The organism is Providencia sp. PROV119 (assembly GCF_028482435.1).
Lineage (GTDB): Bacteria > Pseudomonadota > Gammaproteobacteria > Enterobacterales > Enterobacteriaceae > Providencia > Providencia stuartii.
Genome location: NZ_JAMPQL010000018.1, coordinates 1 through 57671 on the forward strand (window position 1 = coordinate 1; position 57671 = coordinate 57671).

A 57671-nucleotide genomic window follows, 5' to 3' on the forward strand; every position below is an offset into this window, starting at 1 on the left:
CAATCAGCTCCTAGCTTTAAATCGACATCCTCGTTCACTGCCGTATAGGCAGCTTAGAAATGAACGTTTCCAAAACAAACGCATTAAGCAAATTGATGAAGAAAGTAAGTCAATTTACTACGAAAACTACGAACCTGCGACGTTCCTGATTCACGTTGGATTGATATGCTTGTCGAAATGCCAAGTAATTTAATCTACAATCAGCGACAAGCAGAAGCAGAGCGATTAGCAAAAGAAGCAGCAAAGAGAGATGCTAAGCTTGAAGCTGCATCACAGATAGAGGACAATAAAAATTAATGCGCCATCTTGAGTAGTTGGCGCATGTGTATATTTATTCTTTAGGGTTTGAGCCAAATCGGTTGTTACCTGAGGTTCCATCAAGGCATGTAAACACAAAAATGACAAGACCACCAAAAGGTATAAATGTGAGCAAATACCACCAACCTGACTTATCTATGTCATGTAAGCGCCTAACAGTTACTGCAAGGCTAGGTATTAAAATAGCTACGCAATAAATCATCAGGAGGACTAGAGCTACGATCCCCAAACCATTTATATCTCCAGTATAGTCGTTTGTAGAGGCTAAAACTACAAGATACAAAGGGATAATGATTATGAAATTGATTAAACTAAATATCCAATATTCTTTACGTCTAGCTCTACCATTAAAGTTGGCATAATTATTTTTTATAACTTCCAAATACCAATTCATTAGTTAATCTTTAACTGAAATTTGAGAGTAAAGAGTCAAGAAGTATAGGGATTGAGTAATTATCTGTAAACAATTAGGTTGAATATTTAAGATATTACTTATTAAAATATTCCACTTTGGCTTCTTGGGTTTCAGGAAGCCAATCACCATCATTGAATATCTCTTCCAGCGTTTCTTCAATATACGTTTTCTTCTCATTCTACCCAAGACCATCAATAGATATATTATCTTGAGTACCCCAGTTAATATCGACCCTAAGATCAGAATACTTAGCGCTTAATCTTTTTGTTACTTCATTTTTCAATGCTTCTAATGTGCTGATTGGTAACTGGTTTTTCTTATTTTCGTTAAAGCGGATCTTGATAGTAACCATAAAGTACTTGTCCACTTCCCCTAAAATGAGACAGCTATAATTAGATTTTCTGCCCTAAAAATTGCAGAGGTCATGATGAAAAAAGCTCATTTTACTGAAACTCAAATTATTAATATCTCAAAACTCGCTGGTTCAGGGATGAAAGTGGAAGACATTTGTCGCCACTGGAGTGCTGTCTTGGTACAAGTCCTAACTAGGCAGTGAAATGACGACCATTTTTGAATTCAGTTCCTTTGCCAATCGCAGCAACAACTGCAGTTGCTGTTTTAGGGCCAATACCTTTAACTTTGGCAATCCGCTGACAGGCTTCAGATTGTCGGAAAACAGTATCAATTTTTTTATCAAAAAAGTTTATACGACGACCAAGATCGTTAAAAAGATCATAGAGTTCTGTTATCGTCCTGCGCATTCTGGTACTAAGACCATTTTCTGTGTCCTCCAGAATCAGCGGAATAGCGTGACGAACCCTTGAGACTGCCGTACCGATTGTTATTCCACGGTCAAGCAGTAGTCCTCTGATTTGACAAACTGTCGCAGTACGGTGATTAACAATACGCTGTCTTGCCCGGTGCAAGGCCTGAATATCCTGCTGTTCCGGACTTTTTGGGGGAACGAACTGCATTGTTGGCTGCATCAGAGCAATTGCGATAGCCTGTGCATCATTACCGTCATTTTTGTGCCCGCGGACAAAGGGTTTTACATACTGGGGACTGCTCACTTTTACCTTATGTCCCAGTTTTTCTAACTCACGCTGCCAGTAAAATGCGCCTGTGGAGGCTTCCACACCAATCAGGCAAGCCGGAATATTCGCGACGGTCTGTAGCAATGTTTTACGATCAGGGCGTTTTTTATAAACCGGTTTACCCGACTGATTTAATCCACAAAGTTGAAAAACATTTTTAGCCAAATCAATACCGAGATAGATAACATTCATGACAAAGTATGGCGGCATGGAAACTAATGAAGCTAAACGATTAAAAGAGCTTGAAGAAGAAAGTACAAAACTCAAAAAATGTTTGCAGAAGTCAGCCTTGAAAATCATGCAATGAAGGAACTCTTTACAAAAAAGGGTTGATAGTGGCTGAGAAAAAGTCCTGCGCTCAGTCATTAAAGCGTGCAAGCTGACATCATTGTCACGAGCTACTTTTTATCGTCAGCCGTTAGATTGGCATAAAAAAGACAGTGTGGTGATTGATGCCATACAAGCGATTTTAGTGAAATCACCTCAATCAGGTTTCTGTAAATACCATTTCCGACTGAGCTTTCAAAGCTATCCTTTTAATCATAAACGAGTTTATCGCGTTTATTGTCGATTAGGATTAAATCTAAAACGTCGAATTAAAAAAGTGCTACCAGTACGTGAAAAAAGACCACTAATAATTGAGAAAACACCGAATATTCATTGGGCATTGGATTTTATGCATGATAGTTTATCTTGTGGTAACCGTTTCAGAACACTCAATATTATTGACGAAGGAACGCGTGAATGTTTAGCGATTGAGGTTGATACTTTATTATCGGCTGAGCGCGTCATCAGGGTGCTTGAAGGTTTAAAAGCAGAAAGAGGGTTATCGAAACAGCTCCGAGTCGATAATGGCCCTGAACTGATTTCAGCGACGCTATTGAATTATTGTGCAAATAATCGAATTGAGCTATGTCATATTCAACCCGGTAAGCCACAACAAAATGGCCTTATCGAACGTTTTAATGGCTCATTCCGCCGTGAATTTCTAAATGCATATTTATTTGGGTCATTAAGCCAACTACGTGAAATGGTGTGGTTTTGGCAATAAGATTATAACCAAAATTGAACGCACGAAAGCTTAAATCACCTCCCTCCAGAGGTATATCGTAAACAGTTAGAAAACTCTAAATTGGTGTGTCTTAATTAATGGGGAGTGGACAGTAATCATGGATATGACAAAATTCGCTATCGCTGCTTAAATAACAACGGCAGTGACAGGAGGTATTGTAACAGGTGCATTGATTTCATATGCTTTATATAAACTGGATGATGAATTTGGTATCAGTGAGTCAATTATTAAAGCTTTGAAATCTAAAAGGCCAAATAAACCTGTACCATTAGGGCATCCACAACAAATGTTCACTACTTGGGGGTTACGCAGTCGTGGTTTCTAATCCGGACATAAAGTTGTTAATATCTTCTATTGTATTGTTTTTATTGGCATTATACGGAATTTATGTATCAGCATCTCATTATCTTGATTACTTTTTAATGAAAGATAGAATATTATTTTCGTTTTTAACGGGACTATTCGGCTTTGGAGCACCAATAGTCTTATATTTTTCATATTTTGGATTTATTTTGGCGTTTAAAAAAAAGCCAACAAAAAAAATTATAAAAGCGGCTAACTATTTAGCTGGTATAGTTATAATTGGCGTTTTTGTTAGTTTATTCTTTTCTTTTGAAATCAAATTTAATTTAACATCAAAAGGTTATACTGAGTGTTATAAAAACTCTATATTTGCACCAACAGAGTATGTGATATCAAAAGATATGTGTAAGTAATATATATATCTTTTGATGTATTCGCTATTAAATGGCGTCGTGATATCGACTCATATTTCATTTGAATTCGTTGATATGGCATATAGAGTCATTATCTTTTATTGAATCCGGAAATATGTCTGAGATATCAACCAATGATACTCCTGTAAGTTTTACCCCATAATGCTTTCAAGCTAGCCATTCTGACTTGTTCGATAAAATATGAAGTTAGCCTCTAAAACTTCAGTTCACCCTATAAAACATCCAAATATACGTTGAAAGTTTAGAACGGTTTTGCGGGATTCTGAGTACGCTTTTAACATCATGCAAACTAACAGGTAAAACGATGCGAAATCGCTAAAAGGCACAAACTTGTTTTGTGGCAAGAAACGATTTGACCAACCGAGTCAAACGAGGGCGGTAGGCTTTTGTTTTTCTCCTGATGAGCGTTCAGCCGAAGAAAATAGCCAGAGGGCGGAGCCTTATGTTATTTATTTTCTTCCAGAAAATGAGCGGCATTGATATTGAAAGTATTATAGTTGTAGGTTCGTAATACTATGATTCTATCCGTTATACATGAATCGGATAAAATAATAGATAGAACGAACGTCAGCTCACCTTTTCCTCAAGCGGTTTTAGCATCGAAACATCACCTAACAACCGTTGATTTTTACCCGTAAAAAAGATGATTGGACTGACATTTGCATTATCAATACTTCGGCTTAACTGAATCCCCATCGCCTGATAGTCATCATCGTTCGTACAATGATATAACGCTAAAACAAGCAATAAGTTATTTTTGATAAAACGCTTTGCGATCAGCTTCCCAAAATCACCATGTACTCTTTACAAACAATGAATAGCTATAGACAACACTTAAGTTAAACTGTATTTAAATAGTCATATGATTTAACCAAGTCAATGGAAGGCTAATTCAACATGGATGACTTTTCTCCCGCTGATTTAAAAACTATCCTTCATTCCAAGCGCGCTAATATGTACTATTTAGAGCATTGCCGCGTTATGCAAAAAGATGGTCGAGTTCTCTACTTCACCGAAGCGAAAAATGAAAACCTCTATTTCAATATTCCCATTGCGAATACAACAGTTTTGCTATTAGGCACTGGCACCTCTATTACTCAAGCTGCGATGAGAATGCTTTCACAGGCTGGGGTACTGGTTGGTTTTTGTGGTGGCGGTGGCACACCTTTATATATGTCAACGGAAGTAGAATGGTTAACACCACAAAGTGAATATCGGCCAACCGAATATTTGCAAGGTTGGATGCGTTTTTGGTTCGATGATAAAAAGCGTTTAGCTGCCGCTAAAACGTTACAACGATCTCGCATCAGCTATTTACAGAAGACTTGGCAAAGCTCCCGAGAATTGCAGAATGAAGGGTTTATTTATAATGATACGTTGATCCAAAATGCCTTAGAAACCTTTCATACACGAACTGAGGCGGCGGATGACCCTCAGACGCTATTACTCACAGAAGCCCAATTAACGAAGGCACTTTATAAATATGCAGCAAATAACACGGGGCAAAAAAATTTCACACGTCAACATCAAGCCATGGATAAAGCGAATGCCTTTTTAAACCACGGTAATTATTTGGCATATGGTTTGGCAGCGAGTTGCTTATGGGTACTCGGGATCCCTCACGGTTTTGCGGTTATGCATGGCAAAACCCGACGCGGCGCGCTGGTATTTGATGTCGCAGATTTAATTAAAGATGCCATCGTTCTCCCTTGGTCCTTTATTTGCGCTAAAGAGGGAGCCTCAGAGCAAGAGTTCCGCCAGCAAATCTTACAATCTTTCATCGATAATCACGCCTTAGACTTTCTTTTTGATACCGTTAAAACGATTGCGTTACAAACCGGCTCAGAGCAACAAATTCAGGAGCCTAAATTATGATGGTCACTTTTGTTTCGCAATGTGAAAAACATGCACTAAAAAGAACACGACGTGTATTGGATGCATTTGCTAACCGTATTGGTGATAACACATGGCAAACCCTCATCACTGAAGACGGCTTACAAACAGTCAAAAAAATGCTGAGGCAAAGCGCCAGTCGCAATACTGCTGTAAGCTGTCATTGGATACGCTCTCGATCACGCTCTCAACTCTTATGGGTCGTCGGGAATCGCAATAAATTTAATTCACAGGGGCATGTTCCGGTGAACCGTACTGAAAAATCATTTTTAGGCAGCGAGTTTGAAAATGATTGGAAATATCTCTCTTTAATTGCCGCTGTTGCTAGGTTAGCAGCCTTATTCCATGACTGGGGGAAAGCATCCCGCTTATTTCAGGATAAGCTGAATCCAGCCGTTAAAATGCCTTTTAAAGGTGACCCTGTTCGGCATGAGTGGGTGTCCTCAATATTGTTTAGTTCATTGGTTAAAATCCATTCAGCGGAAGGGAGTGAGGAAAAATGGCTTGATGCGCTCATTCACCAAGAATGGGATGAATCACAGCTACAGCAATGCGTAAACGATAATTGTTTAGCATCAAATCCACTCGCTGAATTACCCGATGCGGCAGCGTTGTTGACTTGGCTAATTTTAACTCACCATAAGTTACCTTTCTTAGATGAGCAAGAGCTTTGTAATTGGCAGGACAAAGCCATTAATTTGCATACTCAATTATTGGCTAAGATAAAACAAAGTTGGGGCTATAGAAACGGGAATGACGATGCTCAATTTCAACAACGCATCAAGATGTGTTTTGAATTCCCTAATGGCTTATTGAGTAACTCCAAAGCGTGGGTCCAAGCGGTTCAACAAGCGGCAACTGATTTAAAAAATCAACTCCCTTTGTTCCAACAAGCAATGGCAGATGGGAGTTGGCGAGTTATCGCTCACTATGCTCGCCTTTGCTTAATGCTAGGAGATCATAATTACTCATCTCAAGGGAATGACCCACAATGGCACAGTGATATTGCACTTTATGCCAACACACACAAAATCCGCAATATTAACAATATTCCGCAAGTTACATTTAAACAGAAACTTGATGAACATCTCGTCAAGGTCGCTGAAACTGCTCGAGATATTTCAGAAACATTACCTTATTTTGAAAGTGAACCGCCGTTTGCTAGTGATGTTCCAAAGCTTGCATATGATAAAAACAGCACAGGGAAATTTAGTTGGCAAGAAGATGCGGTTAATTCAATTTATCAATACCGCAAAGAGCGTAATGATGACATTAAAGGTTATTTTATTGTCAATATGGCGAGTACTGGCTGCGGTAAAACGCGGGCTAATGCCAAAATCATGCAAGCATTATCTGAAGATAAGCAGAGTCTACGTTATATTTTAGCGTTAGGGTTACGCACATTAACGTTACAAACAGGGGATGAGTATAAAGATCAAAACAAGATTGGGCTAGGCGAAAGGGATCTTGCGGTTTTAATTGGCTCTAAAGCGGTGGCTCAACTGCATCAGAATGCAAAAGAGAATGAAAATGCATCAGAAGCCTCGAATGATACCTCTTCACACCAGACTAATAGCGAATCAAATGATTTGAAGCCTCACCAAACTGGCTCTGAATCACAAGAAATGTTATTTGATGAAAATGAAGAAATGCTCAGATGGGATGAGAATAAATGGTCAGGTATTCTGCCAGAAGAAGTATTATCCACCGTACTGACAAGGGAGAAAGATAGGGCTTTACTCTATGCTCCTGTATTAGCTTGTACTATCGACCATATTATAGGGGCTACTGAAACCATTCGTGGCGGCCGTTATATTCTGCCTTGTTTACGTTTAATGTCTTCAGATCTTGTGATTGATGAGGTCGATGACTTTATTGAGGCTGACTCGGCAGCCATCGCGCGTCTGATCCATATGGTTGGGTTACTTGGGCGTAAAGTGATGATCTCTTCCGCTACAATAACCCCAGATACTGCTTTGGCTTACTTTCATGCTTATCAATCTGGGTGGCATGTTCATGCAAAAAGCCGTCAACAGTCTTTAGAGATTGGTTGTATGTGGATTGATGAGGGGGAATATGACCCCGTAAAAGAGAAATGTAAATCTTCAACGCTAGCTGCTACGCTTGTGGCTAATGATGAAAATACCCCTTACTTTTATCAGCAGTACCATGGCAAGTTTATTGATAAAAGAGCCAAGGTGTTAGGGCAGCAACCTGCACGCCGTAAGGCATTAATAGTTCCTACACCAAAGGATAATACGCAAGAGAGTCAGCAATGTTATTTTAATCACATCCTCAATGCTGTATTAACCCAACATCATTACCATGCTTTTCTTGATAAACGCACGGGTATCCAAGTTTCATTTGGCGTAATCCGTGTTGCCAATATTTTACCTTGTATTGATCTAACGCGTTTCTTACTTGAGTGCGAGTGCCCAGATGAGGTTGAGATCCGCACTATGGCTTACCATAGCCAGCAAGTTCTATTGCTACGGCATGAACAGGAACAACATTTAGATAGTGTTTTAAAACGTAAGGAAAAATCAGGAGAGGAACCTGATGCGCTAAATGATGCGATCATTCGCCAACATCTCGCACAAGTCAGTGCAGAGGGGAAAGCTAAGCATCTGATATTTATTCTAGTTGCTACACCAGTAGAAGAAGTAGGGCGCGATCATGATTTTGATTGGGCGGTGGTAGAGCCTTCATCCTGGCGTTCTATTATTCAAATCGCTGGGCGTGTTCGTCGTCATCGAGAAGGGGAAGTGGCACAACCTAATATGGCGTTATTGCAATACAACTTAAAAGGGTTTGAAGAAGGCAATGATAATCCATTTTCTCGACCCGGCTATGAAAATAGATATATTAATTTAGGGTTATCGACTCATGATCTTTACGAACTGGTTGATGAACAACAATTGAACAAATCAGTTGATGCGATCCCTCGAATACAAAAGCAAGCAAATTATGAAAGTAAAAAACACACTAATTTGGCCTGTTTAGAGCATGCAGCGATAAAGTATACATTTAAAATTGAGCATATTTTCCCGCCTAAACGGGCAGAAAATTCAGCAACATCATCAAGAAGAACCACTCGACGTTCAAATCATCAAACAATACCCAGTAATGCAGCATCTCATATTTGGGGTTATACCCATGGTAATTGGTGGATGACAGCAATATCTCAACAGATAGCATCTTTTCGTAGCGGCGCCCCTTCTTTTCGATTGGTGTTGGAAATCTTACCAAGAGGGGAAATGCAATTTAGTGAATATCATCGCGAAAATGGTTGGGTTAATGTGGGGGCTCAGAATGGAATTCATTTCATAGAGTTCCCTGAGTCAATGAAAAAGAGGCTTTGGTTAGTTCGGGATTATGCGAAATCTCTCGAATCCCAGACAGAGGAAGCAGAGCAAATCACTTCACTTTCACGGTTTTATGGCGAGATAACGTTTTTAAAATGTTTAAATGTACATGATGGATATCGTTATGATGACCAGATGGGGGTATACCCAATAAAAAGGTAGTTTGCATCACTTAGCAAAAAAGGAGTATTTCTACTTATTTTTGAACGTGATGTTTATCAGATGGGGAAATAGGATATAGCTTGAGATAAGTGGGGAGCTATCTGTGTATAAGCTAGATTAATAGATAAGTTAAGTCACAAGGGCCAAAATATGTTAGATCCAGCAATAGAAGCCTTTTTTGCTGAGCGCAAAGAAGGCTGGCTTAAAAAGAATCTAAAAGCTTCTATGAGTGAAGCAGAAGTGCATCAAATAGAGCAACAGTGTGAAGATACTTTTGCTTTATCGCAATGGTTACCGAATGCGGCAAAACGAGCAGGGCAAATATCGCTTTCGACTCACCCGTGTACCTTTAGCCATCCTAGCGCACGTAAAAATAAAAATGGCTATGTTAGTGCAATTATCGCTAATGCAAAGCAAGCGAATGATGGCTTTTTACGCTCAAGCAATGTTGCTGTAGAGCCTGATGCATTAGGTAATGCAGCGGCATTAGATGTCTATAAATTTCTTACATTACAGATGCAAGATGGGGCAACGTTATTAGCGCATATTGAAGCGGAAACGCAACTTGCAAAAACGTTATTAACTCTGAATAACGAGTCTTATCAAGAGATAAGAAATGGTTTTTTGGCAATGAGCGCAACGGATGATTCGGTGGTGACGAGTTCAAAAATCAAACAAGTCTATTTTCCGGTGTGGCTTGATGACGAAGACTATCACTTATTGTCTATTTTAACCCCTTCAGGATTGTTGTTTGAAATGCGCCGCCGCATTGATGATATTCGTTTTTCTGAACAGACTAAGACATTACGTGATCTAAAACGTAAAGGGGAATATAGCGAGGTAGGTTTTAAAGAGATTTATGGGCTCACAACCATTGGTTTTGGTGGCACTAAACCACAAAATATTTCAGTTTTAAATAATCAAAATGCAGGGAAAGCCCATTTATTGCTTTCTTTGCCCCCAGTGTTGAATATTCGAGAAACACGTTTACCAAAAACGAATTTTTTTACTGATGCGATAAATCCATGGCACACCAAGGAAACATTTCAAGCTTTCCATGGATTAATTAACTTACCGAAAGATAAACGAGGTAACCGCTTTATTGAATACCGAGATAACCGAATTCAAGAATATGTGGATTATATTATCGTCATGATGTGGAAAGTTCGCCGTGCTTTGGAACAGGAAAATATCACATTACCAAATAAGATTTCCAACTATCAAAAAACATGGTTATTTCCAGATAATCAAGAACAACGAGATAATACGGATGACTGGCTCGAAATATTAATTCCAGAAATTGCTCGTCAATTTATTGCAGGCTATAAGGTAGTTAATGGCAAAAAAGCATTATTTTTAGGTAACGATGAATTTAATGCCATTGTTGATGTTGTTGCGAGATATAAGGAATTATTGAGATGAACAATTCAATGAATCTAATAAAGCTCTCACATCTGAAAGTACATAATGCTAATGCACTATCAAGTCCATTCACTATCGGTTTTCCTGCCATGACAGCATGGCTAGGGTTTATGCATGCGCTAGAGCTTAAATTAAGAAAGATAGGCTTTTTAGAATTACAACTCGAGTCAATCGCGGTTATCAGCCACGAATGTAATTTACAAACGTATAAAGGTCCTAGTGATTTTGTAAGTTCAATCGTCGGTACGGGTAACCCACTCGATAAAGAGGGTAACCGTTCAGCGTTTATTGAAGAAGCCCGGTGTCATTTAGACGTTTCATTACTGATTGAATTTTCAGATAGAAATGATGAGTACGGTAATGTGTTAACGGATAAATCAATCGTTGACTGGATTTATGAGCTAATCCCAATGATGAAACTGGCTGGTGGCGATATTTTGTCTGTGGATCTGCCTCAGATGCATTATTTGCCTGCCAATGATGATATGGGGAAATATAGACGTAGCTTATTCAATAGTTTAATGCCCGGCTACGCTTTGATTGAGCGTAGAGACTTAATGGTATCTGCAATGGAAGATGGTCAAGATGCCATGGATGCGCTTTTAGACTATGTGACTGTCCATAATCAATGCGTTGAAGTAGACAGTCAAAATGAATCAAAAAATAAACACTATGAGTGGAAAGTTCAGCGTAAAACAGCGGGCTGGATTGTACCAATAGCGACAGGTTACCAAGGTATTTCCCCATTAGGTCAGGCTAAAAATCAACGAGACCCAAACGTTCCCCATCGGTTTGCGGAAAGTCTTGTGACGCTTGGTCAATTTGTCATGGTCAATAAGATAGGCCATCCCAATGAAATATTATGGAAATACAGTAATAACTTAGAAAATAGTCTCTATTTATGCCAACAAGTTGAATCAAAATATTTTACGAGCGGAGAGTAACAATGGCGAAGAATAATGATGTAGCATCAGTACTGGCATTTGAAAAAAAATTAGTTCCTTCAGATGGTTATTTTTATGGTACGAGTTGGGATCATAAATCACAATGTACACCGCTCGTGCTACAAGAAAAGTCAGTCCGAGGTACCATTTCAAATCGTTTAAAAGGTCCAGTTAAAAACGACCCATTAAAATTGAACGCTGAAGTAGAAAAAGCCAACTTACAAACAGTTGATGCTTGTGCATTAGGCACTCAACAAGATACGTTAAAGCATCAATTTACACTCAAAATTTTGGGGGGTGTAGAGACGCCATCTGCTTGTAATAATGCCTCTTTTAAAGAAAGTTATACTAAAGCGGCAAAAGAATATATTGCTAGGGAAGGTTTCCGTGAGCTTGGTCGCCGTTATGCGCATAATATTGCTAATGCACGCTTCTTATGGCGCAACCGCGTGGGCGCTGAAAAAATTGAAGTTGAAGTGAAAGTATTAAATAAAGGGCAAGAGCAGCAATGGACATTTGATGCGACACAATACAGCATTCGTAGTTTTGAAAAGCAAGATGATAAAGTGAATGAGTTAGGCGCTAAAATTGCTGCTGCACTGGCAAACAGTGAAGGGGCACTACTTCTTGAAATTACCACCTATGCCCAACTCGGGCAGTCTCAGGAAGTTTATCCTAGTGAAGAGTTGGTATTGGATAAAGGTAAAGGTGATAAAAGTAAGATCCTTTATCATGTGAACGGTCACGCGGCGATGCATTCACAAAAAATAGGCAATGCTCTACGCTCTATCGATACTTGGTATCCTGATTATAACGATGAAGTTAATAGTGCGGGGGCAATTGCTATTGAACCTTATGGAGCCGTGACTAACCTTGGTCGTGCATATCGAACTCCTAGCGATAAACAGGACTTTTATACGCATTTTGATAAATGGGCTCGTGGTGAAAAATTGGCACGACTCGAAGATGAACACTATGTTATGGCGGTCTTGGTGCGTGGTGGTGTCTTTGGGGAAAGTGACAAATAAGGTGAACTATGGACTATTATCAGGAGATCACATTACTGCCTGATTCGACGATACCGTTGGACTTTTTATGGCAAAAGGTCTATCAGCAAATACATATTGCGTTGGTAGAAAATAAGTCTGAGGCCGGTGATAGCGAAGTTGCGGTTGCATTTCCTGAATATGGAAGTGTTGGCTTCCGGTTAGGAAAAAAATTGCGTTTGCTCGCAAAGACTGAAAAAACGCTGACTCAGTTAAATATCAGTCACTGGCTAATGAGACTAGCGGATTATGTGCATATTAAGTCGATTCAAGCGGTGCCAGAGCATGCCACGCCAATTAGTTATGTGCGTCAACATGTAAAAGGTGCAAAGCGTCTTGAACTGGATAGGTATAAGAAAGCTCAACTGTATTCAGTAAAATCAGGGCAGCCTATTGAGGTCTGTTTAAGAGCAATAAAAGAGCCTCAAACGCGTAGTCGTTTACCTTTTATTTGGATGGAAAGTCAGCAAACAAAGTCTAAAACAGAAGGCGATGGGCATCGTCCATTTCCACTCTTTATTCGGTGTGTTGCTGCGAAGGAAGCAAAGGCAGGCACGTTTAATTGTTATGGATTAAGTCAGTCTATGGGGAAAGGCGAAGAGGTTGCCACCGTTCCGCATTTTTGACCTTTTTTACCCTTGTTTTTTTGCTCTTTAAAAATTAAACATAAAAACAATAAGTTGCAGCAGACTGTAAAAAAGAAGGTATTTTGATAAAAATAGCTTTAACTGTTTGTTGTGACTTATTTTTTATTTGATACGCTATAGTTCACTGCCGTATAGGCAGCTTAGAAATTTGCCTAAAGCTGGTTCGTAGGTCTCTTAATGTTCACTGCCGTATAGGCAGCTTAGAAAAGTAACCATGCGGCTTGAGAAGAAATGAAAAAGTTCACTGCCGTATAGGCAGCTTAGAAATCCTTTTCTGCTAACTTGAATCGATAACAGCCGTTCACTGCCGCATAGGCAGCTTAGAAACGTTACCGAACTACATAATGGATATTAGATATGTTCACTGCCGCATAGGCAGCTTAGAAATGATTCAGGGGTGATTATTGTTGTTCTGTTGTGTTCACTGCCGCATAGGCAGCTTAGAAAGATTGCAACTAGAAGTCTTGCACAGCGTTGTAGTTCACTGCCGTATAGGCAGCTTAGAAAGAGTGGTTATGACGGGATTGAGCTGGAGTATGGTTCACTGCCGCATAGGCAGCTTAGAAAACTGATCCAAATCCAGTTACCAATAATTTCATGTTCACTGCCGCATAGGCAGCTTAGAAATGCAATAATGATATTACCCACACCGGTATGTGGTTCACTGCCGCATAGGCAGCTTAGAAATCTTGTGTGGGGTGATTTTTACGTTTTGCCAGGTTCACTGCCGTATAGGCAGCTTAGAAAATATTGCCAAAGAAGCGAGCGGCGGCAACACCGTTCACTGCCGTATAGGCAGCTTAGAAAAATGAAACATCAACTTGATTTTATATATTTTTCAAGGTGACCATTTTGGCTTGTTCTATAAAATACAAAGGTAGCTTCTAATTCTTTATTTTCGTCCAAAGTCACCGATAATAAAGGCGAGGATTTATTAATCGACTTTGTAAATACAACTGGTTTATATGAGGTACTTTGCTCACGAAAAGAACCATATTAGTTAGCCCCAATCACTTAGACTTCATCTTTATGACCAATTTGATAACGATTATCAATTGAGTTCTGAGATAAGCATCCTACTGAAATAAAACAAATATTTCCTCAGTGCGAGTTTGAAGTTGAGTTAAGGCTTCAAGTATATCATCATGATTGAGTATGCGTTTAGGCTTCTTTTCCGTCCGTTAGATGGCCCATTATCCGGAGGAACACCTTGAGAACGCGTATTACCATTTATCCTGAACCAATTTTATCAATTCTAATGTGCGGCCTAAGCGTTTATTATCAACAATAGCCCCTTGGTCAACCTCGGACAGCCGCTCATAAATAGGATAGGGCAAAATTCCACCTTTTAAGCAGAGCTCTTTTTTCGAATTAACTCGAAACACCTCAATATTGCCATTAGCGTTTTTCGGCTCTATCTCTGAATCACGCCGTAGTATCGAAAGATTACAACGTGTACCTGATAAGAGCATCAATCAATGGACTAGGGATATTTTATGTACCGTCAAAAGAAGCCCAACCTAATCAGGCTTAGCTAAGTTAATGGGCTAAAAATCCATCATCGATAACTGACCTCGGAGACAAGGAGACGCTGTCGCTTCACTTTTTTTGATTACAAGTCAGTAGGCTACCTATATTGTTGTATAGGTGGTTTGAAAATTAAATATATCCTAAATATAGATTAACAAATTATGATAATTCTCTGATGAGTTTTTTTTAAATAAAGATTTTACTTTTTTGTTTTTAATACTAAATTAGAGAATAGACTGAGATAGCCATAAATATACATTTTGATGCTTAGGTTGAATTATTGGGGAATAACATAGTTACTGACATAGGTCAGCTTAGAAATCGGTAATTTTACTGTTATTTATATATGTTCACTGCTATATGAGCAGCTTTTAGAATAACCATTATTAGATTTTTATTGTCTTAATAGTATTTAAGACTAGTTAAAATTCAATTATGATTTTTATCTCTGTGTGTTGTTTTTTGTGAATAATACCTCGGTAATTTTACTGTTACTATTTTCCCTTGTCTGGTGCAGTGTATAAAACGAGGGATAATTATGATGATTGAAATTTTTATAATATTTTATTTAAAAGAGATGTTATTGCGGATAATGTTATCATTCTTTTGAAAATGTATTTTTTGATAACTCAATAAAAGAACATAAGTAGGATGTTTCTATCCTACTTAATTATTTATGACCATGAATATTTCAATAATTCGCATCTTCTGAATCACCCTCCAAGTAACCCAAACATCAAGGATAGCTGCTCAAAAGCTTGATGAATCAGTCGTTCACTGTAACGAGGAAGAATCGAAATAATTAACCCAAGCATACTGATACCGATAGTTAGAGTCAGTGGAAAACCGACCACAAACACCGATAACTGCGGAGTCATTCGGTTAAGAATACCGAGAGCAAGGTTAAGTATCAGAAACAGCGTGATAAATGGTAATGCCAACATCAATCCATTAATAAAAATGCTACTCGCAAATTGAGCCAATGACCAAAAGCCATCTCGACTAAGAGGGGAAACTTGAATTGGGATCAATTCAAATGAGTGAATAAGAATATAAATTAACCATAAATGCCCATCAAATGAGAGAAAAAGCAGCAACATAATTAAATTTAGAATACGCCCCAAAATAGGCATATTTGGCCCACCGGTTGGGTCGAAGAACGTTGCAAAAGATAACCCCATCTGTAAACCAATCACTTCACCGGCATGGCGCACAGCCGCAAATGCCATCTGCATGGTCAGTCCAATAGCCACGCCAATCACGATCTGTTGTACGATGACCCATAACCCCATCGCTGAAAATAAGGGAATGTTAACGACAGGAAGTTGCGGAGAAACTATTAAGATTATAAAAAACGCTAAGATAACTCGTACCTTAGTAATGGATTGCTTTTCATTAAAAAAGGGCGCTGTACCAAACAGCGCTAAAAGGCGTATAAAAGGATAGAAACCTTGGCTTAACCAGAGTGTGAGTGTCTCACTGGTAATCGTTAACATGATTAGCCAATAATAAAGGGCAGATTACTGAATAGCGTACGCATATAATCCAGTAATAGGTTGAGCATCCAAGGCCCTGCAATAATAATTACCGCGATGACCGACAAAATTTTAGGGATAAATGACAGCGTCATCTCATTCACTTGGGTTGCAGCCTGCAACAAACTGATCGTCAACCCTGCAACGAGTGCCGCCAATAATAGTGGGGCCGCTAACATTAAGGCAATTTTCATTGCTTCAGTGCCCAGTGCCATAACCGATTCGGGTGTCATTGTGATCCCTTAATTAAAAAAGCTTTGTGATAAAGAGCCAAGTAATAATTGCCATCCATCAACCAGAACAAAAAGCATTAATTTGAACGGTAAAGAGACAGTGGCGGGTGGCACCATCATCATCCCAAGCGCCATCAAGACACTGGCAACCACTAAGTCAATGATCAGAAATGGAATGAAAATAGTGAAACCAATTTGGAATGCGGTTTTTAGTTCGCTAGTGATAAATGCAGGTACTAAAATCCGCATTGGAACATCTTTTGCCTCTTGGATCTCACCGACTTTGGCAATGCGTGCAAAAAGGGCCAAATCACTTTCTCGAGTTTGCCCTAACATAAAAGTACGAAAGGGGGCTGTGCCGCGTTCTAAAGCGGTTTCTAAACTGATTTTATCTTCACTAAATGGCTGATAAGCTTCACGATAGGCTTGGTCGGCAACAGGCGACATCACAAAAAATGTGAGAAATAACGCAAGGCCTAATAATACTTGGTTTGGTGGTGCAGAAGGGGTTCCAAGCGCATTACGCAGCAAGCCTAGCACAATGATAATGCGCGTAAAACTTGTCATCATCAATAACAGTGCAGGGATAAAACCCAGCAATGTTAGAAAAAGTAAGGTTTGGACAGGTAACGACCAACTTTGCCCACCATCGGGTAATGTTCGACTGATTACAGGCGGTAATGATGCTAGAGCTTGCATAGGCAGCATCAATAATAACGAAGCGATCATTGCTGGGGATTTCACAGAAAACATGAGCGCTTCCAGTTAGTTATAATTAGAGAGATTTGAAGCCGCATGGTTGGCGGCATCTTGTTTTTTCTTTAGGATAGACTGAAATGTGAGTGGCTCAGTCACTGAAGTGAGTGCAGTTTCATTTTTAGCTGGGCATTGATGGAGTAAATTAACAGATTGTGCCGTGACACCAAGCACCAGCCATTCGTTATTCATTTCAACCACAACAACACGCTCTTTATTGCCTAGTGAGCAACTCGATTTGACTTTTATTAATGAGGGTTTACCTAAATTTCTAGGCGCAAAACCAAGTTTTTTCACTAGCCAAGCACCGGCCAATATCAACAAAATGATGCCACCTAACGCCCCTGAAACTTGCACTAAACTATCGCTATTGCTAATCGCAGGGGATATTTGGCTGCTAGGTTGTTCGGTCTGGCTGATAAAAGGTGTTGTTTTCATTTCAGTCTAGTCTCCGCTGTCTTATTAACGACTTAAACGGCGCATACGCTCTGAAGGTGTAATGATGTCCGTGATACGGATACCGTAATTATCAGAAACGACTACAACTTCACCTTGTGCAATTAAGTAACCATTAATGAGAATATCCAATGGCTCACCGGCTAATCCATCGAGAGAAACGACAGAGCCTTGTGACAAACTTAATAGCTTTTTAATCGTCATTTTTGTGCGCCCCAGTTCGACAGAGAGGCGAACGGGGATATCCATAATAAGATTGATATCAGAAAGCTGATTGAGTGCATTTTGCCCATCAAGATTTGCAAACGCCTGTGCACCGGCAGAGGCGGATTCCGCTTTCTTTTGTTGCTCCAGTGCCTCAGCCCATAAGTCCTCACTGTCGTGATTGGTTGATGCATCAGGAGAATTCTTCGCCTCACTCATTGGTACTTTCCTCATCTAGAGTGTTTAAAACAGGGTTAATCAAATGTTCTACACGCAATGCATATTGGCCATTTTGGGTTCCGTATTGACTGGTCAACACAGGCACGCCATCAACACTAACGATGAGGCGATCTGGCTTCTCAATAGGGATAACATCCCCTTTTTGCAATTGCAGTAAGCGAGATATCCGCAGTGGAATATCGACAAAATTTGCGACTAGCTCTAACTCTGAGCGCTTGACTTGGGTGACTAAATTACTCACCCAAGCTTCATTTTCTTGATGTCCTTGCTCCACAGGTGGGTTAATCAACCGTTCACGTAACGGTTCAATCATGGCAATAGGGATACAGATACTGAATTCACCAATGGTATTTCCTATCTCGACTAAGAAAGGTGTCGTGACCACGATGTCATTAGGCGATGTCGTAATATTGGTAAACTTCACCTGCATTTCGGAACGAACATATTCCACATCAATATCAGCGATAGGCCTCCAAGCATCACGGTAAGCGCTTAATGCCAATTTCAGCATACGATGAATAATGCGCTGCTCGGTATTGGTAAATTCCTTGCCTTCTGAGCGAACAGGAAAACGTCCATCGCCACCGAATAAGTTATCGACCGCGATATACACCAGCGCAGGTTCGAATGTGAATAATGCCGTGCCGCGTAACGGTGGCATATGAATAAGGTTCAAGTTTGTAGGAACAGGTAAGTTACGAGCAAATTCATGATAAGGCTCGATTTTTATGCCACCAACAGTAATGTCAGGGCTACGGCGTAACATATTAAACAACCCCATACGGAATTGGCGTGCAAACCGCTCGTTAATAATTTCGAGTGATTGCATCCGCTCCCGAATAACACGACGTTGGGTATTCGGGTCGTAAGGGCGAACCTGCTCTTTGTCTTTAGGTTGTGTCGCTGATTCATTTGACGATGGTGCGTCATCATTGAGCAACGCATCGATTTCAGCCTGAGATAAAATATTATCGCTCATCTGAATTACCGCAAAATAAATGTCGTAAATAACACGTCGGTGATCTCCTGATCGTTTTCGCCGGGGATCACAGTTGGAGACAAAGTTTTTTTAATGGCTTGCATTAATTGCAATTTACCGTCATGAGTACTGAGTGCTTTCGGCTTCTGCTCTGATAGCAATAACAACAAACGGCTACGGACTTCAGGTAGAAAATCATGTAGTTGCTTGCGTGATTTCTCATTTGCTAATCGTAACGTGATATTGATATACAGAACCCGATCGGGGGATTCGTTCAGCCCCGGAAGGTTGACGGTAAAAGGTTCTAAATCCATAAAAATAGGTTGGGATAGCTTAGGTGATTTCTCTTCCTCATTAACTGAATTTGCCGTCTGTTGCGTTGTCCACCATGTATAACCACCAAAACCCGCACCGGCAATGGCGAGAAGGGCGAACAGCACGAGCAACCCTTTGTTTGAATTCTTAGATGTATTGCTTGAAGACGACATGTTAGCAAAATTCCTATTTATGAAGACCAAACCCACCTCGGGGTTTTTTACTTTGTTATCTTTAGCATTATGGCTTGATTGAGCCAGACTAAAGGGGGGAAAAACGAAACAAAAAGGGGGTAACTCGGCGCTTTAATTACGAAATCACCACCTCTCGTTTAAAAATTAAGCGAATGTATCGATCCCACCTCGTGTGCGAATGGTGGAAGTCGTCGGTGACACTGCCGCCATCTCAGTACTTGTCACGCTGCTAAGCGTTTGTCCGCCATACAGATTTTTTTCGTGACCTTGCTCTGAGTGCGTATCCGCATTCGATTGACCACTAAAGTTATCTTGCCCAACCGAGCCTTGAGCCAAATGGATGCCACTTTCTTGTAACGCATTACGTAAGATTGGCATCATGGTTTCCATCGCGGCACGTACTTGACTGTGAGGCGACACAAAATGCATAACGGCTTGGTTATCTTCAATGCGTAGGTGAACATTTAACGAGCCAAGCTCTTCCGGATGTAAGCGAATTTGTGCATGTGAGACTCCTTGGCGTGAGAAAAACAGCATATGTTGGTTCAATTGCTGTTGCCAGGCTTCACTGCCTAATGGTACTCCCGGCTGCATGGGGATAACGGGCACATTCGTCGAAATTATTTGAGAACTGTTAGGCAGCGGCGTTAAGCTGACAGTTTGAGTGGGTGATGAAGGTGCCATTTGAATGGCATCACTGCCCGTTGTCGGGGTAAATGCCCCTTTAATTAGGGCGCCGTTATCTGCCGTCGCAAAGGTAGGTACGATGGAGCTTGGTGCCTCTTTATCCGCCAGTTTTTTATTTAATGGCATAAAGTCTGAGGATAAGTTTTTGGTTAAGCTCTCGCGGCCTTCATTGAGTGAGAAAAGTGGTTGATCTTTACGCGGCTCTCGCTCATTTTTAATGAAAGCCCCTAATGATGGCGATTCTTCTTCGCCGGCTAATTGCATTTGAGCACTTAGGTCAATTGGCTCATCCATTGTTGCCATCGCCACCAACGAGTCATTTAAAGGTTGAGTTTTTTGGGCAAATGGCACTAAAGCCGCTCGCTGATCATCAGCAAATTTTGTTGTTGCTGACGACAGGGTTTGCTGATCAACGGCATTTTTCAGGTTAGCTAACCACACTTGCTCAACAGCGTCTGATTGTGCCAATAATTGCGATTGTAAAGCAGGTTGCTCGCTACCGTTGCGTAAGTGGCGGCTATAATTTAGTTGCTCAATTGCCTGCTCTGCTTGTTCCTTTTCTTTTCCCGTGGATGGCTCATGGGCTTTGGTTGTTAAACGCTCATCAGCACTTGTAGGCTTTTGATTAGCCTGCTTGTCCATCGTTGGTTCAGACGTAGACGCTTTTTGTGGCGTGGGTTGCTGGCTTTCCAACGCGGCTTGAAAAGGCACCACCGCCTCTTGGTTATCATCAGCACGTGATTGATTTGGCTGCGTATGGCCGTTTTTAGCGCCATTTGCTGCCGTAATGGCTGGAGAGCCTGTATTATTGACGTCCATTTATTGATTTCTCCGTAACATTGCGCGCTGAGCATATTCATCCATCTGCTTTTGCTCTAGGCGGTTTAAACGTTGGTTTTTAGTTTGCTCAGCACGTTGAATTAAAGTGTCGAATGCATTGACGCGTTGCTGTTTTTCTTGCCAATGGCGGTTAGCTTCGCTAACACGTTGCTCCCATAATGAAAGCTGTTGCTGCTGTTGCTCAATGGTGAGTTCTAATGTGACTAAAAACTGCTGGTAGTTTTGCCATTTATCAGCATCTATCCCACTGTGCAGTGTTTGGTTTAATTTTTGTCGATATTCAGCCTGATAGTTCTCTAACATATTGAGTTGTTGAGTCATTTGTACCTGCGTTTGTCGAACTTGGGCCAACACCTTTGCGGCTTCTTCAGAGGCCTCAACGGCTAAACTCAATAATGTATCTAACGCATTGTTTTTACTCATTTAACCCTCATTACTCATTTGGAACAGCATGCACCAATTGTTCGCAAGCACTTTGATAATCGCAGCGCTCATCAATGTCTTGTTGTAAAAACTTCGACATACGGGGGTAATATTGGATTGCCATATCTAACAGCGGATCACTGCCTGTTGCATACGCACCCACATTAATCAGATCGCGGTTGCGTTGATAACTGGAGGTGAGCTGCTTGAAGCGTTGGATTTGGCGATAATGTTGTTTATCAATTAACTCTGTCATCGCTCGGCTGATTGATGCCTCAATATCGATAGCCGGATAGTGGCCTGATTCCGCCAGTGATCTTGATAGCACGATATGCCCATCGAGAATGGCGCGGGCAGAATCTGCGATAGGATCCTGTTGGTCATCCCCTTCGGTTAATACGGTATAAAAAGCGGTAATAGAGCCACCATTTTTGCCGTTACCTGCCCGTTCGACTAATGCAGGTAATTTGGCAAAAACAGAAGGTGGATAACCTTTTGTTGCAGGAGGTTCACCGATGGCTAAGGCAATTTCTCGTTGAGCCATACTGTAACGGGTGAGGGAATCCATGATCAGCAATACGTTTTTTCCTAGGTCACGGAAGTACTCGGCAATCCGTGTCGCATAAGAAGCCCCTTGCATACGTAATAGTGGCGAGACATCGGCAGGTGCCGCAACCACAACGGCACGTTTTAAGCCCTCGGCCCCTAAAATATTTTCGATAAAATCTTTGACCTCACGACCACGCTCACCAATCAAGCCAACCACAATAATGTCAGCCTGAGTGAAACGCGCCATCATGCCGAGTAAAACACTTTTTCCGACCCCTGAACCTGCAAATAGCCCCATGCGTTGGCCTCGCCCAACGGTCAGTAAGGCGTTAATGGCACGTACGCCCACATCCAAAACACTATGGATAGGCGTGCGTTCTAATGGGTTAATAGGAGGCGTGATCAATGGCGCCCGTTGCTTGGCGTCTAATGGGCCTTTTCCATCGAGCGGTGTACCTTGCGCATCAAGAATGCGTCCTAATAGTTCATCCCCTAATGGCAACAAACGACTGGTTTGTCCATCATCACCGTTAGTTTGTGCATAGACGCGCGCGCCCGGCGCAATCCCTTCTAGGTCAGCAAGTGGCATCAATAGCATGCGTGGGCCATTAAAACCGACAACTTCGCAAACCACTTCGTCATGGCGATCGTTAATGGCTCGTTCGACAAAGCAGGTGGCGCCTAATGGCATCTTGATCCCTTCTGCCTCCATGACTAACCCGGTTATTTTTGTCAGTCGTCCATAGCGGCGTATCATTGGGATCCCTTTCATTCGGGATTCAAAACCTTCAAGTGCAGCAATCCAGCGACTCATTCGTACGGTCATGAGAGTGTCTCCGGCGCGTAGAGGCGGCATAGCTCTTGCCAGCGTGTTGCCACTGTCATATCGATTTCGCCATCTTCAGCGACGACACGACAACCACCAAGATGCAGCTTCGGATCGCCAACTAAGCGCCAGCCATTCAAATTCAGCAGCGAGCCTAAATGTTGCTCGATCAATGCTGTGTGAGCTGGGTTGACGTGTAGTTCAGGTTGCCCAGAAAACAGCGGTTTTTGCTGTAACAAATGGCTGATCTCTTCCAGCAAGGCCGTTCCATCACAAATGGTGGATTGACCGAGCACTTGTTTTGCGGCAGTTAAAGCAATTTGTAAAAGCTTAGTGGTGATCACCGTATCGAAACTATCTAATGAATAATGAAATTCAGATAGCAGCTTTTGCCATGTATCAATAATTGGTTGCTCTTGAGCCAGTGCTTGCTGGCGGCCTTGCTCTGCACCTTCGCGTTGGCCTTGCTCAAAACCAGCTTGATAGCCTTCTTTTTTACCTAGCTCATAACCTTGTTGGAAACCTGTTCGTTGAGCTTCTTCTTTTAAGTTATCAAGAATATTAATTTGTTCGAGTACCTCTTGGGGTTCAAGACATGGTACTGCTGGTTTGGTTGGCTCAGGGAGTTCCTCCGGTGAAGAGACACCGGAGGCGTTGAGATCCCATTGATTCAGTTCGCGCAACTGCCAAGGTTGCCATGCTTCTGGATTAATCGGGGATTTAGACATAGACATCGTCTCCACCACCGATGGTGATCTCGCCTTTTTCTGCTAGGCGACGGACAACCATAAGAATAGCTTTCTGCTCGTTTTCCACTTGAGACATGCGTACTGGTGAACGGGATTCCAAATCATCGCGCACAATTTCAGCCGCACGAACAGCCATATTGTTGAGGAAGTGGTCGCGTAGAGCTTGATTGCAGCCTTTGAGCGCAATAACCAGAGAGTCGTTGGAGATCTCTTGTAGGATGCGTTGAATACTGCGATTGTCGACTTCGATAAGGTTTTCAAATAGGAACATTTCATCAATAATGCGTTGTGCCAATTCACCATCGTAATCGCGCATTGCGTTGATAACGCTTTCTTCTTGCTGATTTTTCATTAAGTTAATAATTTCAGCCGCTGTTCTTACGCCACCCATTTTGCTGCGTTTGAGATTTTGTCCATCAAGCAGATTATTGAGGACTTCCGTCAGTTCTGCTAAAGCAGCAGGTTGCACACCACCAAAGGTTGCGATACGCAACATAATGTCATTGCGTTGACGCTCTTCGAACAGCTCTAAAACATCGGCCGCAAGGTTACGCTTAAGGTGAACTAATATGGTTGCGATAATTTGTGGATGCTCATCACGAATAATATCGGCCACAGTTTGTGGCTCCATATAGTTAAGACTTTCAATACCTGATGTGCTCTCTTGCTTATCGAAAATATCTTCAAGTAGGCTAGCTGCGCGCTCTTCACCCAGCGCTTTAACCAGTACCGAACGGAGATAATCATTGGTATTGATATTTAATGCCGCAAATTGAATCGCCGATTCTTCAAACTCAGTGAGCACTTCTGCTAACTCATTGTTAGAGATTTGGCGCATGTTTGAAACAGCCATACTTAGTTGCTGCACTTCTTTTGGGTTCAAATGCTTAAAGACCTCAGCGGCCTGATCTTCGCCGAGAGTCATTAGCATCACGGCACTTTTTTCGGTTCCACTTAACATTATTGTGCTTTTCCTAACCACTGACGGATAACCATTGCCACGACTTGTGGATCTTTTTCAGCCATTTCACGAATACGCTGACTTTGGATCTCTGCACTCACACGTTGGCGAGTTAAGCGACGACGGGTTTGCTCGTCCATATCTTCATTAATTTCTTCATCAACCACGAGAGGGGTTTTAGGCTGAGCCGCCACAAACACTTCTGCCGCCGATTGGGCTTGTTGAGTTTGACGATATTTCACCCATTGTGGTTTGACGCCGAAACGCCACATCAACCAAGCAATGATGGCTATCAAGATGATTTTGCCGTAATCCAACACTTGAGCGATAAATTGAGGGTTTTCAAGCATGGATGGTTGTTCTTCAACGACAGTATCGTTGGTAAACAATGAGTTAGTGATACTCAGTGAATCGCCGCGTGTGCTGGAATAGCCCATCGCTTCACGGGTTAACGACTCAATTTGCTGCATCATTTCTGGTGATAATGGTTTCATCTGTTGTGTGCCATCTTCACCATCTTGCGGTAAATAGTTGATGATCACAGCTACGGATAGTCTGTCGATAACGCCAATTTGACGTTGGGTATGGCTAATTTTGCGATCGACTTCGTAGTTTGTGGTTTCATCACTTTGTGAAAGGCTAGAGCCATTATTAGAAGGGCTATTTTGTGCCGAATTTGCACCTTTATTATCGGTAGAAATAGGGGCACTTGGCGCACTTGGTGGCTGATTAGATAGCGCACCTGGCACACCACCTACACCACTGGTATTGTTTTGCGAGCTTTGGCTATTTTGGCGAGAGCGTACGGCTGCGCTATTTGGCGTTTGATTAGGCTTATACTCTTCGGAGGTTTGTTCAACCTTCGAAAAATCCATTTGTGCCGTGACTTGGGCATGCACATTAGCGCGCCCCACTAAAGGCGAAATGATGTCTTCAATGCGCTGTTTTAGATGGGATTCCATCTCTTTGGTCATTTTAATTTGCGCATTGTTGGCAGATTGTTGGCTATTATCATTATTTGTGAGCAAGCGACCCGTTTGATCAACGATGGTCACGTTAGCCGCCGTTAGGCCAGAGACACTGCTTGATACCATATGGACAATTGCCGTGATTTGTCCTTCGTCTAGCATGCGTCCGGGCAATAAGCCGACGGTCACCGAAGCGGTGGGGAGTTTCTGTTCACGGACAAATAATGTCGGTTTGGGGATAGCTAAATGCACTCGTGCATTTTGAACAGGACTGAGTGATTCAATCGTGCGCGATAATTCACCTTCTAATGCACGTTGATAGTTAACTTGCTCACTAAATTGGCTAATCCCAAACTGCTCTTTATCTAATAGTTCAAAGCCTGTATTGCCACCTTTAGGTAATCCTGATTGTGCCAATTTCAGACGAAGTTCATGAACTTTTTCGGCGGGTACTAAAATTGCACTGCCGTTATCCGCAATTTGATACGGTACGTTCATTTGGGTTAATTGGCTGACAATATCACCGCCATCTTTTGCGCTGAGATTGCTTAACAATACACGATAATCCGGACTGCGTAGCCAAAGAAGTAGGGCGACAACGACGGCAATCGCTGCGGCGCCAGCAATCATTAATGGGATTTTTGGGGATGCTTTGAAGCGTGCTGCAATAGATGCAAACCCTTTTGAAGCTTCTCCCGTCTCTTTCGATGCGGCACTCATAGATATTCCCTGCCTTGCAGAATCAACAGATGAAAACACTTTTGGCGAAACAATGTTATTCCCTCTTCGTAACGTCACTTTTTTACGCTGCTATTATTGATGACTCTGATAAATCTAATGACGGAATCAGCCTATCATTTTGGTGTTATTTATCGGCTTCAAGTTAAAAAGGCTGTGTTAGGGTATGCAGCTATATAAAACAGCGATGGTTGTTCGCACAGACATTGAAGAGAAGAAAATGACAATCCAAGCAATTGAAGGGGTGTTGTCGCAGCTACAGACAACGGCATTACAGGCCGCAAACCATCAAAAACCGGTGGTTGAACCCGTTGGATTTGCCGATCATCTGGTTTCAGCGGTTAATCAAATCAATACCGTGAGAAACCAATCGGCAAAACAGATAGAAGACTTTACATTAGGTAAAAGTAATGTCTCGTTAAATGATGTTATGGTGGATATGCAAAAAGCCAGCTTGAGCCTACAAATGGGGATCCAAGTGCGTAATAAGTTGGTTGCGGCGTACCAAGAGGTGATGTCGATTCCTGTTTAGCAGTCGCCCTCGCTCGTCACCTTTTTCACCTAACGATGTTGTCCACACTCGTTCGCCCTAGTGACATGCTTATGTATGCTCCTAGGGTTTCTTGCCTTTGCTATTTTGTCGGAACACTAATGTTATAGCGCTAGCTTGCCACTGTTTGCACCCTCGTGTGTTGGCGACGCTCGCTCGCCCTCGTTACATACTTGTGTATGCTCCTAGAGTCTCTTTCTTTTATTACTTTGTTAGAGCACAAAAGTCATAGAGCTAGATATTGGGTCAATTATACCTTGCAAAAGAAGGCACAGAGGTATTGGCTCCGCGAGTGAAAAACTTAAATGGAACGTTACATTAATAAATTAAAGATAAGCTATGTCATCATATATTGGGTTGAGGGATTAATTTACGTGTTTTTTTAGACAACTACTCTGTTGATTAAATTGTTTTGAACATTTTTGGGGTGGATAAATAAATATTTTAACTGTTTCTTTTTACTTTCAATTAAAGCAGAAAGTTGAGAAGGCGCTCAGTAAATGGAAACAGTTCATTGTATATAGAAAACCCCAGCTAGGCTGGGGGGCCGTAAAGCTTTCAGCTTTGAATAAGATATAAAACCCCCTTTTGATTTGTTAAAACATCTTGCGGCCTGGCAACGGCAAGAGTCAAACAAGAAATCAAAAGGGGGTTCCAATGGGAGACGAAAAGAGCTTAGCGCATACACGATGGAATTTGCACCCAAATATGGAAGACAAGTTTTTCACGGTGAAAAACGTAGAGCGGTAGGCAGTATTTTAAGAAAGTTATGTGAGTAGAAGAATGTCAGAGCCGTTGTGCGCCTGTTAGGGCGCGGCAGGTAACAAAGCCTTATCGGCGCATATTAAAAACCTCCGGCTATGCCGGAGGATATTTTTTACTTAAGCATAAATATCATCAAAAATGATGAGTTACCAACCAATGGCGATACCTGCACCAACAACCGCACTATCGGCATTATTCCATGCGATAGAGCTACGCAGATTCAGATCCTTTTTTAATTGGTATTGTGCTCCAGCAGCAATAGCATTGCCATTACGGTAATGACCCAAGCCAATGCCAGCACTAAAACGTGTATTTAACGAATAAGGGATATTAGACATAGCCGCCACAGAAGCGATACCTGAGTTGGCCTGTTTTTCCATTTTAGTGATTTTTTTATCTAGCTGGGTAAAACGTACTTTATTGAAGGCTTGTGTGTTATCGAAATTTTGCTGGAAATGGGCAAACCTATTTTGATTTTCAGCTTGGATTGTACTGTGTTGTGAATCGAGTAACTCAAGCTTATTGTCTAAATCACGGTGATGCTCAATCAATCGGTTATCAATATAATCATTGTTAATATTAATCGACTGTTGGATCTTTTCATCAATCTCCGTGATCGTCGGCGTCACTTTTTTATCTTGTTTGATGAGTTGTTGATACACTAACTCTTCTAGGGTGGGTATTTCGATATTTTTTGCTTGTTCTGCCCTGTAATGTTTGAATAATTCAGCGGCTTTTTGGAACTCAGCTAGTGACTCAGCGACATCGAAGGCAACCTCTGTTGCGCTCGGAAATAGGGGGGCCGCCTGTGCTGAATGTGAAAGTGCTAATACCGCCATTGAACTCGCCAATAACGTTTTTTTCATGTTGATATCCTTATTAATGAAATAAACGCCTCTAATTTTTGCTTTTATTACATTCAAAAAGAGGCATTAATTTATATTAGAGTTAATGGCCACTTTTGAATATTCTAATATTACTCTCAATGATATCGTAAAAAGTGATTTGGTATGAATTAAGCGCGGTTTTATACACTTTATAAATGATAAAATAAAAGCAATATGCCATGATATTTTAATTTTACTATTATCATAAATAACGGAGATTAAAATATTAGCATTTTGAATGTATTTTCTGAGATAACGATTTTTATTAATTTATACTATTAATTAATCATATGGTTAAAACCTTAGCATAGTTAGGGTTGCTAAGCTGCGATGGGGCGACGATAAACGATGTAGCAATAAAAATAAACGGCTATTATTTTTAGTGTTTTTTTCTAGATAACATGTTATTTTTCTGTGAAATTATAGGGTGTTTTATTTTTAGGTTAACCTAGTTGATCTTGATGTGATTTTTTTAGCTAGTGGGTAATGCCATTTTTTGCATCTTATCGTCAATTTAAAAAGACGATAATGCGTAATAGTTTGAATAAAGAGTATGACAGATAGGATTTTTGAGATATGGCAGTAAGAGCTATTATTGAGATACCCGATGAGCGGTTACGCGTTAAATGTGACCCAGTCACCGACATTGCGGCAGCACAGCCATTAATTGATGATTTATTGGATACCATGTACAGCACCGATAATGGTATTGGCTTAGCAGCGACGCAAATTGGCGCAACATTATCGGTGATGGTGATTGATATTTCTGAAAACCGTGATCAGCCTATGGTATTTGTTAACCCTGAAATTATTGAAAGTGAAGGGGAAACGAGCTACCAAGAAGGTTGTTTATCCGTGCCTGAAATTTATGCTGATGTGGCACGTTTTAAGCGCGTAAAAGTTAAGGCGCTAGATAGAGACGGGAAGGCGTTTATCACCGATTCTGATGAATTTTTGGCGATTGTAATGCAGCATGAAATTGACCATTTGCATGGAAAGGTTTTTCTTGATCATTTATCGACCTTAAAACGCAATATGCTGTTGAAAAAACTAAAGAAACAGCAGCGTTTAAGACAGTAATCGATCCATAAGTGTCAGGTAGGCCGCCTGACACACATGGCTATTCAATGGGTTTTATTGTTATTGGCGTATCTGGCTCATTAAATTGGCCGTAGCTATTATTGAGTGCTCGTTTTTGGTCCAGTTGCTTCATTTCTTTACTTAAAAAATCTAAGTGCTGTTGTAAATGCGTTTTCGTGATCTGCTCGTTCTCAATAATTTGATGTAATAACCTAACCAACTCATCGGTGATGGGTTGGTGTGCTTCAAACTCATGAGTTAGCTGCGTTAAATTTTCGACGGCATAAACATATTCTGTTTCGTGGGCAACTAACTGTTCCCACTGTTGTGCTTCTGCGAGTGCGACTAAATTTTCACTTAATGCTAAGACATCACGATAGATTTCATATAAATCGGTAGGTTTTTTATTATTCACCTGGTTATCTTTCATCCACATTTGCCCCGATCTGTTGCCAAGCTGACGCGATATCGGAGAGTAATTGGTAAACTTCTTGGATATAAGCCACATTATTTTCAAGATTAGCATTTAATAGGCGCATGATCATATAGTCATAAAGACTTGCAAGATTATCGGCGATTTCACCTCCGGCCTCATGGTTGAGCGCCTGTTTTAGACCTGTGTCAATAATATCGATTGCTTTAGAAAGTTCTTTGCCTTTTGCAGCGATATTATTTTGTTGCATAAAAATTTCAGCACGTTTGAGGGCGCTTAACGCCCCTCGATAGAGAATGCTAATCAGTTGGTATGGGGTCGCATTGGCAATTTCACTTTCCAAATCGACTTGTTGGTAGGCTTGTTTTGCTTTTTGCTGATACATAATTATTAACCTAACAGTCTGCCTAATGAGTTACTGGTGCTATTGAGTGAATTCATCATTTTATCTAAATTTTGGAATTGGCGGCGGTATAAATCCATGGTGTTTTCAATCTGCTTATTAGTTTGTTCAATACGCTTATCAAGGCTTTTCTTTTGTACGCCATCAGTCGCGTTATGCAGTGTGCCTTCGCGGGCATCGAGGGTATCTTTTAAGAAATTAAAGTTCTCGGTTGCAAAGCCTGTCTCTTTACCATCCCCCATAAAGAAACTTTTGACGCTACCAGGATTCTCTTTTAACGCTTTTTCGAACTTTTTATCTTCTATCTCTAATGTGCCATCAACTTTTTGTGTGATCCCCATTTTATTTAATAAATTAATTTCACCACTATCTTGTGCTGAACGTATTTGAGTACGTAATTGGCTTTGAATTGTGCGTAATGTCGAATCACCGATAAGTGGACCATTGGTTTTATCTGGGGCGGTTCCTTTCGTTGTTGGCGTATATTTGGTCAATTCTTTGGCTAAATTCTGGAATTCGTTATAGGCGTCTACCCACGCTTTAATTTTTGCTTTAGCGGGCTCAATATCTTCAGAAATGATCAAATGGTCAGGTTTTTTGTCTTCACTCTCTTTTTTCAATGTCAAAGTGAGTCCAGGAAAGAGATCTTTTGCTTCATTGCTTTGTGATTCAAGTTCAAAACCATCAATATTTAGCAAGGCATTTTGCGGGGGAACTTTTTGCTCCATGCCGATGTTTTCTTTATCTTTTAAAACGACATTTCCACCACTGTCTAGTTCAGACTCAACATTCAGTATTTTAGCGAGCTCGTCATCACCTTCAACTTTGATATTAATACGGTGTTCAGTACCTTCTTTTTTGGAGGTAACGACAAGATGATAACGATTACTTTTATCTTTGATCACCGCGGCGGTGACCGTTTTATCTGTTTTATTGATAGCATCAGCGATTTCAACCAAAGAGGTGTGTTCATTATCAAGTTTGATAATAATGGGATCTTCTTCAGCAGGCTGAGTAATAGTGATAGTTCGCTCTGCGTTACCGTTACCTAATAATTTTTTATTATCATCATGGCCTTTAGTCGCAATAGTTTGTGCTTTCGCAAGTTGAGTGACTAGGACATCATGAACCCCAGCTACGGCCTTGCCATCTGTTTTAACGTCGAAGCTTTTATATTCACCGTTCACTTTGGTGGTGCTGATATCATTGTATTTTTTAAGATCTTCCGCCGCTTTTTTTAATTTTTCTAGAGATGACTGCATCTTACCAAAAGCGCTAATCTGTGCATCATAGCTGGCTTTTTGTGCCGTTAATGGCTCAAGGCGACGTTTTTCCATCGCTTCAAGTTGGTCCATTTGGTTATTTAAGTCTAAGTTTGCCCCGATACCGAGTGTCGATATACCAGCCATTGTTCTCTCCTAAAAAATTATTCTCATTTACAGGGTTATCGGCGAGAAGAACGGAAATCTTAGACTAAGTCGATAAATAATGATGGCAGGAGTTGACCCTACAAAACAGGGTATTTATCTCTATTGATAATCAATAATTTAAAATTTGCGGTTTATAAATTTATTTTGACAAAATAATTTACCGCTTGGAGCGGGGCGGTAGCTGGGTTTCTCGCTTTGAGATAAAAAATTTTTGTCGAAATCCCTAAAGCCCTTTTTTATGCCGCCGATAATGGTATTGCTGGCAACAAACTGTAAAGCCTAACAGATTGGCTAACTTTATTATTACGGAATAACAAGGACATATATTATGGCACAGGTTATCAACACTAACATCCTGTCTCTGACAACTCAGAACAACCTAAACCGTTCACAAAGCGTACTGGGTACTGCAATTGAGCGTCTATCTTCAGGTTCACGTATCAATAGCGCAAAAGACGACGCAGCAGGTCAAGCGATTGCTAACCGTTTCACTGCTAACATCAAAGGGTTGACCCAAGCTTCTCGTAATGCGAGCGACGGTATTTCAATGGCGCAAGTTGCTGAAGGCGCAGTTAACGAAATCAACGAAAACTTGCAACGTATCCGTGAACTGACTGTTCAAGCAGCTAACGGCAGTAACTCTGACAGCGATATCACTTCAATTCGTGATGAAGTACAACAACGTCTGGATGAAATCGACCGTATCTATCAACACACTGAATTTAACGGAACACAAATTCTAAATGGTGACACTGTTTCTTACCAAGTGGGTGCGAAAGATGGTCAAACTATCAGCATGGAAATGCAAAAAATGGATCTTGATACACTAGGTATCAAAGATTTCAAAGACAAAGTTGAGAAGGTTTCTGCGGCTGCAGCTGGTCCAAAAGAGCCAGCAGGTAAAGGCACTGCAATCACCGTAGATGCTGATAGCTATGCTGTTGGAACCGCTGGCGGCGCAAAAATTGATACTGCTGAAATTTATGCAGATAAAACAGATCCTGCTAAATTCTATATCAAAGATACAAAAGATAATAAATGGTACGAAGCGACTAAAGACACAACAACTACTTCAGGTAAAACTGAATATGTGAAAGGTACTGAGATCACTGGTCTAGGTGGCGGTACTGCTGCAAAATCTGACGCATTAGATACTTTAGATACTGCACTGAAAAATGTGGATTCATACCGTTCTAAACTGGGTGCATTCCAAAACCGTATGCAATCTACTATCAATAACCTGAACAACTCAGTCAACAACTTGAGTGCAGCACGTAGCCGTATCCAAGACGCTGACTTTGCAACAGAAGTGTCTAACATGAGCCGTGGTCAAATCCTGCAACAAGCAGGTACTTCAGTTCTGGCACAAGCAAACCAAGTTCCACAAGGTGTTCTGAGCCTGTTACGTTAATTCGTCACGGATTAATATCAGTGATTGAAGGCCAGACGTTGTTCTGGCCTTTTTGTTTATCATTCAGGCATCACATTATATATTCACAGTGTAATTGTCTTCGCTAAATTTATTTAGGTTAGGATAAATAGCACTAATTTACCTCATTACTCTACGGATTGAATTATTGTGCAGCTAGCATAATGAATACCTTTATATAAGTTTTAAAGGGTGATTCCGGTTGTGAGTGATTTGTATACTGCCGAAGGTGTAATTAATAAAAATAGCCTATGGGAGCGTTATTATCCCTTAATACGACATGAGGCCCTAAAATTACAAGTGAGATTGCCTGCGAGCGTCGATATTGATGATCTTATTCAAGCTGGCGGTATCGGGTTATTGCATGCGTTAGAGCGCTTCGATGCTTCTCAAGGAGCATCATTTGCCACTTATGCAGTGCAGCGTATTCGCGGCTCCATGCTAGATGAATTGCGCAGTCGAGATTGGGCACCACGTAGTGTGCGCCGACAAGCTCGTGAAATGGCTAAAGTCATTGGAGAATTAGAACAATCATTAAGTCGCAGTGCGACGGAAAGTGAAATTGCCCAAGCACTCAATATTGACGTTACAGAATACCGTCAAGCCTTACTTGATACCAACAACAGTCAACTTTATTCCTATGATGAATGGCATGAAATTCATGGCGAAAGCTGTGAGCCTGCTATTGATGAAAGTGATGGAGGCAATCCATTAAGTTTACTGATGGAGTCTAATCTACGCGCACAAATCATTGAGGCAATTGAGCAGTTACCAGAGCGGGAGAAACTGGTACTTACCCTCTATTATCAAGAAGAATTGAACTTAAAAGAAATTGGTGCAGTTTTGGAGGTCGGAGAGTCGCGAGTCAGTCAGCTCCATAGCCAAGCCATAAAACGTTTACGCGGTCGTTTAAAATCATTAACGGAGTCGTAGGCTATTTACGATTAAAAGAGCAGACAGGGAAGTGGCTAGCTAAAGGATGAGAGTATCAATAATGTGACTGTAATTTATTGCGTATTATCGCTACGCTTCTATAAGTTGGCGCTCTTGACTTAAGATAGTGTAAAGAGCGCCAGAGGCGTTGGTTAAAGGCTCGCAGCGTCAGCAATTAATTGGCCTAAAGCTTGCCAATTTTCATTATCGATCAGCTCATTAGGCACCATCCACGAGCCACCACAAACTAATACAGATGGTAGTGCTTTATATTCTTTGATATTTTTGGGGTTGATCCCACCCGTTGGCATAAAGTTAACAGGATAAACCGCGCTCATTGCTTTTAGCATCGCTACGCCACCAGAAGCTTCTGCTGGGAAAAACTTCACTGTGGTTAAATTAAATTCTAATGCCTGCTCAACTAAGCTTGGGTTATTGAGCCCAGGGATAATAATGACATTTTTTTGTTGGCAATAAGCGACGATTTTAGGGTTAAAACCTGGACTTACGATAAAATCCACGCCAGCGTCAATGGCTTGATCAACCTGTTGCGTGGTCAATACCGTGCCCGCCCCAATAAGGATTTCGGGGTGTGCTGCTCGCATATTTTTAATCGCTTGTACTGCGGCGGGAGTGCGAAAGGTGACCTCAGCACAAGGTAGACCATTTTCCATTAGCGCTTGTGCGAGAGGCGCGCCATGTTCCGCCTTGTTGATTGTGATCACTGGCACCACACTGATTTTTTTTAGTTTTTCGATTAATTGATTCATGTTTAGATCCCTTTGATATTGTTTAGCTCTATGATAGGCATCGCTTCACGCGGAATAATGGCGCCTCGGTGTTGGATCACGGTTCCTGCAAGTAAATGGCCTGTGCGAGCCGCTTCTTCAGGAGAGCCACCTAGAATTCGACAGGCAAGATAGCCTGCACTGAAAGAATCGCCAGCGGCGGTGGTATCAATGACGTGAGTCACTTTATTCGCAGCCACTTCGAATTGTTGATCGTGAATGATGATATAGCAGGGTTTTGCTCCGCGTTTAATAACGATCTCTTCAACACCCTGCTGCTGTGCACGTGCAATGGATTGGCTTTCTTGCTGATCACCATACAGCAGTTGCTCATCATCAAAAGTTAAAAATGCAATATCAGTCAGTGATAACATTTGTTGGTAGGCTTGCTGTGCCGCCTCGACAGAAGGCCATAATGCAGGGCGATAATTATTGTCAAAAATGACCTTAGCACCTGATTGGCGAGCCGTTGCTAACAGTGTAAACAGTAATTGGCGAGCGGGTTCAGGTAAAATGGCTAAGCTAATCCCACTTAGATAGATATATTGCTGTTGATTGAGTAATTGTTGAGTTCGCTCGGCGGTTTGCTCATTCAACCAAAATTTGGCCGCTGAGTTATCACGCCAATAAAAAAAACGGCGCTCGCCATCCTCTGATGTTTCAATTAAATACATACCGGGAAGGTGTTTTTCGGCGATCACGACATGGTCGGTATTGATCCCTTCGGCTTGCCAACTTTCTCGCATTTGTTGGCTAAAGGGGTCTTGACCAAGCCCCGTTAAATAGCGAGTGACAACACCTTGTTTGTGGGTTAAACGTGCAAGGTAGAGTGCACTATTTAGGGTGTCTCCGCCAAAAGTCTGCTTAAATAATTCCCCTGATTTTTGTAACTCAACCATACATTCGCCAATCACGGCAACTTGCAAAGCTGTAGCCATTTTTACCACCTATCGTTTTTATTTTTTATAACCGAATTGAGTCAAACCTCATTAGCTAACAGCATTAAAACCTATTTTTTAGACAAGTTCAAATAAAAATGAAACGCCGTTTTAAAAATATCAAATCACCGTTCTTGTTTTTCATGAAAGTGATCTTTATGCTGTTGAGTAAACATAAAGTCAGCACATCAAACCATCTGATATGGCTATCATATTGATTTGAATAAATAGGAAGGTGAATGGTGGATAAGGTCACGCAAACGGATGCCGTTTCGTCAGTAGTAAAAGTATTCAGTATTCTCAATGCATTAGGAGAACAAAAAGAGATTGGTGTGTCTGAGCTTTCACAACGACTGCTGATGTCAAAAGCGACTACCTATCGTTTCTTGCAAACCATGAAACAATTAGGTTATGTGGCACAGGAAGGGGAAGCGGATAAATATTCATTGACGCTTAAACTATTCGAGTTGGGTGCTAAATCTCTAGAGTATGTTGATTTAATTGAAATTGCTGATAAGGAGATGCGCCATATTGGACAGTTAACCCATGAAGCGCTGCACCTTGGTGCTTTTGATGATAATGCGATTATTTATATTCATAAAATTGATTCTAGCTACAACTTGCGCATGTACTCACGGGTTGGACGGCGTAATCCATTGTATTGTACTGCGATCGGTAAGGTGCTTTTAGCATGGCAGGATGAAGCAACAGTAACAGGTATTTTAGCGCAGATTGAATTCGTCAAAAAAACCGATACAACACTATTGAGTATTGAGGCGTTAATGGCTGAATTAGCGGTGGTGCGAGAGCAACATTATGCAGAGGATAGGGAAGAGCAAGAGTTAGGGCTACGTTGCATTGCTGTACCTATTTATGACCGCTTAGGGCATGTGATAGCAGGACTATCAATCTCCTTTCCTACAATTCGTTTTGATGAACAGCAGTTGGAATATTATATCTGTTTGCTAAAGGCTGCCGGACGTCAGATTTCAGAAAAAATGGGATACCACGCTTATCCGTCATAGTCAGGGTTTAAACCAGTTATTTTTCATTGAGCTTTATATGATTGACTATTTGATATTAAAGTTTAATTAAATCAATCGTTTGATGCTTGGTTAAACTATCACTTATTTGCGGATAAAAAGACCAATCACGCGAGTTTTTACTGATAAAACTCGCCATCTCATTTGTCATATTTATAATTTTGGCATTATTTTGTAATGAAAATATGATGATGCTTAAAAATTTATTGATATTTAGCCTATTTATTATGTCTCCCCAAGCCATAGCAACGGATTATACCTTCACAGAAAAAGCGCCTGCTGACCGTGTGTATGATGAAGATTATCAAGGTATTGATGCTATCAAGCAGCAGCAACGCTTCATGTTTGATCCAAACAAGAAAGTCGCTGAAGAGGAGCGCAGCTATGAAGATTTACTTGCTCAAAAACAACAAAATGATGCGTGGGATAGTTGGGGTAATGATGTCTGTCATCGCTCTTTCAGCACGATGGGATGCACTAGTGAGCCAGCATGGTTGCATGATCCGCAACAGCTTAAACACATGATTGAACAAGCAGGAAAATAAGGTGAGGCAATGTATCGCCTCACCTTGGGCCGTTATTTCAGTGCGTTAGTGAAGCGTTCCGTGTATTCAAAATCTTTGGTTTGCTCGGGGTTACCTGAATAAGAGGCTGATGCGGACTCGCCGACGCCGACCCTATCGCGGGTTAAGCTCCACATTGAAATTAAGTTCACACCATTAGTTTTTGCAAAATTACTTAATGTATTGATATCGTTAAAATTAAACATAGACCTATCATCATTAAGGCCGATCATCGGTGTGACTTGTACTAAATCATACAGCTCAGCATCTGTCAGTGTAGGGTAGTAGGTTTTTAATTGATTTTTTAGACTGGTTGCCACATCTACGGCGGCCTGCCCCATATTTTTATCCGTTCCTTGACCATAATCCATCGCCATACCATTCACTTTCATTTTTAAACCTGCGTTAACCGATTTTTGTACTAGCGCTAACCCTTTTTCGACAAGGCCATACGGCATAACAGGTAACGTTAGGCTCAAGGTGATATCAGGGTTATTTTTCACGATGGTTGATAGTGCGGTAAAGGTTTTATCGGCATCGTATAAATCATTTTCAAAATCAAAATCCAGTTGTGAGGCACCAAGTATATCAATGACTTCTTGGTAAGTTGCAATCAATTGGTCAACAGTTTGCCTTGCAGAGACATCATAGTTAGCCGCACCTCCGAATGACACAATCACTTTGATATTGGCTTCAATTAACGCATCACAAAATGGCTTAGCCCAAGCGATAGGCATACTCGAATATGCTCCCCATGCGGCATTATTATTAGGATCAGCGGTTAAAAAAGCCAAGTAAACACCATCAACGCTGTGACTAATTGCAGCTTGGCTATATTTAGGGTTTGGTTTGCCGTTAGGAGAAAGCGGGTCATTCCAAATCGCATCAACGGTCACATCCAAATAAGGGGCAAATAGTGTCTTGTTCATCATCATTTCTCCTTGAATAGGGGGAATTTTAGCCATCTGGCATCGCGCCATTAATGAACAAAATACGCCATATTTATTGGTCAAATGATGAACAGATTAATCACTTGTCATGAAATTTATTTCAAAAACACGTGTATTGTTGCATCTTAAAAAGGGGCCTAATGGCCCCTTTGCAGTAAAACGATTAATTAGTTTCAGGAAAGGTTAATGTTGCCCCTGGCGCTTCTCTGCTTAAGTGAATGAAATTAAGATGTTTTTCATATTGATCTAAAATATCACTGATCACCTGTTCTTTGGTGTAATCCATTAAATCATTGCTTTGTGTTCCCTCCCAAAGGAAAGTTTCTAGGCGATAGTAATGGGATTTACCTGAACGTGCGCGGTAGGTAAAGGCGGGAACAGAGTAACGTTGCGGCCAAATTTGATAGATAAAGTTCTGTTCTTCCCCTAAATCAACCACGAGCTCTAGGTGATTTAAACGCTCATCTTCGGCAGGGGGCAGAATATTAAATTCCACATTAGCGCCGCGTAGTGATAGCTCTTTTGCCACTTCTTGCATGGCAGGCGTACACACTAGATCCAACATACGTTGAGTGTAAGTGGTACCGGGGAAGTTCATCACACGGCCCAACCGCTGTTTCCAATTTAACTTACCATTGCCATATAAAGGCGCTGGCGCATTGGTGGTGAGTGAACTGACGCGCCTGAAATCTTCGACTTTTAGCGATTTATACAGCCCCGCCATGATAAAAAAGATCACAAAACTAAAAGGTAACCCCATGATCACGGTCGTATTTTGTAGTGCGGCAACCCCATCGGTCATCAACATACCTAGGGTTAATAAACCAATCGCCACTGACCAGAAAATACGTAACCAGTTAGGCGCATCATTATTGATATCGCTTAGGTTTGAGGTGAAATTCCCGAGTACGAGTGACCCAGAATCCGCAGAGGTCACATAAAATAGTAGGCCAGTGATCGTTGCCACCGATGCGGTCAAACCAAACCCGGGATAGAGCTCTAGTAAGGAGTAAAAGCCTTTTTCAGGGGCGGCAAGCACCGTTTCTGCCAATTCTTTGTTGCCATGAATGATTTCGTATAAGGCGCTGTTACCAAAAATAGATAACCAAAGTAGGGTGAACACGAAAGGGATAATCAGCGTGCCAATGACAAACTGGCGAATTGTCCGTCCACGGGAAATTCGTGCGAGGAATAAGCCCACAAACGGCGACCATGCAACCCACCAAGCCCAGAAAAATAGCGTCCAGCTATTCATCCAATCTGTTGGTCTATCAAAAGCAAAGCTGTTAAGCGTCATTCCCATAAAGCGATTAATGTAATCACCCACGTTAAGCACTAACGCATTGAGTAAAAATTCCGTATCACCAACAAACAAAATGAATAAAATCAGCCCTAATGCGAGCAAAACATTCAGTTCGGATAAGATACGGATCCCTTTATTAACCCCAGATGTGGCGGAAATAACGGCCATAATGACCGAAAGTAAAATCAGGCCACCTTGTACGCCAAGCCCTTGAGGGAGATCAAACAGGACTTTTAAACCATAGTTAAGCTGTACCACACCGATACCTAATGTGGTCGCAATACCAAAAATTGTACCAATAACGGCGGCAACATCGACAGTATGGCCGATTGGCCCATAGATACGTTTACCAAAAATAGGGTAAAGGGCAGAGCGAATGGTTAAAGGCAAATTATATCGGTAACTAAAGTAACCGAGCGCAATCCCCATCAGCGCATACATAGACCAGCCCGTCAGGCCATAGTGGAAGAGAGTCCACACCATCGACTGACGAGCTGCTTCTAATGTTTCCCCTTCGCCAGTGGGTGGCAGCATATATTGCGTGACAGGCTCGGCAACAGAGAAAAACATTAGGTCGATACCGATCCCTGCCGCAAACAGCATGGCAGACCAACTTAATACGCTAAATTCAGGTTTTGATTGCTCCGGCCCTAATTTGATATTACCAAAGCGTGATGTCGCCACAAATATCACAAAGACAATATACAGCGTTGCGGCTAACAAGTAGTACCAACCAAACGTTTTTGATACCCATCCGAGAGTTGCGACGATCCATTGGTTGGCGGTTTCTGTCATGAGTATGGTGAAAAATGAAAATGCTAGTATTAGACCAGCAGAAGTGAAAAAAACCACAGAGTTTAATTTGTCTTTCTGCTGATTTTTTGGACTATTTTGAGTTGTCATCGGCAGTTTCCACAATTTTATTTATTCAAAAGTTAAAAGTTACATTCTTTGCTAATTAATTGAATTAATTGCAAAGAGTTGTTTTTTTACATCTATCTTTCTCCTGATTTTGTAAAACAATTGTGATAAAATATAGTTAATATTGATTGAATGTTCAATTAAAAAAAAGTTTAATAACAGGGTTCACTGTATTTTTTTGGGTCTAGAGGTTATGCCGAAAATAGGAATGCAATCGATACGTAAGCAGCAGTTAATTCAAGCCACACTTGAAGTGATTAATGAAGTGGGCATGCAAGAGGCCAGTATCGCGTTAATTGCTCGAAAGGCGGGTGTATCAACAGGGATCATCAGCCATTACTTCCGCGATAAAAATGGTCTGTTAGAAGCTACCATGCGTCATATTCAGTACCAACTTGGGATCGCCGTGGCAATGCGTTTAAGAATGCTGAGTCATGCCCAACCTAAACAGCGCATTCAAGCCATCGTTGAAGGTAACTTTGATTCTTCGCAAATCAGTGAGGCGGCGATGAAAACATGGTTAGCCTTTTGGGCAAGTAGCATGCATCAACCGAATTTAAATCGGTTGCAGCAAGTGAATGATAGGCGATTGTATTCCAACCTAACGTATGAGTTTGCTCGAGTACTCGATAAGCACGCCGCGCGTATGGCCGCAAAAGGGCTGGCGGCGTTAATTGATGGGTTATGGTTACGTAGTGCATTGAGTAATGAAGCTTTTCCATTACAGGATGCGTTGACCATCACGAATGAGTATATCGATATGCAGCTCAGTCGGCCGCGGGATAGCTAAACCAAAAGAAACGTTTTAATAGGAGGGAGATATTATGCACGAACCACAATTACATAAACTTTATATTCATGGTGGTTATGTAGATAGCTCACAACCGGAATGTGGGCAGTTTGATGCAATTAACCCAGCGAACGGTGAAGTGATCGCTCGTTTACAATCGGCGACACATGAAGACATCGATTGGGCGGTGGAAAGTGCCAAACAAGGGCAAAAGATATGGGCATCAATGACGGCAATAGAGCGTTCACGCATCTTACGTCGAGCAGTTGATATTTTACGTGAACGTAATGACGAGTTGGCTCAGTTAGAAACATTAGATACTGGCAAGCCACTTTCAGAGACGCGTTATGTGGATATTGTGACGGGGGCGGATGTTCTCGAATACTACGCCGGTTTGATCCCCGCTTTAGAAGGCGAACAGATCCCATTACGCGATAGTTCATTTGCCTATACGCGCCGTGAGCCGTTAGGTGTTGTCGCTGGTATCGGTGCTTGGAACTACCCTATCCAAATCGCACTTTGGAAATCTGCTCCTGCTTTAGCCGCAGGTAATGCCATGATCTTTAAGCCAAGTGAAGTGACCTCATTGACCGCACTCAAATTAGCGGAAATTTACACAGAAGCAGGGCTACCTGCCGGTGTGTTTAATGTGGTGACAGGAGGAGGCGCTGATGTGGGCCTATGGCTGACGGAGCATCCGGGCATTGCCAAAATTTCCTTCACAGGTGGCGTGCCTACAGGTAAAAAAGTGATGGCAAATGCCTCTGGGTCAACTCTAAAAGATGTCACGATGGAGTTGGGGGGGAAATCACCACTGATTATTTTTGATGATGCAGATCTGGATAAGGCTGCTGATATTGCCATGATGGCTAATTTTTACAGTTCGGGGCAAGTTTGTACTAATGGTACGCGGGTCTTTGTTCCAGAACATTTAAAAACGCAATTCGAAGAGAAGATCCAACAACGTGTTGCACGTATCAAAATAGGCTCGCCTATTGATGATGAAACCAATTTTGGCCCGCTAGTGAGTTTTGCTCATATGGAAAATGTGTTGCGTTATATCGAAATTGGTAAACAACAAGGGGCGAAACTGCTTTGTGGAGGTGAACGCCTCACAGAAGGTGTGTTTGCTCAAGGCGCGTATGTATTACCTACGGTATTTACCGACTGTTCTGATGATATGCAAATCACTCAAGAAGAGATTTTTGGCCCTGTGATGAGCATTCTCAGTTACCAATCTGAAGATGAGGTGATTGAACGCGCGAATAACTCGCTATATGGCTTGGCAGCGGGGATCGTGACTTGTGATTTATCCCGTGCGCATCGTGTCATTCATCAATTAGAAGCCGGAATTTGTTGGATTAATACATGGGGTGAATCACCCGCGCAAATGCCTGTCGGGGGCTATAAGCACTCAGGGGTTGGCCGTGAAAATGGCTTAGTCACACTACAAAATTATACTCAAATCAAATCAATACAAGTCGAACTTGGGGAGTTTGCATCCGTATTTTAATTTCTTATTTTTAATTTGACTGAAACAGAGGAGATAACAATGGTCTATGACTACATTATTATCGGTGCTGGTTCAGCCGGTAACGTTCTTGCTACCCGCCTGACAGAAGATTCTGATGTTACTGTGCTGCTCCTTGAAGCTGGAGGACCGGACTACAGGTTCGATTTTCGTACACAAATGCCAGCGGCATTAGCATATCCATTACAAGGTCGACGCTATAATTGGGCCTATGAAACTGATCCTGAACCTTACATGAACAACCGCCGTATGGAGTGTGGGCGCGGAAAAGGGCTTGGGGGGTCATCGCTGATCAATGGTATGTGTTATATCCGAGGTAACGCATTGGATTTTGACGGGTGGGCGCAAACTCCAGGTTTAGAAGACTGGAGTTACCTCAATTGTTTACCTTATTTTCGCAAAGCGGAAACGCGGGATATCGGTGCAAATGATTATCATGGTGGCGATGGTCCTGTCAGTGTGACTACGCCTAAAAATGGTAATAACGTCTTGTTTCATGCCATGGTTGAAGCGGGGGTTCAGGCTGGCTATCCAAGAACAGATGACCTAAATGGTTATCAACAAGAGGGCTTTGGTCCAATGGATAGAACGGTAACACCAAAAGGGCGTCGTGCGAGTACGGCTCGAGGTTATCTCGATCAGGCTAGAAAACGTAAAAATCTGACCATTATTACCCACGCCACTACAGATGTTATTGAATTTGAATCGAAAAAAGCGGTTGGCGTGAAATTCTACCAAGGGAGCAGTAAAACTGCCGTGCATGCCAAAGCCCGTAAAGAGGTGCTTTTGTGTGCTGGCGCCATTGCTTCACCTCAAATATTGCAGCGCTCAGGTGTAGGGCCAGAAGATGTGCTCAAAGAGTTTAATATCCCCGCGGTGCATGTGTTGCCTGGGGTAGGGCAAAATTTGCAAGATCACCTTGAGATGTATTTGCAATATGAGTGTAAGCAGCCCGTTTCGCTCTATCCAGCATTAAAATGGTATAACCAACCCGCTATCGGTGCGGAGTGGTTGTTTAAAGGAACGGGTATCGGTGCTAGTAACCAATTTGAGGCGGGCGGATTTATCAGGACAAGTGATAAGTTTGCATGGCCAAATATCCAGTTCCACTTTTTGCCTGTTGCAATTAATTACAACGGCAGTAATGCAGTAAATGTACATGGTTTCCAAGCTCACGTAGGCTCTATGCGTTCGCCGAGTCGAGGGCGTGTGAGGATAAAGTCAACGGATCCTTACCAACACCCGAGTATTTTGTTTAATTACATGTCGAGTGAGCAGGATTGGGAAGAGTTCCGTGCCGCCATTCGCATTACCCGCGAAATTATGGCTCAACCAGCATTAGATCCGTACCGAGGTGAGGAAATTAGCCCCGGTAAACATGTCCAATCAGACGACGAGCTTGATGCTTTTGTCCGCGAGCGCGCTGAAACGGCATTCCATCCTTGTGGCTCTTGTAAGATGGGATACGATGAAATGGCGGTCGTTGATGGTGCAGGTCGTGTACATGGCCTTGAAAATCTAAGAGTGATTGACGCTTCAATCATGCCTTTGATTATTACAGGTAACTTGAATGCAACGACAATTATGATCGCCGAAAAGATGGCGGATAAAATCCGTGGGCGTGAACCCTTACCGGCAAGTCAGGCTGATTATTATGTTGCAGGGGATGCCCCTGTTCGCCAGCTATAGTTGCATTAATCTATCAATGGCCCCAGCCAGCGAAGGGGTCATTTTTTCGATCGACCAAAAAAAATCATCGAAAAAAGCCCTCAATAAAGAGGGCAAATAAAGCGAAAACGAGAACTTCTGTATAGCATTTATTTTTTACTTACCATAGCAGACCAGTTAGCGAATCCATCGGTAACGCCATGGAGAGTGGAATATTGAGAACAACCTCACTATTTAACACCATGATGACGCTTATTTGACTGATTTAACTAACCACGCCAAATATCCACTGTCGACCTGATCCAAATCGAGGCTAATCAATTCAGGAGTTTCGTATGGGTGGATTTCCTTGATAGCAGAAAACAATTCAGCTTGGTTTTTATTAGTAGATTTAATGAGTAACAGTACCTCTTTATCTTGTGCGATCTCGTTCTTCCATTGATAAATGGAGGTTATCTCAGGCAGCAATGAAACACAGGCCGCCAAGCGTCTATCTAATAACTGTTGAGCAATCTTGACCGCATTATTTTGGCTGTTTGTTGTACATAAAATAATGCAAGGTTGGTGCTCTTTATAACAATTTACATCATGCTTTATCATCTATATTTCCTTAGAATAGTTATCTAATTCAGAGTGTCCATGATTAAGATTAGATTAAATAACCACAATATGTATGAAGTTTAATCAAGTGATAATTGTAATGTAGTGGTAAATAGTTTCCTACTAGACTATCTAATAAGATATAAGGTTATTAAAACATCTAAGTACGTATTGATGAATAGCGTGTTATTTGTACATTTAACTCGAAATTTTTGAATTTGTTATTTAATGCTATTTAGCAAAATTAAGATTATTTGTATGAATAATTCGATTCAGCCTGCATTTTTACCTATTGTAATATAAATAAATCATTGGGTTTTGTATATTGTTGATGTTTCAACGTCTATTTTAAATGAAATAAACAATGTTTTTTGTATGGTTAATTATTTAAGGCAATGAACGTGCTTTTTATATGAATGTTATACATTGTCGTTTATAAAATAAAAGTTAATATTATGATGGTTCCTTGTTAAATGCTATTAGTAAATTGTTGTAATTACTAATTACTCTTTGTTACTAAATTTAAATCGTTTTTTATATGTAAAAATAGCTATGTCAATGATAACGATCAATGTCTGACAAAGATATTTAGTTAACATATTTGTAATGATAAAAAATATATTGCTAAGAATTTTTTATTTCCATCTTAAAAACATGTATGGATGCCCGATATGAATAAACTGACCCCATTAAAACCTATACCTACATTGATAGCAGTTGCAATCACACTTATTATTTGGTTCCTAATCCCTGTTCCCGAAGGTGTTAATCCCGATGCTTGGCATCTATTAGCACTCTTTGTTGGAACGATCGCCGCAATTATTGGTAAAGCCCTTCCTATTGGCGGTGTTTCCATTATTGCCATTGCTTTAGTGGCTGCAACGGGAGTGACTAATCCAAACTCCACAAAGGATGCGATAGCGGATGCGTTAAGTGGTTTCTCAAATGACCTGATTTGGTTAATCGGTATTTCTATTATGGTTTCAATGAGCCTAAATAAAACCGGATTAGGCGCGAGGATTGGCTATTATGTTATTTCCTTATTTGGTAAAAAAACATTAGGTATTGCTTATTCACTGGCGATTGCAGAAACAGTACTTGCGCCAGTGACCCCAAGTAATACTGCGCGTGGCGGGGGGATCATTCACCCTATTATGCGCTCCATTGCGGATAGTTTTGGCTCTAAGGCCGATGATGGTACTGCCGGTAAAATAGGGCGTTATCTCTCTTTGGTTAACTATAATATTAACCCGATTACTTCAGCGATGTTTATTACCGCGACGGCGCCAAACCCTTTAATTGTCAGTTTGATTGTCAGCGAAGCTGGAGGAGCAAATGAATTAACTTGGTCAATGTGGGCGCTAGCAGCATTTGCACCTGCTTTGGTGTCGTTAATTTTGATGCCGTTAGTTATCTATTTCATGTATAAACCTGAAATTACGTCAACCCCTGATGCGCCTAATTTTGCAAAACAGCGTTTACAACAATTAGGCCCAATTTCATTACCAGAAGTTATTACGCTTGGTGTGTTTGTGCTATTACTGGTGATGTGGGCAGGTGTACCCGAACACGTATTTGGACCTGCTTATAAGATTAACGCAACAACGGCCGCATTTATTGGACTGGGTATTTTATTAGCCACGGGCGTCATCAATTGGGATGATGTATTAAAAAACAAAGGGGCTTGGGATACCGTTGTTTGGTTTGCTGCTTTGGTGATGATGGCAAGTTTCTTAGGTAAGCTAGGTTTAATTAAATGGATGTCCATCTCAGTAGGGACTTCAATCGATAATATGGGATTGAGTTGGGTTTGGGGAGCATTAATCCTTGTGCTTATCTATGTCTATTCACACTACTTCTTTGCGAGTACAACCGCCCACATTACCGCGATGTTTGCTGCTTTCTTTGCGGCTGGTTTAGCGCTTGGCGCTCCACCGATGTTACTCGGCTTAACCTTAGCATTCTCCTCTTCTTTGATGATGTCTCTGACCCATTACGGCACAGGAACTGCCCCCATTATTTTCGGTTCAGGCTACGTAACACTCGGCGAATGGTGGAAAGCCGGATTTGTGATGAGTGTCGTCAACCTTATTATCTGGATTGGTTTAGGCAGTATTTGGTGGAAAGTCTTAGGTTTCTGGTAATTCATTACTCAAACAAAAACCGCAATGGCCGGAGAAGATCCCGGCCATTTTTTTGTTTAGTAGGATGTCAACAGTAATACAATAGCGGTAGAGATACACGCCGCTAACATCACTTTAGACCAACTGAGATTGAACGATGAGTTCATGGCATTTTTCCATAACAAGCTAATTTCAGCAGGATGAGCATATTTGCGTGTATTAATAGCGCTTTTTATCTGACTAATTTTCTCTGAATCGTTATATGGATGTTTATGTGTGATTGACATATCGACCTACCTTTTTGAGCTGATGCGTAATGTGCTCACTGCATCAAGCCATTGATTAATTATCTATTTGCATTATGTCACCCCAAAATTTCAGAAAAATTGACCAGTTTAATGGCATATTTCCCCATTTATTCGATGAGAAAACAGTCAATAGGAAGGAATAGTGATTGATAACTGTATTTTATTAATGTCATTGGCGTGTTAAGAGGAAATGAAGAAGTTTTCAAAGCCCTATTTAATCAAGGAGGCAAAATAGAGATTGGCATAAATAGTATAGACAGTATGATGATGACAATAATGTCGTGATTGATAGGTAAAATAAAATATGCAGTCGCAAAGGAAAGCCGAACTATTTTTAGTGCTGACCACTTTTATTGCCGCATGGGGATGGATTTTTTCTCGTGAAGCTGTACAAGGCATGCCAATATTTGCTTTTTTAGGTAGTCGTTTCTTATTGGCGGCGATCATTCTAGCCCCTTTTTGTTGGGGGAAACGCCATCATATTCGCTTGCAACAACTACCGAGTATTTTGATGACGGGGGGATGGATGGCCCTCAACCTCGTTTTATGGATTTATGCCGTTGCTACAACAGACTCGCTAGGTGAGGGCGCGTTTATCATGAGCCTAGCCATGCTGTTTGTGCCATTAGTGGGTTGGGTGCTTTTAAAAATACGGCCGACACGTTATTTTTGGCAAGCGTTACCTGTTGCAGTATTAGGCTTAGCGTGTTTAACCCTGTTTAAGGGGCAAGTTCAGTTTAAGAGTAGTCAACTTTGGTTTTTAGCTGCCGCAATCGTTCAAGCCATTTATTTCTGCTATACCAGCGTCTATGCGCGTAGTGTTCCTGTTTTACCTTTAACGGCTATTCAGTTGGCTTGTACGGGCGTGGTTGGTTTGACGTTATCTCTTTTATTAGAGGAGTGGCCAACCACGTTAGCGCCATCGATATTGATGTGGTTTATTGCCAGTGTGGTGATAGCAACCAGCTTACGTTTTATTTTGCAGTTGATTGGGCAAAAAAATACCACTGCCGCGAACGCTGCCATTATTATGATTTTAGAACCGGTGATGACCGTGTTTGTTGCTGCCATTTGGTATCATGAACGGATGCCAATGATCCAAATAATAGGTTGTATTCTTATTTTAAGTGCTCTCTTTTATTATCGATGGCGCTCTTTTCGAGCATTATCAAAATAAGACTTTTACTAAAAATAGTCCTTATAATAGAGATTTTTTAAATTAAAGCAGCTATTATTATTTACATGAGAAAGGTATGGGTAATTAATCTAAATATGACTCTCTTATTTAAATTTTTTAGATTAATAGTAATGCAAACTAAATTTATAATAGGCTAAAGATGAAAAAGATCGCATTAATTTTGGGTATGGCAGGCATTATGACATTATTAGCAGCATGCTCGGACGATAAAGCCGAAATCGCTGAATCTAAAAAAGTTTTTGTGAGTGATTGTGTGAAAGCGTCTGGGAGTCCAGCCGGTGAAACCGCAGATGCTATTAGCGCAATTTGTGCCTGTGCATATGACAAAACAATCGAAAAATACGGTTTGAAAGAATATAAACGTATTGAAGGTGAATTAGCGAAATCAGCAACAGCAGAAGCTGATTTTCAAAAATCAATGGTTGAATTTGTTAATCAGTGTACAAAAGCTGAGCGTTAATTAAGATATATCACAGCGGTAAGTGTCTTGTTACCGCTGTGACTATTATTATGCGCTAAATAACTTTTTATATTGATAAGGCGCACTGCGTAAATATTGTGGTGCAACACTGATATTTTGCCCTAGTTGCGCTGCCGCATGCCAAGGCCAACGAGGGTTGAAGAGTATCCCTCGACCGATTGATACAAAATCCGCTTGCCCAGTAGCGATTATCGCTTCGGCTTGATTAGGCTCAGTAATAAGGCCGACGGCAATCACCGGCATCATTGTATGCTCATGAATAGCTTGAGCGAGTGGCACTTGGTAATTGGGGCTAATAGGGATCTGCTGCTCAGACGATAACCCCCCTGACGAGACGTGTATATAATCACAGCCTAGTTCTTCGAGTTGTTCAGTAAGTTCAATGGATTCAGGAACCCCCCATCCACCACTAACCCAGTCGGTTGCAGAAATTCGAACGCCAACAGCAATATTGGGATTAACTGCATCTCTAACCGCACGAAATACATCGATTAATAGACGACTGCGGTTTTTAAAATTGCCCCCATATTCATCTTGGCGCTGGTTCGCGATTGGCGATAAAAATTGATGCAATAAATAACCGTGGGCTGCATGGATTTCAATAACATCAAATCCCGCATATTCTGCACGTTTAGCCGCATCGACAAATTGTTGTTGGATGTCGTGGATCTCTTGTTTGCTCAGTTCTCTTGGCGGGTGTGAATGACCAAAAGGCAAGTTTGACGCAGAGACCGTTTCCCAGCCATTTTGTTCTTGTTTAGAGAGGCTCTGACCACCCAGCCAAGGGAGATCTGTTGAGGCTTTTCTACCTGCATGAGCGATTTGAATACCTAAGCGTGCATCAGCAAATTGCCTGATATCTGCTAACATGTTTTTTAGGGCGGTTGCCTGTTCATCATTCCAGATACCGAGATCTTTATAGGTGATACGCCCAGCGGGGGTGACTGCGCTAGCTTCGACAATAACTAACGACGCCCCTGAAAGCGCGAGATTCATATAGTGTGAATGATGCCAAGCGGTTGGCATGCCGTCGATGGCGGAATATTGGCACATCGGTGGAACAATGATCCTGTTTTTTAGGGAAATTTGCCCCAAAGCTGCGGGGGAAAATAGGAAGCTCATCTGTCTTGTTCCTTAGTGATCATGATTAATTTATCCATGATACAAGTAAGTTCAGTATCATTTTGTGCTGTTCATGTGGTTTTTTACAGTTAAAGCTCAATTCTATTAGTCACAGAATAATGCAAGTAGATAAGTATAAATTTGAGAACTATGTGAAAAAGTATAATTTTCTGTCTGTTTCTCCTCATTGTGAAAATAAAACACTAAAAAAAAATAGAAAACATAAACTAGTTTGATAATTAAAAATAATTACCCTCTTATAATCGCCAGCTTAGCAATTAAGTAAATAAAAAACAATTAATATTGGTATTAATTTTAATTAATGGTTTTAATGGTGCTAATAGCGTTTTGCTCTAAATTTTTATCTTAAACGCTGATTTTTATGGCTAATTTTTAGGTTGTTATTCAGCAAAAAAATGATCTAGCTCTTGCGAAAATTAATTTTGATTTATATAAGGTCAGGGAGATAGATGTGTATTTACCGTATATTCAAAATGCATATCGCAACATTGAAAATATACAATGGAATAAATTAATACTCGTTTAAGTGTATTTAATTTTCACCTTAAAAATATAATTCTAATAAGGAACTCAATGTGTTAACAATTATCGGTATATTGATCATTCTTTCCATCGTCACCTTGCTTATGATGGGAAAAGTTAGCCCTATCATTGCAATGTCTTGTATTCCTTTTATTGGCGCCCTGATTGCAGGGTATTCAATCCCTGAAATTTCAGCTTTTTTTGAAAGCGGTATCAATAAAGTCTCTAAAGTGGCGGCGATGTTCCTGTTCGCTATTTTATTCTTTAGTTTGATGAAAGATTTGCATATTTTTGATCCTCTTATCCGTTTGATGGTCAAAATGACGCGAGGCAATGTGATCATTGTGTGTGTGATGACCACACTAATTGCGGGTGTCGTGCATTTAGATGGCTCTGGTGCCGCGACATTCCTGATTATTATTCCAGCACTGCTGCCTTTATATCGCCAGCTCGGCATGAGCCCTTATTTAATGTTGTTATTGATGTGCGCCAGTATGGGGATTATGAACATGGTGCCATGGGGTGGCCCATTAGGCCGTGCTTCTGCGGTGACAGGCATTGATGCCGCAACGTTATGGCAAAGCTTGATCCCTGTGCAGATCATCGGTATGGCTGGTGCTGTGGTATTCGCAGTAATTATGGGTTTACGTGAGAAACGCCGTATTGCCGCTGCTGCACTTAAAGGCACGAGTCCGTATCTGATGGACTCTTTATTGCCTGCTAATGAGCAAATAGCGGATGTGAATGAACAAATAAACAAGCCACAAAAGCCATGGATTAACGGTGGGTTAATTGTCGCTTCTATTATTTGTCTGGCATTTGGACTGTTATCGGCGCCTTATGTGTTTATGATTGCGTTATCAATCGCCTTGCTGGTTAATTTTCCTAATCCTAAAGATCAAATGAAGGTTCTCTCTGAACATGCCCCACAAGCGTTAGGCATGGTCGCGATTATTCTCGCTGCGGGTGCTTTCCTCGGTATTTTGTCGGATGGGGGAATGCTAAAATCGATCGCTGAAGATTTAACGGCAATATTACCAACAGAATGGGTCTCTAAAATCCATATCTTTGTTGGCATCCTCGGCGTACCGATGGATATTTTCACCAGTACCGATGCGTATTACTTTGCTCTGCTACCTATTATTCAGCAAATCGCTGAAACGGCTGGTGTAGACCCCTCTTCGGTCGTATATGCAATGGCAATTGGTAATAACGCCGGAACATTTGTTAGCCCATTCTCACCAGCTGCATGGTTGGCAATGGGGCTTGCTGGAATTGATATGGGGCGCCATCTGCGCTATTCATTCGGTTGGATTTGGCTGTTTAGCTTCTTCACCTTAGCGGTAGGTGCTGTACTCGGCTTATATTAAGCCACAGGTTAGCCTTTTAATGCATCGGTGTGCCCCTTAAGATAAGGGGCACATTGTCATTTTTAACGTTTAAAATTGAGGGAAAGGGGCTAAACAGCGCGACACAGCAAAAGTGAAAGTGGGCTGATACGCGATGAAAGCCACTCCATTACCGTCATAGATTCAGATTAAATTGATAGCCTTTTACTTGACAGTTAGGCTAGAATCGGCCTGTTTTTAAATGAATTTGTTACTTTTGAATAAGTAACACCCCATAACGAGGCCGTTCCGCGGAAGAGATATGTAATACCAACTCTTGATTTCTCACACAACACAGAGGCAAATCTTGCTAAAGGATTTGTTGTTTTTCCTATTTCTGTAGAGAAAGCATGATGAATATGCAATCAAGAAAGTATGGTAGAACGTATCACTATCCGTTCTCACCTGGCACCACCAGTGATGATCGTATCAATAGCGATTGGTGGTCGCACATCCAGAATATTGAACAACTGGTACATACCGAAAAACTCGATGGTGAAAATAATTGCTTAAGCCAATATGGGGTTTTTGCTCGCTCGCATGCTGCGCCAACACAGTCAGCATGGAGCCAACAGATCCGCCAGCGCTGGCAGTTAATTAAAAACGATTTAGGGGATATCGAACTGTTTGGCGAAAACCTCTATGCGATACACTCTATTGAATATCAACATATTGAAGATTACTTCTATGTTTTTGCCGTGCGACAAGGTGACTATTGGCTTAGCTGGGAAGAGGTGAAGTTTTATGCCGCTCTATTTGATTTTCCAACAGTGCCGGAGCTAACCCTCAAGATTGATAGGCAACTTGGGCCACAGGCTTATGCGGCTCAGCTTAGTGAGGCCGCTTCACAAGATAGCCTTTTTGGGGCTTGTGATACGTTTACTCAGCAACCTTGTAGTATGGAAGGCATTGTGACTCGCGATAGCCGCCGTTTTTTGGTCGCTGATTTTATGCAGCATGCCTTTAAATATGTGCGAAAAAACCATGTTAAAACCGATATTCATTGGAAAAGACATTGGCAGCGAGCGAAGTTAGCGTTCGAACGCCAAAAGGGGGAAGTATGAGTTGGCAATTGACTGAACAACGCGCATGGTCACAGCTAGAGGCGCAATTTGATTTTGTGCGTGATATGCGAGGCGTACCGCAAGATGCGCTGCATCATGCCGAAGGTGATGTGGCAACACATACACAAATGGTTTTAGCAGCACTCGAAGCATTACCTGAATACCAACAACTCCCTGTTTTACAGCAAAATATCGTTTGGGCAGCAGCACTGCTGCATGATGTTGAAAAGCGTACGACAACACGAGAAGATGAAAACGGGCGTATTATCTCTCCTGGTCATGCGAAAAAAGGTGAATTATCTGCTCGACGCATTCTTTATCGAGAGGTTGAAACCCCGTTTGCGATACGTGAACAAATCGCCGCTTTAGTTCGCTATCATGGCTTACCTTTATGGTTGATGGAAAAAGTCGACCCTGAGCGGGCGCTATTTGCTGCTTCTTTACGTGTTGATATGTCACTGCTGTGTTTATTAGCAAAGGCGGACGTATTGGGGCGCATATGCCAAGATCAGTCGGAACTCTTGTCTCGCATTGAAATATTTGAGCTATTTTGTCGCGAACAGGGGTGTTGGATGCAACCAAAAGCTTTTGCTTCGGCGGCTGGGCGTTTCCACTATTTTCATCACCAGCGTGGCACTACGGATTACGAGCCTTTTGAGGAGCAAGGAAGCGAAGTGGTTATGCTGTGTGGCTTGCCGGGAATGGGAAAAGATCACTTTATTGCTCAGCATTATCCGCAATGGGAAGTGGTCTGCCTTGATAAAATTCGTCGCGCGCATAAAATCGATCCTGCCGATAAAAATGCGCAAGGTTGGGTCGCTCAACAAGCGAAGGAGCAGGCGAAAGTCTTGTTACGTGCAAAAAAGGACTTTATTTGGAATGCAACTTCACTAAGTGCGTCATTAAGAGCCAGTATGATCGGTTTGTTTGCCCGCTATCAGGCGAAAATCCACCTTATTTATTTGGAAGTTCCCTACAAGCAGTGGCAACAACAAAATCGTCAACGTGACTACGCCGTGCCAGAAAAGGTAATGGAGCGTATGGCAAGTAAATTAGAATTGCCAACACCTGATGAGGCTCATCAAGTTTCTTATGTGATCCAAGGGGAATTTCAGTCGCACTAATTAGAGAAAGGTGACGCCTATAATAGATAGGCGTCATGTGTCAGAGAGATAACCGATTAAGGAACATACACATCCCCGGAAAATAGCTTTCGCGCCGTTCGAATAATGGAAGCTTGTAACCCTTCTGGGAAGTCGCCTTGCTGATTGAGTGAAACATCAAAATGACCACTGAGGTGTTCAATCGAGATATGTTGCATATCGACATTTTTTGTTAAATAACGCTTGATGACGCTATTTTCTAAGATGGTGCCTGTCGCTATTGCAATAGCGCCTGTAACAGCTAATGCACCGTGACACTTATGAGGCATAAAATAGCGAACGTTAACCGTTCCACCATGAATTGCAGGGGAAACCAGAACAGGCTTGGGGATCACTTTTTGGCTGACATCACCTAATCCCATCGCAAGGCCAGCTTGGCGGCGAATGCTCTCTAGGCGCTGCATAAACGCCTTATCCGCTTCAAGTTGAGCCGCGCTCTCATAACCCGTTTTGTTTAATTGAGGGGCGTCAATGAGCACAACTGGCATCGCCATATCGATACAACTGACTTCGACGCCATCGAAAGTATCAATGGCATGGCCCGTGGGGAGTAGTTTTCCAGTTTTTGTACCACACGCATTTAAAAATGTGAGGGCGATAGGGGCAGCATGACCAGGAACGCTTGCAATGGTGGTATCACCTTCATAAACAATATGACCATTTGGTGTTTGTACTGTGGCGTTGACGAAAGTATTCGTATTGATATTACGAATTCGGATTGTTGTTTCATCACCTGTTATAGGCATTAACCCTTTTTCGATGGCGTAAGCGCCAACGGCACAGAGAATATTGCCACAATTAGGCGCGGTATCAACAATACGTTCCGTCACTGAAACTTGAGCAAATAAATAATCAATGTCGGCATCAGGGTGGGGAGAGCGGCTAATGATTGCCACTTTACTGGTTTGAGGGCTACCACCACCAATACCATCAATTTGCAGTGCGTGGCCCGATCCCATAATAGCTAATATAAGTTCATCGCGCTCTTGGATATTCTTTGGTAGGTCATCTGCTAATAAAAATACGCCTTTAGATGTGCCGCCACGCATCAACATACAAGGTATTTTTTTCATGTATTTTCCTATTTAGAGTATTGCTCATTTATTATTTATGCTGTTGATGGCATGAAATAAAAACAATCGCTGCCGGTAGCACAGCAAAATAATAGGAAGAGGGCATTTTATATTTAAATGGGATCTCATAAGCTCAGATCCCATTGTTAATTTAATTTGTATTCAGATTATTATTTTCTAAATTAAACCGGAGCTGATTAATATTTCCCACCAGCCTAAACCAATTGTCATATGTACCAGTAAACTTAAGAATGCAACGATACCACCTATAATCCACCAAGAACGAATATCGTTGTAGCCAGCACCGAAGACGATTGGTGCTGCCGCGCCTCCGTAGTGGGTTAAGCTGCCACCGTAAGCATTCGAGAAGAGTAGACCGAGGGCTAGCAGCATTGGTGGTGCACCCGCAACCATACCGACAGTTGCAAACACAGGCACCATTGCAGCGACATAAGCACCGCCAGACGCGAAGAGGTAACGTATCGCAACACTGATAAACATAATCACAAAGAAGGCGAGCATGGTTTGATCACCGAATGAGAGGTGTTGACCCATGACATTGGCTAACCATTCGAAAAAGCCAGCTTTTGTCAGTACACCAGACATCCCGATGATACCGCCGTACCAAATCAAGGTATTCCAGCCACCTTTATTTTTTAGCACATCATCCCAAGTCACAACGCCCAGAATTAATGTCAAAGCCATAACACAAATCGCAACAGTGGAAGCACTGACACCAATTTTATCGGCAAAGATCCAACCCGCTAAAGCTAATAGGAACACAATACTCAGCAGCTTTTCTCTTACCGTCATGGGGCCAAGCTCTTCTAAACCTTTTGCGGCGATCTCTTTGTTGTTGACCTTTTTTAACTCAGGTGGATAAAGCTTATAGATAATGAATGGCGTTAAAATGAGCATGATAAGACCCGGAACTGCGGCTGCAAGCGCCCAGCCTCCCCAACTCAAACTAATGCCCATAATATCGCTCATCATCGCCAGTGCTAACGCATTTGGAGCCATAGCTGTTAGGAACATATAGCTGGTGGTTTTTGTCACCATATAAACGTTCACTAAAAGGTAGTGACCTGCTTTTCGAGGGCTTTTTTCGGGATCTGAACCCAGAGCCACAGCCACACTATTAATGATAGGGAAAACAATCCCACCAGCACGCGCGGTATTGGAGGGGGTTGCAGGCGCGATAATTAAGTCAAGGATGGCAGTTACATAGCCAAGACCTAATGTCGTACTACCTAATTTACCAATTAAAACATAGGAAAGTCGTTTACCTAACCCAGTGATCACGAAAGCAGCACTGAGTGTAAACGCTGCAAAGACTAACCATGTTGTACCCGAAGCATAACCACTTAAGACCTCGCTCACTTTGACATCTTTAGTGCCAGTCACACCGATGATCGTCGCACTTGCAGCAATGGTGGCTAACAATATTACAGGTTCAGAATAAGGTTTTAGTACCAGCCCGACGATAGCGGCTAAGTAGAGACCAAATAGTAACCAAGCAATATGGGGTAGCCCCTCCGGCGTGGGAATAAGCGATATGATTATGGGAATCGCTATTAGAATAAATAGCTTCCATATTTTATCTTTTTGCATAGGCCAGTTTCCTTAATATTAATACTAAACTTAATTAATATTAAATTTTATGAACTTTAATATTATGAATTTGTTTAATGACAAATTTGGCATGCAGAGATTCGTTGAAGAGTGTCAATCTCTTCTTCAATACCAAATAAGTTATAAATTCGTTAAACTAATAATCAATATTTAATTAACATATCTTTATTAAAATGATTTTTAATTTTCCTATGTTGATTTAAATTTATTTTTTTATTAATGAGTAAAATGGATCCTGTCTTTTGAATAAGGTAACCGAGATAAAAACCACGT

The 57671-nt window shown here is 41.4% G+C and carries 52 protein-coding genes, 4 pseudogenes and 1 CRISPR repeat array (1 of these 57 running past the window's edge); of the genes and pseudogenes, 25 read left to right on the forward strand and 31 right to left on the reverse strand.

The window, feature by feature from the left end:
* The first annotated feature begins 165 nt into the window (after positions 1 to 165).
* Positions 166 to 297 carry a hypothetical protein gene (locus PSF11_RS14615; protein WP_256719919.1) on the forward strand — a complete coding sequence of 44 codons (132 nt, stop codon included), beginning with the start codon at positions 166 to 168 and terminating at the stop codon, positions 295 to 297.
* Positions 298 to 331: 34 nt separating this feature from the next.
* Here PSF11_RS14615 and PSF11_RS14620 read toward each other — a convergent pair whose 3' ends face one another.
* The 3 genes and pseudogenes from PSF11_RS14620 to PSF11_RS14630 all read right to left on the reverse strand — a co-directional run.
* Entirely contained in the window at positions 332 to 712 is a 381-nt protein-coding gene (locus PSF11_RS14620; RefSeq protein ID WP_072502173.1) for a DUF805 domain-containing protein, read from the reverse strand.
* Positions 713 to 911: 199 nt separating this feature from the next.
* Positions 912 to 1100, reverse strand: coding sequence for a DinI-like family protein (locus tag PSF11_RS14625; protein ID WP_234403019.1), 189 nt, complete (start codon positions 1098 to 1100; stop codon positions 912 to 914).
* A gap of 181 nt (positions 1101 to 1281) precedes the next feature.
* Positions 1282 to 2019 (reverse strand): annotated as a pseudogene (locus tag PSF11_RS14630) (IS110 family transposase); the annotation flags it as partial.
* Position 2020: 1 nt separating this feature from the next.
* On the opposite strand from PSF11_RS14630, the pseudogene PSF11_RS14635 reads away from it, so the two are divergent.
* From PSF11_RS14635 to cas6f, 8 genes and pseudogenes are all read left to right on the forward strand, one after another.
* A pseudogene (locus PSF11_RS14635) lies at positions 2021 to 2977 on the forward strand (IS3 family transposase); the annotation flags it as partial.
* Positions 2978 to 3213: 236 nt separating this feature from the next.
* Positions 3214 to 3615, forward strand: coding sequence for a DUF1240 domain-containing protein (locus tag PSF11_RS14640; protein ID WP_225829580.1), 402 nt, complete (start codon positions 3214 to 3216; stop codon positions 3613 to 3615).
* A 918-nt stretch (positions 3616 to 4533) separates the two neighbouring features.
* The gene (gene cas1f / locus PSF11_RS14645; RefSeq protein ID WP_004918636.1) at positions 4534 to 5511 is read left to right on the forward strand and encodes a type I-F CRISPR-associated endonuclease Cas1f; all 978 of its coding nucleotides are present in this window, start codon (positions 4534 to 4536) and stop codon (positions 5509 to 5511) included.
* Complete coding sequence (gene cas3f / locus PSF11_RS14650; RefSeq protein WP_272682834.1) at positions 5508 to 9056, forward strand: type I-F CRISPR-associated helicase Cas3f; 3549 nt, start codon at positions 5508 to 5510, stop codon at positions 9054 to 9056. The genes cas1f and cas3f overlap by 4 nt, the downstream gene beginning before the upstream one ends.
* A gap of 150 nt (positions 9057 to 9206) precedes the next feature.
* The gene (locus tag PSF11_RS14655; protein WP_004918641.1) at positions 9207 to 10478 is read left to right on the forward strand and encodes a type I-F CRISPR-associated protein Csy1; all 1272 of its coding nucleotides are present in this window, start codon (positions 9207 to 9209) and stop codon (positions 10476 to 10478) included.
* Complete coding sequence (csy2, locus tag PSF11_RS14660) at positions 10475 to 11422, forward strand: type I-F CRISPR-associated protein Csy2 (RefSeq protein WP_060561350.1); 948 nt, start codon at positions 10475 to 10477, stop codon at positions 11420 to 11422. The genes PSF11_RS14655 and csy2 overlap by 4 nt, the downstream gene beginning before the upstream one ends.
* 2 nt (positions 11423 to 11424) lie before the next feature.
* Entirely contained in the window at positions 11425 to 12450 is a 1026-nt protein-coding gene (csy3, locus tag PSF11_RS14665; protein WP_004918643.1) for a type I-F CRISPR-associated protein Csy3, read from the forward strand.
* Between the two features lie 8 nt (positions 12451 to 12458).
* A complete protein-coding gene (gene cas6f / locus PSF11_RS14670) occupies positions 12459 to 13094 on the forward strand; it encodes a type I-F CRISPR-associated endoribonuclease Cas6/Csy4 (RefSeq protein ID WP_072502177.1) in 636 nt (211 codons plus the stop codon).
* Positions 13095 to 13234: 140 nt separating this feature from the next.
* A CRISPR array of direct repeats spans positions 13235 to 13922; the repeat unit is 28 nt; unit sequence GTTCACTGCCGTATAGGCAGCTTAGAAA.
* A 9-nt stretch (positions 13923 to 13931) separates the two neighbouring features.
* On the opposite strand, the pseudogene PSF11_RS14675 reads toward cas6f, so the two are convergent.
* From PSF11_RS14675 to fliF, 14 genes and pseudogenes are all read right to left on the reverse strand, one after another.
* Positions 13932 to 14084 (reverse strand): annotated as a pseudogene (locus tag PSF11_RS14675) (type VI secretion system tube protein Hcp); the annotation flags it as partial.
* Between the two features lie 1274 nt (positions 14085 to 15358).
* Positions 15359 to 16141, reverse strand: a complete 783-nt coding sequence (gene fliR / locus PSF11_RS14685; RefSeq protein WP_004918654.1) for a flagellar biosynthetic protein FliR — start codon at positions 16139 to 16141, stop codon at positions 15359 to 15361.
* A 2-nt stretch (positions 16142 to 16143) separates the two neighbouring features.
* Entirely contained in the window at positions 16144 to 16413 is a 270-nt protein-coding gene (gene fliQ, locus PSF11_RS14690; RefSeq protein ID WP_004918656.1) for a flagellar biosynthesis protein FliQ, read from the reverse strand.
* A 9-nt stretch (positions 16414 to 16422) separates the two neighbouring features.
* Positions 16423 to 17166 (reverse strand): flagellar type III secretion system pore protein FliP, encoded by a 744-nt coding sequence (gene fliP / locus PSF11_RS14695; RefSeq protein ID WP_014658072.1) that lies wholly within the window; start codon positions 17164 to 17166, stop codon positions 16423 to 16425.
* Positions 17167 to 17178: 12 nt separating this feature from the next.
* The gene (gene fliO, locus PSF11_RS14700; RefSeq protein WP_004918662.1) at positions 17179 to 17607 is read right to left on the reverse strand and encodes a flagellar biosynthetic protein FliO; all 429 of its coding nucleotides are present in this window, start codon (positions 17605 to 17607) and stop codon (positions 17179 to 17181) included.
* Positions 17608 to 17631: 24 nt separating this feature from the next.
* Complete coding sequence (gene fliN, locus PSF11_RS14705) at positions 17632 to 18048, reverse strand: flagellar motor switch protein FliN (RefSeq protein WP_004918665.1); 417 nt, start codon at positions 18046 to 18048, stop codon at positions 17632 to 17634.
* Positions 18041 to 19048, reverse strand: a complete 1008-nt coding sequence (gene fliM / locus PSF11_RS14710; RefSeq protein WP_004918669.1) for a flagellar motor switch protein FliM — start codon at positions 19046 to 19048, stop codon at positions 18041 to 18043. The genes fliN and fliM overlap by 8 nt, the downstream gene beginning before the upstream one ends.
* Positions 19049 to 19053: 5 nt before the next feature.
* Positions 19054 to 19536, reverse strand: a complete 483-nt coding sequence (gene fliL / locus PSF11_RS14715) for a flagellar basal body-associated protein FliL (RefSeq protein ID WP_004918672.1) — start codon at positions 19534 to 19536, stop codon at positions 19054 to 19056.
* A 165-nt stretch (positions 19537 to 19701) separates the two neighbouring features.
* On the reverse strand, positions 19702 to 21063 hold the full coding sequence (locus tag PSF11_RS14720; RefSeq protein WP_115113537.1) for a flagellar hook-length control protein FliK: 1362 nt from the start codon (positions 21061 to 21063) through the stop codon (positions 19702 to 19704).
* On the reverse strand, positions 21064 to 21507 hold the full coding sequence (fliJ, locus tag PSF11_RS14725; RefSeq protein WP_004918676.1) for a flagellar export protein FliJ: 444 nt from the start codon (positions 21505 to 21507) through the stop codon (positions 21064 to 21066).
* Positions 21508 to 21517: 10 nt separating this feature from the next.
* The gene (gene fliI, locus PSF11_RS14730) at positions 21518 to 22882 is read right to left on the reverse strand and encodes a flagellar protein export ATPase FliI (RefSeq protein WP_004918680.1); all 1365 of its coding nucleotides are present in this window, start codon (positions 22880 to 22882) and stop codon (positions 21518 to 21520) included.
* Positions 22879 to 23610 (reverse strand): flagellar assembly protein FliH, encoded by a 732-nt coding sequence (gene fliH, locus PSF11_RS14735; protein ID WP_004918683.1) that lies wholly within the window; start codon positions 23608 to 23610, stop codon positions 22879 to 22881. Before fliH ends, fliI begins: the two co-directional genes overlap by 4 nt.
* Entirely contained in the window at positions 23603 to 24595 is a 993-nt protein-coding gene (gene fliG, locus PSF11_RS14740; RefSeq protein WP_036944176.1) for a flagellar motor switch protein FliG, read from the reverse strand. Before fliG ends, fliH begins: the two co-directional genes overlap by 8 nt.
* Entirely contained in the window at positions 24592 to 26280 is a 1689-nt protein-coding gene (gene fliF / locus PSF11_RS14745) for a flagellar basal-body MS-ring/collar protein FliF (protein WP_004918690.1), read from the reverse strand. The genes fliG and fliF overlap by 4 nt, the downstream gene beginning before the upstream one ends.
* Positions 26281 to 26518: 238 nt before the next feature.
* Between fliF and fliE the strand changes: the two genes are divergently transcribed.
* The gene (fliE, locus tag PSF11_RS14750; protein WP_014658077.1) at positions 26519 to 26830 is read left to right on the forward strand and encodes a flagellar hook-basal body complex protein FliE; all 312 of its coding nucleotides are present in this window, start codon (positions 26519 to 26521) and stop codon (positions 26828 to 26830) included.
* 675 nt (positions 26831 to 27505) lie between these two features.
* Positions 27506 to 27624 (forward strand): annotated as a pseudogene (locus PSF11_RS14755) (IS200/IS605 family transposase); the annotation flags it as partial.
* A 135-nt stretch (positions 27625 to 27759) separates the two neighbouring features.
* On the opposite strand, the gene PSF11_RS14760 reads toward PSF11_RS14755, so the two are convergent.
* Entirely contained in the window at positions 27760 to 28479 is a 720-nt protein-coding gene (locus tag PSF11_RS14760) for a YadA-like family protein (protein WP_036943751.1), read from the reverse strand.
* Positions 28480 to 29076: 597 nt separating this feature from the next.
* Between PSF11_RS14760 and def the strand changes: the two genes are divergently transcribed.
* Entirely contained in the window at positions 29077 to 29580 is a 504-nt protein-coding gene (def, locus tag PSF11_RS14765) for a peptide deformylase (RefSeq protein WP_004918698.1), read from the forward strand.
* Between the two features lie 40 nt (positions 29581 to 29620).
* Here def and fliT read toward each other — a convergent pair whose 3' ends face one another.
* The 3 genes from fliT to fliD are packed head-to-tail and all read right to left on the reverse strand — an operon-like array spanning position 29621 to position 31825.
* The gene (gene fliT, locus PSF11_RS14770) at positions 29621 to 30010 is read right to left on the reverse strand and encodes a flagellar protein FliT (protein WP_004918700.1); all 390 of its coding nucleotides are present in this window, start codon (positions 30008 to 30010) and stop codon (positions 29621 to 29623) included.
* Positions 30000 to 30398, reverse strand: coding sequence for a flagellar export chaperone FliS (gene fliS / locus PSF11_RS14775; RefSeq protein WP_004918702.1), 399 nt, complete (start codon positions 30396 to 30398; stop codon positions 30000 to 30002). The genes fliT and fliS overlap by 11 nt, the downstream gene beginning before the upstream one ends.
* A gap of 5 nt (positions 30399 to 30403) precedes the next feature.
* Positions 30404 to 31825: a flagellar filament capping protein FliD gene (gene fliD / locus PSF11_RS14780; protein WP_272682835.1), complete on the reverse strand. Its 1422-nt coding sequence runs from the start codon at positions 31823 to 31825 to the stop codon at positions 30404 to 30406.
* 349 nt (positions 31826 to 32174) lie between these two features.
* Here fliD and PSF11_RS14785 point away from each other — a divergent pair, with 349 nt between their 5' ends.
* Together PSF11_RS14785 and PSF11_RS14790 are read left to right on the forward strand one after the other, a co-directional pair.
* Positions 32175 to 33257, forward strand: a complete 1083-nt coding sequence (locus PSF11_RS14785) for a FliC/FljB family flagellin (RefSeq protein ID WP_072502179.1) — start codon at positions 32175 to 32177, stop codon at positions 33255 to 33257.
* A gap of 222 nt (positions 33258 to 33479) precedes the next feature.
* Positions 33480 to 34208 carry an RNA polymerase sigma factor FliA gene (locus tag PSF11_RS14790; protein ID WP_042116490.1) on the forward strand — a complete coding sequence of 243 codons (729 nt, stop codon included), beginning with the start codon at positions 33480 to 33482 and terminating at the stop codon, positions 34206 to 34208.
* 152 nt (positions 34209 to 34360) lie between these two features.
* Here the strand turns inward: PSF11_RS14790 and PSF11_RS14795 are convergent, their stop codons facing one another.
* Positions 34361 to 34978: a bifunctional 4-hydroxy-2-oxoglutarate aldolase/2-dehydro-3-deoxy-phosphogluconate aldolase gene (locus PSF11_RS14795; protein ID WP_004918711.1), complete on the reverse strand. Its 618-nt coding sequence runs from the start codon at positions 34976 to 34978 to the stop codon at positions 34361 to 34363.
* Between the two features lie 2 nt (positions 34979 to 34980).
* Entirely contained in the window at positions 34981 to 35934 is a 954-nt protein-coding gene (locus tag PSF11_RS14800; protein WP_004918712.1) for a sugar kinase, read from the reverse strand.
* 239 nt (positions 35935 to 36173) lie between these two features.
* On the opposite strand from PSF11_RS14800, the gene kdgR reads away from it, so the two are divergent.
* The gene (gene kdgR, locus PSF11_RS14805; protein WP_036943757.1) at positions 36174 to 36959 is read left to right on the forward strand and encodes a DNA-binding transcriptional regulator KdgR; all 786 of its coding nucleotides are present in this window, start codon (positions 36174 to 36176) and stop codon (positions 36957 to 36959) included.
* Positions 36960 to 37165: 206 nt separating this feature from the next.
* Positions 37166 to 37522 (forward strand): hypothetical protein, encoded by a 357-nt coding sequence (locus PSF11_RS14810; protein WP_231130423.1) that lies wholly within the window; start codon positions 37166 to 37168, stop codon positions 37520 to 37522.
* 32 nt (positions 37523 to 37554) lie between these two features.
* Here the strand turns inward: PSF11_RS14810 and PSF11_RS14815 are convergent, their stop codons facing one another.
* Positions 37555 to 38505 carry a chitinase gene (locus tag PSF11_RS14815; protein WP_004918721.1) on the reverse strand — a complete coding sequence of 317 codons (951 nt, stop codon included), beginning with the start codon at positions 38503 to 38505 and terminating at the stop codon, positions 37555 to 37557.
* A 148-nt stretch (positions 38506 to 38653) separates the two neighbouring features.
* A complete protein-coding gene (locus PSF11_RS14820; protein ID WP_004918722.1) occupies positions 38654 to 40696 on the reverse strand; it encodes a choline transporter in 2043 nt (680 codons plus the stop codon).
* Between the two features lie 211 nt (positions 40697 to 40907).
* Between PSF11_RS14820 and betI the strand changes: the two genes are divergently transcribed.
* The 3 genes from betI to betA are packed head-to-tail and all read left to right on the forward strand — an operon-like array spanning position 40908 to position 44724.
* Positions 40908 to 41504, forward strand: a complete 597-nt coding sequence (betI, locus tag PSF11_RS14825; RefSeq protein WP_072502181.1) for a transcriptional regulator BetI — start codon at positions 40908 to 40910, stop codon at positions 41502 to 41504.
* Between the two features lie 34 nt (positions 41505 to 41538).
* Positions 41539 to 43017, forward strand: a complete 1479-nt coding sequence (gene betB, locus PSF11_RS14830) for a betaine-aldehyde dehydrogenase (RefSeq protein WP_053110737.1) — start codon at positions 41539 to 41541, stop codon at positions 43015 to 43017.
* A gap of 39 nt (positions 43018 to 43056) precedes the next feature.
* Entirely contained in the window at positions 43057 to 44724 is a 1668-nt protein-coding gene (gene betA / locus PSF11_RS14835; protein WP_004918727.1) for a choline dehydrogenase, read from the forward strand.
* Positions 44725 to 44955: 231 nt separating this feature from the next.
* Here the strand turns inward: betA and cutA are convergent, their stop codons facing one another.
* Positions 44956 to 45303 carry a divalent-cation tolerance protein CutA gene (cutA, locus tag PSF11_RS14840; protein ID WP_004918729.1) on the reverse strand — a complete coding sequence of 116 codons (348 nt, stop codon included), beginning with the start codon at positions 45301 to 45303 and terminating at the stop codon, positions 44956 to 44958.
* A 671-nt stretch (positions 45304 to 45974) separates the two neighbouring features.
* On the opposite strand from cutA, the gene PSF11_RS14845 reads away from it, so the two are divergent.
* Positions 45975 to 47447 carry a DASS family sodium-coupled anion symporter gene (locus PSF11_RS14845; RefSeq protein ID WP_014658088.1) on the forward strand — a complete coding sequence of 491 codons (1473 nt, stop codon included), beginning with the start codon at positions 45975 to 45977 and terminating at the stop codon, positions 47445 to 47447.
* 56 nt (positions 47448 to 47503) lie between these two features.
* Here the strand turns inward: PSF11_RS14845 and PSF11_RS14850 are convergent, their stop codons facing one another.
* Positions 47504 to 47713 (reverse strand): hypothetical protein, encoded by a 210-nt coding sequence (locus tag PSF11_RS14850; RefSeq protein ID WP_004918732.1) that lies wholly within the window; start codon positions 47711 to 47713, stop codon positions 47504 to 47506.
* Positions 47714 to 48038: 325 nt separating this feature from the next.
* Here PSF11_RS14850 and PSF11_RS14855 point away from each other — a divergent pair, with 325 nt between their 5' ends.
* Together PSF11_RS14855 and PSF11_RS14860 are read left to right on the forward strand one after the other, a co-directional pair.
* Positions 48039 to 48911 (forward strand): DMT family transporter, encoded by an 873-nt coding sequence (locus PSF11_RS14855; RefSeq protein ID WP_004918734.1) that lies wholly within the window; start codon positions 48039 to 48041, stop codon positions 48909 to 48911.
* Between the two features lie 160 nt (positions 48912 to 49071).
* Positions 49072 to 49392, forward strand: a complete 321-nt coding sequence (locus PSF11_RS14860) for a hypothetical protein (RefSeq protein WP_004918736.1) — start codon at positions 49072 to 49074, stop codon at positions 49390 to 49392.
* Between the two features lie 48 nt (positions 49393 to 49440).
* Here PSF11_RS14860 and PSF11_RS14865 read toward each other — a convergent pair whose 3' ends face one another.
* Complete coding sequence (locus PSF11_RS14865) at positions 49441 to 50535, reverse strand: NADH:flavin oxidoreductase/NADH oxidase (RefSeq protein ID WP_040133020.1); 1095 nt, start codon at positions 50533 to 50535, stop codon at positions 49441 to 49443.
* A gap of 596 nt (positions 50536 to 51131) precedes the next feature.
* On the opposite strand from PSF11_RS14865, the gene PSF11_RS14870 reads away from it, so the two are divergent.
* The 3 genes from PSF11_RS14870 (at position 51132) to PSF11_RS14880 (ending at position 54654) form a co-directional block, all read left to right on the forward strand.
* A complete protein-coding gene (locus PSF11_RS14870) occupies positions 51132 to 52448 on the forward strand; it encodes a CitMHS family transporter (protein WP_014658090.1) in 1317 nt (438 codons plus the stop codon).
* A gap of 371 nt (positions 52449 to 52819) precedes the next feature.
* Complete coding sequence (locus tag PSF11_RS14875) at positions 52820 to 53530, forward strand: RNA ligase family protein (RefSeq protein ID WP_196712840.1); 711 nt, start codon at positions 52820 to 52822, stop codon at positions 53528 to 53530.
* Positions 53527 to 54654 (forward strand): AAA family ATPase, encoded by a 1128-nt coding sequence (locus PSF11_RS14880; RefSeq protein ID WP_072502182.1) that lies wholly within the window; start codon positions 53527 to 53529, stop codon positions 54652 to 54654. Before PSF11_RS14875 ends, PSF11_RS14880 begins: the two co-directional genes overlap by 4 nt.
* 56 nt (positions 54655 to 54710) lie before the next feature.
* On the opposite strand, the gene PSF11_RS14885 is transcribed toward PSF11_RS14880, so the two are convergent.
* The 3 genes from PSF11_RS14885 to citG all read right to left on the reverse strand — a co-directional run.
* A complete protein-coding gene (locus tag PSF11_RS14885; RefSeq protein ID WP_036943769.1) occupies positions 54711 to 55766 on the reverse strand; it encodes a 4-oxalomesaconate tautomerase in 1056 nt (351 codons plus the stop codon).
* A gap of 177 nt (positions 55767 to 55943) precedes the next feature.
* Positions 55944 to 57377: an anion permease gene (locus PSF11_RS14890; protein WP_004918749.1), complete on the reverse strand. Its 1434-nt coding sequence runs from the start codon at positions 57375 to 57377 to the stop codon at positions 55944 to 55946.
* A 237-nt stretch (positions 57378 to 57614) separates the two neighbouring features.
* On the reverse strand, positions 57615 to 57671 hold the end of the coding sequence (citG, locus tag PSF11_RS14895; RefSeq protein ID WP_040133022.1) for a triphosphoribosyl-dephospho-CoA synthase CitG. It continues 849 nt past the right edge of the window; 57 of the gene's 906 nt are visible here — the last part of the coding sequence; its start codon lies off the right edge, out of view — the gene reads right to left on this strand; it ends in the stop codon at positions 57615 to 57617.

Excerpts from the sequence above, each read along its gene's own strand:
- PSF11_RS14615 (WP_256719919.1), top strand. The coding sequence starts at position 166 with ATGCTTGTCGAAATGCCAAGTAATTTAATCTACAATCAGCGACAAGCA.
- PSF11_RS14620 (WP_072502173.1), bottom strand. The coding sequence starts at position 712 with ATGAATTGGTATTTGGAAGTTATAAAAAATAATTATGCCAACTTTAAT.
- cas1f (WP_004918636.1), top strand. The coding sequence starts at position 4,534 with ATGGATGACTTTTCTCCCGCTGATTTAAAAACTATCCTTCATTCCAAG.
- cas3f (WP_272682834.1), top strand. The coding sequence starts at position 5,508 with ATGATGGTCACTTTTGTTTCGCAATGTGAAAAACATGCACTAAAAAGA.
- PSF11_RS14655 (WP_004918641.1), top strand. The coding sequence starts at position 9,207 with ATGTTAGATCCAGCAATAGAAGCCTTTTTTGCTGAGCGCAAAGAAGGC.
- csy2 (WP_060561350.1), top strand. The coding sequence starts at position 10,475 with ATGAACAATTCAATGAATCTAATAAAGCTCTCACATCTGAAAGTACAT.
- csy3 (WP_004918643.1), top strand. The coding sequence starts at position 11,425 with ATGGCGAAGAATAATGATGTAGCATCAGTACTGGCATTTGAAAAAAAA.
- cas6f (WP_072502177.1), top strand. The coding sequence starts at position 12,459 with ATGGACTATTATCAGGAGATCACATTACTGCCTGATTCGACGATACCG.
- fliR (WP_004918654.1), bottom strand. The coding sequence starts at position 16,141 with ATGTTAACGATTACCAGTGAGACACTCACACTCTGGTTAAGCCAAGGT.
- fliQ (WP_004918656.1), bottom strand. The coding sequence starts at position 16,413 with ATGACACCCGAATCGGTTATGGCACTGGGCACTGAAGCAATGAAAATT.
- fliP (WP_014658072.1), bottom strand. The coding sequence starts at position 17,166 with ATGTTTTCTGTGAAATCCCCAGCAATGATCGCTTCGTTATTATTGATG.
- fliO (WP_004918662.1), bottom strand. The coding sequence starts at position 17,607 with ATGAAAACAACACCTTTTATCAGCCAGACCGAACAACCTAGCAGCCAA.
- fliN (WP_004918665.1), bottom strand. The coding sequence starts at position 18,048 with ATGAGTGAGGCGAAGAATTCTCCTGATGCATCAACCAATCACGACAGT.
- fliM (WP_004918669.1), bottom strand. The coding sequence starts at position 19,048 with ATGAGCGATAATATTTTATCTCAGGCTGAAATCGATGCGTTGCTCAAT.
- fliL (WP_004918672.1), bottom strand. The coding sequence starts at position 19,536 with ATGTCGTCTTCAAGCAATACATCTAAGAATTCAAACAAAGGGTTGCTC.
- PSF11_RS14720 (WP_115113537.1), bottom strand. The coding sequence starts at position 21,063 with ATGGACGTCAATAATACAGGCTCTCCAGCCATTACGGCAGCAAATGGC.
- fliJ (WP_004918676.1), bottom strand. The coding sequence starts at position 21,507 with ATGAGTAAAAACAATGCGTTAGATACATTATTGAGTTTAGCCGTTGAG.
- fliI (WP_004918680.1), bottom strand. The coding sequence starts at position 22,882 with ATGACCGTACGAATGAGTCGCTGGATTGCTGCACTTGAAGGTTTTGAA.
- fliH (WP_004918683.1), bottom strand. The coding sequence starts at position 23,610 with ATGTCTAAATCCCCGATTAATCCAGAAGCATGGCAACCTTGGCAGTTG.
- fliF (WP_004918690.1), bottom strand. The coding sequence starts at position 26,280 with ATGAGTGCCGCATCGAAAGAGACGGGAGAAGCTTCAAAAGGGTTTGCA.
- fliE (WP_014658077.1), top strand. The coding sequence starts at position 26,519 with ATGACAATCCAAGCAATTGAAGGGGTGTTGTCGCAGCTACAGACAACG.
- PSF11_RS14760 (WP_036943751.1), bottom strand. The coding sequence starts at position 28,479 with ATGAAAAAAACGTTATTGGCGAGTTCAATGGCGGTATTAGCACTTTCA.
- def (WP_004918698.1), top strand. The coding sequence starts at position 29,077 with ATGGCAGTAAGAGCTATTATTGAGATACCCGATGAGCGGTTACGCGTT.
- fliT (WP_004918700.1), bottom strand. The coding sequence starts at position 30,010 with ATGAAAGATAACCAGGTGAATAATAAAAAACCTACCGATTTATATGAA.
- fliS (WP_004918702.1), bottom strand. The coding sequence starts at position 30,398 with ATGTATCAGCAAAAAGCAAAACAAGCCTACCAACAAGTCGATTTGGAA.
- fliD (WP_272682835.1), bottom strand. The coding sequence starts at position 31,825 with ATGGCTGGTATATCGACACTCGGTATCGGGGCAAACTTAGACTTAAAT.
- PSF11_RS14785 (WP_072502179.1), top strand. The coding sequence starts at position 32,175 with ATGGCACAGGTTATCAACACTAACATCCTGTCTCTGACAACTCAGAAC.
- PSF11_RS14795 (WP_004918711.1), bottom strand. The coding sequence starts at position 34,978 with ATGAATCAATTAATCGAAAAACTAAAAAAAATCAGTGTGGTGCCAGTG.
- PSF11_RS14800 (WP_004918712.1), bottom strand. The coding sequence starts at position 35,934 with ATGGCTACAGCTTTGCAAGTTGCCGTGATTGGCGAATGTATGGTTGAG.
- kdgR (WP_036943757.1), top strand. The coding sequence starts at position 36,174 with ATGGTGGATAAGGTCACGCAAACGGATGCCGTTTCGTCAGTAGTAAAA.
- PSF11_RS14810 (WP_231130423.1), top strand. The coding sequence starts at position 37,166 with ATGATGCTTAAAAATTTATTGATATTTAGCCTATTTATTATGTCTCCC.
- PSF11_RS14815 (WP_004918721.1), bottom strand. The coding sequence starts at position 38,505 with ATGGCTAAAATTCCCCCTATTCAAGGAGAAATGATGATGAACAAGACA.
- PSF11_RS14820 (WP_004918722.1), bottom strand. The coding sequence starts at position 40,696 with ATGACAACTCAAAATAGTCCAAAAAATCAGCAGAAAGACAAATTAAAC.
- betI (WP_072502181.1), top strand. The coding sequence starts at position 40,908 with ATGCCGAAAATAGGAATGCAATCGATACGTAAGCAGCAGTTAATTCAA.
- betB (WP_053110737.1), top strand. The coding sequence starts at position 41,539 with ATGCACGAACCACAATTACATAAACTTTATATTCATGGTGGTTATGTA.
- betA (WP_004918727.1), top strand. The coding sequence starts at position 43,057 with ATGGTCTATGACTACATTATTATCGGTGCTGGTTCAGCCGGTAACGTT.
- cutA (WP_004918729.1), bottom strand. The coding sequence starts at position 45,303 with ATGATAAAGCATGATGTAAATTGTTATAAAGAGCACCAACCTTGCATT.
- PSF11_RS14845 (WP_014658088.1), top strand. The coding sequence starts at position 45,975 with ATGAATAAACTGACCCCATTAAAACCTATACCTACATTGATAGCAGTT.
- PSF11_RS14850 (WP_004918732.1), bottom strand. The coding sequence starts at position 47,713 with ATGTCAATCACACATAAACATCCATATAACGATTCAGAGAAAATTAGT.
- PSF11_RS14855 (WP_004918734.1), top strand. The coding sequence starts at position 48,039 with ATGCAGTCGCAAAGGAAAGCCGAACTATTTTTAGTGCTGACCACTTTT.
- PSF11_RS14860 (WP_004918736.1), top strand. The coding sequence starts at position 49,072 with ATGAAAAAGATCGCATTAATTTTGGGTATGGCAGGCATTATGACATTA.
- PSF11_RS14865 (WP_040133020.1), bottom strand. The coding sequence starts at position 50,535 with ATGAGCTTCCTATTTTCCCCCGCAGCTTTGGGGCAAATTTCCCTAAAA.
- PSF11_RS14875 (WP_196712840.1), top strand. The coding sequence starts at position 52,820 with ATGAATATGCAATCAAGAAAGTATGGTAGAACGTATCACTATCCGTTC.
- PSF11_RS14880 (WP_072502182.1), top strand. The coding sequence starts at position 53,527 with ATGAGTTGGCAATTGACTGAACAACGCGCATGGTCACAGCTAGAGGCG.
- PSF11_RS14885 (WP_036943769.1), bottom strand. The coding sequence starts at position 55,766 with ATGAAAAAAATACCTTGTATGTTGATGCGTGGCGGCACATCTAAAGGC.
- PSF11_RS14890 (WP_004918749.1), bottom strand. The coding sequence starts at position 57,377 with ATGCAAAAAGATAAAATATGGAAGCTATTTATTCTAATAGCGATTCCC.